Annotated in this window: 50 protein-coding genes, 2 pseudogenes and 1 riboswitch (1 of these 53 only partly in view); of the genes and pseudogenes, 27 read left to right on the top strand and 25 right to left on the bottom strand. The window is 66.4% G+C overall.

Annotated features, from left to right (window positions below; all coding sequences use genetic code 11):
• The 4 genes from C556_RS0103110 to C556_RS19095 form a co-directional block, all read left to right on the top strand.
• Positions 1-380: the end of an ATP-binding protein gene (locus tag C556_RS0103110; protein WP_018746769.1), read on the top strand. It extends 2,956 nt beyond the left edge of the window; 380 of the gene's 3,336 nt are visible here — the last part of the coding sequence; its start codon lies off the left edge, out of view; the stop codon is at positions 378-380.
• Positions 373-1,215, top strand: coding sequence for a phosphoadenosine phosphosulfate reductase domain-containing protein (locus tag C556_RS0103105; protein WP_018746768.1), 843 nt, complete (start codon positions 373-375; stop codon positions 1,213-1,215). The genes C556_RS0103110 and C556_RS0103105 overlap by 8 nt, the downstream gene beginning before the upstream one ends.
• A gap of 70 nt (positions 1,216-1,285) precedes the next feature.
• Positions 1,286-3,643, top strand: a complete 2,358-nt coding sequence (locus C556_RS0103100) for a sensor histidine kinase (RefSeq protein WP_018746767.1) — start codon at positions 1,286-1,288, stop codon at positions 3,641-3,643.
• The gene (locus tag C556_RS19095; protein WP_018746766.1) at positions 3,643-5,691 is read left to right on the top strand and encodes a hypothetical protein; all 2,049 of its coding nucleotides are present in this window, start codon (positions 3,643-3,645) and stop codon (positions 5,689-5,691) included. The genes C556_RS0103100 and C556_RS19095 overlap by 1 nt, the downstream gene beginning before the upstream one ends.
• A gap of 173 nt (positions 5,692-5,864) precedes the next feature.
• Here C556_RS19095 and gyrB read toward each other — a convergent pair whose 3' ends face one another.
• The 3 genes from gyrB to dnaA form a co-directional block, all read right to left on the bottom strand.
• The gene (gene gyrB / locus C556_RS0103090; protein WP_018746765.1) at positions 5,865-8,294 is read right to left on the bottom strand and encodes a DNA topoisomerase (ATP-hydrolyzing) subunit B; all 2,430 of its coding nucleotides are present in this window, start codon (positions 8,292-8,294) and stop codon (positions 5,865-5,867) included.
• A gap of 74 nt (positions 8,295-8,368) precedes the next feature.
• Complete coding sequence (dnaN, locus tag C556_RS0103085; protein WP_018746764.1) at positions 8,369-9,475, bottom strand: DNA polymerase III subunit beta; 1,107 nt, start codon at positions 9,473-9,475, stop codon at positions 8,369-8,371.
• Positions 9,476-9,578: 103 nt separating this feature from the next.
• Positions 9,579-10,985 (bottom strand): chromosomal replication initiator protein DnaA, encoded by a 1,407-nt coding sequence (gene dnaA, locus C556_RS0103080; RefSeq protein WP_018746763.1) that lies wholly within the window; start codon positions 10,983-10,985, stop codon positions 9,579-9,581.
• Positions 10,986-11,228: 243 nt separating this feature from the next.
• On the opposite strand from dnaA, the gene rpmH reads away from it, so the two are divergent.
• The 5 genes from rpmH to mnmE all read left to right on the top strand — a co-directional run bounded on the left by rpmH (position 11,229) and on the right by mnmE (position 15,274).
• On the top strand, positions 11,229-11,363 hold the full coding sequence (gene rpmH, locus C556_RS22045) for a 50S ribosomal protein L34 (protein ID WP_083930308.1): 135 nt from the start codon (positions 11,229-11,231) through the stop codon (positions 11,361-11,363).
• A 51-nt stretch (positions 11,364-11,414) separates the two neighbouring features.
• Entirely contained in the window at positions 11,415-11,759 is a 345-nt protein-coding gene (gene rnpA / locus C556_RS23555; RefSeq protein ID WP_026262761.1) for a ribonuclease P protein component, read from the top strand.
• Between the two features lie 55 nt (positions 11,760-11,814).
• Positions 11,815-12,006, top strand: coding sequence for a membrane protein insertion efficiency factor YidD (gene yidD, locus C556_RS23550; protein WP_083930343.1), 192 nt, complete (start codon positions 11,815-11,817; stop codon positions 12,004-12,006).
• Positions 12,007-12,023: 17 nt separating this feature from the next.
• Positions 12,024-13,727 (top strand): membrane protein insertase YidC, encoded by a 1,704-nt coding sequence (gene yidC, locus C556_RS0103070; protein WP_018746761.1) that lies wholly within the window; start codon positions 12,024-12,026, stop codon positions 13,725-13,727.
• Positions 13,728-13,936: 209 nt separating this feature from the next.
• Positions 13,937-15,274, top strand: coding sequence for a tRNA uridine-5-carboxymethylaminomethyl(34) synthesis GTPase MnmE (gene mnmE / locus C556_RS0103065; protein WP_018746760.1), 1,338 nt, complete (start codon positions 13,937-13,939; stop codon positions 15,272-15,274).
• Positions 15,275-15,335: 61 nt separating this feature from the next.
• Here the strand turns inward: mnmE and C556_RS0103060 are convergent, their stop codons facing one another.
• Complete coding sequence (locus C556_RS0103060) at positions 15,336-15,695, bottom strand: hypothetical protein (RefSeq protein ID WP_018746759.1); 360 nt, start codon at positions 15,693-15,695, stop codon at positions 15,336-15,338.
• 153 nt (positions 15,696-15,848) lie between these two features.
• Between C556_RS0103060 and C556_RS0103055 the strand changes: the two genes are divergently transcribed.
• From C556_RS0103055 to C556_RS0103035, 5 genes are all read left to right on the top strand, one after another.
• Positions 15,849-16,631 carry a sulfite exporter TauE/SafE family protein gene (locus tag C556_RS0103055; protein ID WP_211214662.1) on the top strand — a complete coding sequence of 261 codons (783 nt, stop codon included), beginning with the start codon at positions 15,849-15,851 and terminating at the stop codon, positions 16,629-16,631.
• 301 nt (positions 16,632-16,932) lie between these two features.
• The gene (locus C556_RS0103050) at positions 16,933-17,385 is read left to right on the top strand and encodes an EVE domain-containing protein (RefSeq protein WP_018746757.1); all 453 of its coding nucleotides are present in this window, start codon (positions 16,933-16,935) and stop codon (positions 17,383-17,385) included.
• Between the two features lie 288 nt (positions 17,386-17,673).
• Complete coding sequence (locus tag C556_RS19090; RefSeq protein ID WP_018746756.1) at positions 17,674-19,299, top strand: methyl-accepting chemotaxis protein; 1,626 nt, start codon at positions 17,674-17,676, stop codon at positions 19,297-19,299.
• Between the two features lie 168 nt (positions 19,300-19,467).
• Positions 19,468-20,454, top strand: a complete 987-nt coding sequence (locus C556_RS0103040; protein WP_026262759.1) for a bile acid:sodium symporter family protein — start codon at positions 19,468-19,470, stop codon at positions 20,452-20,454.
• A complete protein-coding gene (locus C556_RS0103035) occupies positions 20,451-21,257 on the top strand; it encodes a sulfite exporter TauE/SafE family protein (protein WP_018746754.1) in 807 nt (268 codons plus the stop codon). Before C556_RS0103040 ends, C556_RS0103035 begins: the two co-directional genes overlap by 4 nt.
• Before the next feature lie 155 nt (positions 21,258-21,412).
• Here C556_RS0103035 and trhA read toward each other — a convergent pair whose 3' ends face one another.
• The 9 genes from trhA to C556_RS0102985 all read right to left on the bottom strand — a co-directional run bounded on the left by trhA (position 21,413) and on the right by C556_RS0102985 (position 31,271).
• Entirely contained in the window at positions 21,413-22,027 is a 615-nt protein-coding gene (gene trhA, locus C556_RS0103030) for a PAQR family membrane homeostasis protein TrhA (protein WP_018746753.1), read from the bottom strand.
• A gap of 162 nt (positions 22,028-22,189) precedes the next feature.
• Positions 22,190-23,068, bottom strand: a complete 879-nt coding sequence (locus tag C556_RS0103025) for a phosphoribosylaminoimidazolesuccinocarboxamide synthase (RefSeq protein ID WP_018746752.1) — start codon at positions 23,066-23,068, stop codon at positions 22,190-22,192.
• A 340-nt stretch (positions 23,069-23,408) separates the two neighbouring features.
• A complete protein-coding gene (locus C556_RS21395) occupies positions 23,409-24,326 on the bottom strand; it encodes a GNAT family N-acetyltransferase (protein WP_018746751.1) in 918 nt (305 codons plus the stop codon).
• The gene (locus C556_RS0103010) at positions 24,323-25,027 is read right to left on the bottom strand and encodes a GNAT family N-acetyltransferase (RefSeq protein ID WP_018746750.1); all 705 of its coding nucleotides are present in this window, start codon (positions 25,025-25,027) and stop codon (positions 24,323-24,325) included. Before C556_RS0103010 ends, C556_RS21395 begins: the two co-directional genes overlap by 4 nt.
• Before the next feature lie 352 nt (positions 25,028-25,379).
• Complete coding sequence (locus C556_RS0103005) at positions 25,380-26,936, bottom strand: DHA2 family efflux MFS transporter permease subunit (protein ID WP_018746749.1); 1,557 nt, start codon at positions 26,934-26,936, stop codon at positions 25,380-25,382.
• A 254-nt stretch (positions 26,937-27,190) separates the two neighbouring features.
• Positions 27,191-28,345 carry an HlyD family secretion protein gene (locus C556_RS19080; RefSeq protein WP_018746748.1) on the bottom strand — a complete coding sequence of 385 codons (1,155 nt, stop codon included), beginning with the start codon at positions 28,343-28,345 and terminating at the stop codon, positions 27,191-27,193.
• 15 nt (positions 28,346-28,360) lie between these two features.
• A complete protein-coding gene (locus tag C556_RS0102995; RefSeq protein ID WP_157235758.1) occupies positions 28,361-29,755 on the bottom strand; it encodes an efflux transporter outer membrane subunit in 1,395 nt (464 codons plus the stop codon).
• A gap of 295 nt (positions 29,756-30,050) precedes the next feature.
• Positions 30,051-30,563, bottom strand: a complete 513-nt coding sequence (locus tag C556_RS19075; protein WP_083930300.1) for a MarR family transcriptional regulator — start codon at positions 30,561-30,563, stop codon at positions 30,051-30,053.
• A 123-nt stretch (positions 30,564-30,686) separates the two neighbouring features.
• Positions 30,687-31,271, bottom strand: coding sequence for a uracil-DNA glycosylase family protein (locus tag C556_RS0102985; protein WP_018746745.1), 585 nt, complete (start codon positions 31,269-31,271; stop codon positions 30,687-30,689).
• 186 nt (positions 31,272-31,457) lie between these two features.
• Here C556_RS0102985 and C556_RS0102980 point away from each other — a divergent pair, with 186 nt between their 5' ends.
• From C556_RS0102980 to C556_RS0102965, 4 genes are all read left to right on the top strand, one after another.
• On the top strand, positions 31,458-33,074 hold the full coding sequence (locus C556_RS0102980; protein ID WP_018746744.1) for an ATP-binding cassette domain-containing protein: 1,617 nt from the start codon (positions 31,458-31,460) through the stop codon (positions 33,072-33,074).
• Between the two features lie 133 nt (positions 33,075-33,207).
• A complete protein-coding gene (locus C556_RS0102975; RefSeq protein ID WP_018746743.1) occupies positions 33,208-34,215 on the top strand; it encodes a C45 family autoproteolytic acyltransferase/hydrolase in 1,008 nt (335 codons plus the stop codon).
• Between the two features lie 60 nt (positions 34,216-34,275).
• Complete coding sequence (locus C556_RS0102970) at positions 34,276-35,001, top strand: pseudouridine synthase (protein ID WP_040430214.1); 726 nt, start codon at positions 34,276-34,278, stop codon at positions 34,999-35,001.
• On the top strand, positions 34,998-36,062 hold the full coding sequence (locus C556_RS0102965) for a hypothetical protein (protein WP_018746741.1): 1,065 nt from the start codon (positions 34,998-35,000) through the stop codon (positions 36,060-36,062). Before C556_RS0102970 ends, C556_RS0102965 begins: the two co-directional genes overlap by 4 nt.
• Positions 36,063-36,182: 120 nt before the next feature.
• Here the strand turns inward: C556_RS0102965 and C556_RS19070 are convergent.
• From C556_RS19070 to C556_RS21390, 3 genes and pseudogenes are all read right to left on the bottom strand, one after another.
• Positions 36,183-37,052, bottom strand: a pseudogene (locus C556_RS19070) (Rossmann-like and DUF2520 domain-containing protein); the annotation flags it as partial.
• A 156-nt stretch (positions 37,053-37,208) separates the two neighbouring features.
• A complete protein-coding gene (locus C556_RS0102955) occupies positions 37,209-38,474 on the bottom strand; it encodes an O-acetylhomoserine aminocarboxypropyltransferase/cysteine synthase family protein (RefSeq protein WP_018746739.1) in 1,266 nt (421 codons plus the stop codon).
• Between the two features lie 295 nt (positions 38,475-38,769).
• On the bottom strand, positions 38,770-39,906 hold the full coding sequence (locus tag C556_RS21390; RefSeq protein ID WP_018746738.1) for a GGDEF domain-containing protein: 1,137 nt from the start codon (positions 39,904-39,906) through the stop codon (positions 38,770-38,772).
• A 137-nt stretch (positions 39,907-40,043) separates the two neighbouring features.
• On the opposite strand from C556_RS21390, the gene C556_RS0102945 reads away from it, so the two are divergent.
• Positions 40,044-40,985 (top strand): carbohydrate kinase family protein, encoded by a 942-nt coding sequence (locus tag C556_RS0102945; RefSeq protein ID WP_018746737.1) that lies wholly within the window; start codon positions 40,044-40,046, stop codon positions 40,983-40,985.
• A 76-nt stretch (positions 40,986-41,061) separates the two neighbouring features.
• Here C556_RS0102945 and gnd read toward each other — a convergent pair whose 3' ends face one another.
• Complete coding sequence (gnd, locus tag C556_RS0102940; protein ID WP_157235756.1) at positions 41,062-42,030, bottom strand: phosphogluconate dehydrogenase (NAD(+)-dependent, decarboxylating); 969 nt, start codon at positions 42,028-42,030, stop codon at positions 41,062-41,064.
• Between the two features lie 184 nt (positions 42,031-42,214).
• Here gnd and ubiU point away from each other — a divergent pair, with 184 nt between their 5' ends.
• A complete protein-coding gene (gene ubiU, locus C556_RS0102935; RefSeq protein WP_026262756.1) occupies positions 42,215-43,231 on the top strand; it encodes a ubiquinone anaerobic biosynthesis protein UbiU in 1,017 nt (338 codons plus the stop codon).
• Positions 43,232-43,275: 44 nt separating this feature from the next.
• Here ubiU and C556_RS19060 read toward each other — a convergent pair whose 3' ends face one another.
• Positions 43,276-44,442 (bottom strand): HD-GYP domain-containing protein, encoded by a 1,167-nt coding sequence (locus C556_RS19060; protein WP_018746734.1) that lies wholly within the window; start codon positions 44,440-44,442, stop codon positions 43,276-43,278.
• 182 nt (positions 44,443-44,624) lie between these two features.
• On the opposite strand from C556_RS19060, the gene ubiV reads away from it, so the two are divergent.
• Positions 44,625-45,512, top strand: a complete 888-nt coding sequence (ubiV, locus tag C556_RS0102925) for a ubiquinone anaerobic biosynthesis protein UbiV (protein ID WP_018746733.1) — start codon at positions 44,625-44,627, stop codon at positions 45,510-45,512.
• A complete protein-coding gene (gene ubiT, locus C556_RS0102920; protein ID WP_018746732.1) occupies positions 45,509-45,940 on the top strand; it encodes a ubiquinone anaerobic biosynthesis accessory factor UbiT in 432 nt (143 codons plus the stop codon). The genes ubiV and ubiT overlap by 4 nt, the downstream gene beginning before the upstream one ends.
• 246 nt (positions 45,941-46,186) lie before the next feature.
• Here the strand turns inward: ubiT and C556_RS0102915 are convergent, their stop codons facing one another.
• The 5 genes and pseudogenes from C556_RS0102915 to cobT form a co-directional block, all read right to left on the bottom strand.
• Positions 46,187-46,447 carry a hypothetical protein gene (locus C556_RS0102915; protein ID WP_018746731.1) on the bottom strand — a complete coding sequence of 87 codons (261 nt, stop codon included), beginning with the start codon at positions 46,445-46,447 and terminating at the stop codon, positions 46,187-46,189.
• Positions 46,448-46,477: 30 nt separating this feature from the next.
• Complete coding sequence (locus tag C556_RS24340) at positions 46,478-46,936, bottom strand: adenosylcobinamide-GDP ribazoletransferase (protein WP_502550511.1); 459 nt, start codon at positions 46,934-46,936, stop codon at positions 46,478-46,480.
• Positions 46,934-47,365: pseudogene (locus tag C556_RS24335) on the bottom strand (adenosylcobinamide-GDP ribazoletransferase); the annotation flags it as partial. The pseudogene C556_RS24335 and the gene C556_RS24340, both read right to left, overlap by 3 nt.
• Positions 47,366-47,414: 49 nt before the next feature.
• On the bottom strand, positions 47,415-48,035 hold the full coding sequence (locus tag C556_RS21385; RefSeq protein ID WP_083930298.1) for a histidine phosphatase family protein: 621 nt from the start codon (positions 48,033-48,035) through the stop codon (positions 47,415-47,417).
• Positions 48,032-49,093 carry a nicotinate-nucleotide--dimethylbenzimidazole phosphoribosyltransferase gene (cobT, locus tag C556_RS0102900; RefSeq protein ID WP_018746728.1) on the bottom strand — a complete coding sequence of 354 codons (1,062 nt, stop codon included), beginning with the start codon at positions 49,091-49,093 and terminating at the stop codon, positions 48,032-48,034. The genes C556_RS21385 and cobT overlap by 4 nt, the downstream gene beginning before the upstream one ends.
• A 103-nt stretch (positions 49,094-49,196) precedes the next feature.
• A riboswitch (cobalamin riboswitch) is annotated at positions 49,197-49,433 on the top strand.
• A gap of 144 nt (positions 49,434-49,577) precedes the next feature.
• On the opposite strand from cobT, the gene C556_RS0102895 reads away from it, so the two are divergent.
• Positions 49,578-51,410, top strand: coding sequence for a TonB-dependent receptor domain-containing protein (locus C556_RS0102895; RefSeq protein ID WP_018746727.1), 1,833 nt, complete (start codon positions 49,578-49,580; stop codon positions 51,408-51,410).
• 102 nt (positions 51,411-51,512) lie between these two features.
• Entirely contained in the window at positions 51,513-52,064 is a 552-nt protein-coding gene (cobU, locus tag C556_RS0102890; protein WP_018746726.1) for a bifunctional adenosylcobinamide kinase/adenosylcobinamide-phosphate guanylyltransferase, read from the top strand.
• On the opposite strand, the gene C556_RS19050 is transcribed toward cobU, so the two are convergent.
• The gene (locus C556_RS19050; RefSeq protein WP_026262753.1) at positions 52,054-52,671 is read right to left on the bottom strand and encodes a GGDEF domain-containing protein; all 618 of its coding nucleotides are present in this window, start codon (positions 52,669-52,671) and stop codon (positions 52,054-52,056) included. The two genes, cobU and C556_RS19050, sit on opposite strands and share 11 nt — an antisense overlap.
• A 241-nt stretch (positions 52,672-52,912) precedes the next feature.
• Between C556_RS19050 and waaC the strand changes: the two genes are divergently transcribed.
• Both waaC and waaA read left to right on the top strand, forming a co-directional pair.
• The gene (gene waaC / locus C556_RS0102880) at positions 52,913-53,866 is read left to right on the top strand and encodes a lipopolysaccharide heptosyltransferase I (RefSeq protein WP_040430212.1); all 954 of its coding nucleotides are present in this window, start codon (positions 52,913-52,915) and stop codon (positions 53,864-53,866) included.
• Positions 53,863-55,128 carry a lipid IV(A) 3-deoxy-D-manno-octulosonic acid transferase gene (waaA, locus tag C556_RS0102875; RefSeq protein ID WP_018746724.1) on the top strand — a complete coding sequence of 422 codons (1,266 nt, stop codon included), beginning with the start codon at positions 53,863-53,865 and terminating at the stop codon, positions 55,126-55,128. The genes waaC and waaA overlap by 4 nt, the downstream gene beginning before the upstream one ends.
• A gap of 11 nt (positions 55,129-55,139) precedes the next feature.
• Here the strand turns inward: waaA and C556_RS0102870 are convergent, their stop codons facing one another.
• Complete coding sequence (locus C556_RS0102870; RefSeq protein ID WP_018746723.1) at positions 55,140-56,009, bottom strand: DMT family transporter; 870 nt, start codon at positions 56,007-56,009, stop codon at positions 55,140-55,142.
• Positions 56,010-56,223: 214 nt separating this feature from the next.
• Between C556_RS0102870 and C556_RS0102865 the strand changes: the two genes are divergently transcribed.
• Positions 56,224-56,718, top strand: a complete 495-nt coding sequence (locus C556_RS0102865) for a YMGG-like glycine zipper-containing protein (protein ID WP_018746722.1) — start codon at positions 56,224-56,226, stop codon at positions 56,716-56,718.
• Positions 56,719-56,805: the final 87 nt, after the last annotated feature.

Raw genomic sequence — 56,805 nt, 5'->3', positions numbered from 1 at the left:
GGGCTTCGCTTGAGGGCATTCTGAGCTTGGCAGCTGAAAAACCCCCGAGGGATTGGGTTGACCGTCACATCGATGCCGCGATTTTGGAGCTGGTGAAGTTTGCTCGGCGTTTCCGTGAAGCTGAAGCGTTTGTAGCAGTGCAGGGGCGTAAAGCGCATAGCGAAGCAATTGCTGTTGTCATCGGCGCAGGGGCGGATACGAAGACTATTTCGCGTTCGTTCGCGATATCTGATCGCTACCGCGAGACAGTAGAGACCAAGGCCGACGAGGTCGCTTCGCTGCTGGAAGGTCAAGGATTGAAAACTGAAGTCCTACTAGCGATTCTGGCCAAGGCGGGGATGAAGTTGGCGTCTATCGATAAGGAGGCTACAGATGGCTGAGCGGCACGTTCTCGGTATCTCTGGCGGGAAAGACAGTGCCGCACTGGCTGTCTACATGCGCGACCGCCACCCTGAGCTCGACATCGACTACTTCTTTACCGACACCGGTGAGGAGCTTCCCGAGGTTGAGGAGTTCCTTGGGAAGCTTGAGGGCTTTCTTGGCAAGCCGATCGCACGCCTGAATCCCAAGCGGACTTTCAACTTTTGGCTGCGTCAATACAACCACTTTCTACCCAATCCTAACTCGCGCTGGTGCACCCGGCAGTTGAAGCTGGCTCCGTTCGAAGAGTGGGTTAGGCCTATGCTGGCAGCTGGTGACACGGTCACCTCATACGTTGCCATTCGAGCCGATGAGGACTACCGAGAAGGCTATGCAGCCAAGGCAGACAATTTGTTCGTTAAGCTACCCTTTCGTGAGGCAGGGATCGACAAGGCAGGGGTGATCGACATTTTGGAGAACTCCGGCGTCGGCTATCCCAAGTATTATGACTGGCGTTCGCGCAGCGGGTGCACGTTCTGCTTCTTCCAGCAAAAGATTGAATGGGTTCGCCTCAGGGAGAGGCATCCCGAGGCCTACGAAGCGGCGAAGGCCTTGGAGAAGGACGCTTTGGAGCACGGCTCTCCCTTTACGTGGTCTAAGGGCGAATCTCTTGGCGACTTGGAGCAACCGGAGCGCGTGGCGGAGATCGAGGCGGAATACGAGATTCGCCGCACTCGCATACGTAGAGCCATCCCGATCAATCCGCTGCGGCCTGAGAAAGCCTGCCCTGAGGACATCGATGACGTCTACGGCGAGGACGAAGGCGGCGGATCCTGCTTGATCTGCCATAAGTGAGAAATGGAATGCGCTTATTCAGCGGCGGATCAATTATTGATACGGTGATGGGATACTAAGGAAACATACAGTGTTCAAAATCACGGCACGCACGGTTTTGGAGCTAGGTTCTGAACTAATTAGTTCAGACATCATTGCTTTTTATGAACTGATTAAGAACGGTTTTGATGCTAGGACCAAGGATGGCGTCGACATCCGGTTCAATATAGTAATTCGTCGCAATGCTTACTTAGAGTTGCGCCGCAAAGCGCTCGCGAATCCAAAATCAACCAGCGTAGTTACTTCACTCGCACTTGCTGCGTTGAATGCTGATGCGTCCATTGAGCTGCTTGACCAATCCAAGGTGCTGATTCAAAAAGCAAATACTGGCCAAGAACTTGCGGACGCCCTCGATAAAATTTACGAGATGAGCCACATTGTCATTAGCGACACGGGCTCTGGCATGTCCGTTGATGACCTGAACAATAATTTCTTAGTCATTGGCACTGCGTCTCGAAAGCGAGAGGTTGACAAAGCCCTCCGAGCTGGCGAGTCAAAATCGCCGTTTCTTGGAGAGAAGGGCATTGGGCGGTTATCCGCTATGCGGCTTGGTGACATGCTTCGAGTTGAGACAGCCAGAGCTACAGACAGCCGTATCAATTGTCTCCACATCGACTGGTCTGCCTTCACCCAAATTGATGCCATGCTGGCGGATATCGACATTTATCCCACACTCGGCGATGCAATTGAGAACACCGGTTGGTCGGGGACGCGAATCATCATTGGAAAGCTCACCGAAGATTGGACTGCAGAACGTATTAAGCGAATGGCGGACTATGACTTCTCACGTTTGACGGATCCCTTTATTGATCCCAAGAAACGCCCACGAGTTGCACTGTATTGGAATGAGGAGCGCATCGGTATTCCGTGGATGCAAAAAGCGCTTATCCAAGGTGCGCATGTGTCCGTCAGCGGGGCATACACAGTCGCGGAGGGAAAGCCGCAGCTCACATGTGATATAGAGATAAAAAATCTTGGCTTTCCCCATCCGGTGGAGTCAGAAAACTATCTCATTTCAGCCGAAGACCTTGAATCGGCTGTGATTGGCACCTCGCGAGAAATACCAGAAAGCGCTCTTGCATCACTGGGACCATTCACCTTCCAGGTACATTGGTATAACCGGCGTCTTCTCACTTCTATGGATGGGATTGGCGACCTGCGAGCGGTGCGAGAACAGCAGCAGCGTTGGTCTGGGATTCTGCTATATCGAGATGGATTCCGGGTATTCCCCTATGGTGAGGACGAAGATGACTGGCTTGCCTTGGATCGCAAGGCGCTAGCCCGAACCGGATACACCCTCAACAAGGCTCAGTTCGTAGGCAAAGTTGAAATTTCACGGGTTAATAATCCCGCTTTGGTTGACCAAACCAATCGGGAAGGCCTACGCGAAACCCCTGAGCAGCAAGTTTTTTTGGGAATCATGCAATACGTGATTCAGGACTTGCTATTCAAGTCGATGAAGAACGTTGAGAAGCAATATAAGTCACAGAAGGTTGACCTCAGCCAAGCTAAAACTGAGGTCGCGAACTTAGACACCCGCGCGAAAAACGCTTTAGCAAAACTTCGGAAAATCGCCCCAAGGGATGACCCATCTCTTGAAGAGCTTCAACAAACACTGTTTGATTTTTCAGAGTTCGCAGAGCGCGCTCGCCAACGCATTGAGGAAGTTGAACAAGAAAGTCGGCAGATGATAGAGATGGCTGGAGTTGGCCTCATGGTCGAGGTCGTGGCTCATGAGCTTGCACGAGCATCTGAAAACGCCCTCGAAAACCTCGAGGCGCTTCGAGGCAAGAATGTTCCTGCGGAAGTCAAGGTAAAGTTGGACTCCCTCAGGGCTCAAATGAAAAGCGTGGGTAAGAGGATTCGGGTGTTGGATCCTCTTAGCGTCTCAGGACGTCAGCGCGTCGAAACATTTGATTTGCGTGACCTCATCCTGAACACGCTTGAAGCCCATGAAGCTCAGTTTGAGCGCCACAAAATCTCAGTGAAGCTCTCCATGTCGGATGACGCGGTAAATGTGCGAACTGTTAAGGGCATGGTAGTTCAAATAATTGAAAATCTGATCTCAAATTCTAAATATTGGCTGGACATGGGTGCTGGCAAGCAATCCGGAAAGAAGTCCACGATCTCCATTACGCTTTTGCCCTCCCCCCCGACCATCCTCTTCGAAGACAACGGCCCCGGCATTGCTCAAGAAAACTGTGAGCGCATTTTCAGATCCTTCTTCTCGTTGAAAGAGAAATCGAAGCGCCGTGGACTTGGCTTATTCATCGCGCGCGAGTGTGCGACCTACATGGGGGGCACCTTGACGCTTGATCCCAGTCCAGAAAACGCCAATGGCCGCCTCAATCGTTTCATACTTGAACTTCCATTGAACACGACAAAATAATGGCTGAACTCGCAGATATCCTCGCCGCGGCGAACATCACTAGAGCACTAATCGTCGATGACGCCATCGATGAAATTCCACTTGCCGATGATCTCTCAGTTGATAGTCAGCAGTGGACACAGTTCTTTGATGATTTGAGCGCGGATGACCATAATTCATTAGATGTTGCTTTCCCTGGATACTCAGAGCTGGAGGCGGAGGAGCTTCAAAAGTCAGACGGATTTGTGCGTTGCCTTTGGGATAATAGGAAGCAAATCGCTCCAATGCTCTGTCAAACATTGTTTGCGCGGTACACAGCAGACATGCAAGCAGACATTGGACACTTAAATGTTTTGCGTGAGTTGCTCGAAGCCTCTGGCTTGACGTGCAATTTAGTGGGACGAGATTTTGTGCCTGCAGTTGCCGATACTGACATTGTCTTCATGGATCTCTACCTCTGCTCGGCGCAGCGGACGGACGATATCAAAGTGTCTATTGATGGCCTTGCTAGCGCGATTGCGGAGCGAAAGACGAAACCCCCACTCGTAATCCTTATGTCCCGGAGCAATAGGCTAGAGGATAAACGATCGGAGTTTCGTGAAGGAACCAAGCTTTTTGAAAGTACTTTCCGGATCTTGGTGAAGGCGGATATCCAAGTGGATGGTGTGGTGCAGAGAATCTTGGGCCGGCTGGCGACACACTATCAAAATTCCCTCAAGCTCTCAGAATTTGTATGCGCATGGGAAGACGGTCTTGATGCGGCAAGGGACAGGACCACTGCCCTCATCCGAAGGCTTGGGTTATCCGACCTAGCACAGATCCAATATCTATTGCTGTCGGCAGAGGGTGAGCCAATGGGTAGCTATTTGGTCGATGTTTTCGACAAGGTCCTGCAACACGAAATTGAAGCTAATGCCTCCATCATCGACACGGCTTTGGCGTTGAACGAACTCGACACGGCAAAATTTCCAGCGCCTCTTGTGCCCGGAGCAAACGATCTTTTGGAATTTGTCGAGCATTCGCTCTTTCATAATCGCGCTCGGCTAAGACTTCCCGGTGCCATTGACTCTAGTGTTTCCTTTGGCGATGTCTTGCGCAGAAAACCAGCGGTCTCCGTCGTAAAAGCCGCTGCTGGGCTTGCCGAAGCAACGTCACCCGTTGCTGCCGACGTCGTTGTACCAGTAGTTCTTCCTGAGATCCAGGGAGACATGGTTGTCGCCGTTCTGAGTCCTGCCTGTGACTTGCAGCGCAATCAGCTAAAACGAGTGCTGCTACTCGCTGGTGATCTTCTGGTCTTGAGAACAGAAGCGTGGAGTGCGAAGAACGATGGTGCAAAGACTCCAATTTTTGATATGGGAGATGGCATCCGACGGTGTATTAAATGGGACCTGAAACATGTTCTCACCCTCACCCACGCTGAGCTGAGCGACCTTTTACTTTCTGACCAGGCTGCTTTTGAAAAAATCGGTCGATTACGCGATCTGCATGCTTTGGAAATTCAGCAAAAGCTCTTGTCCTCTATGGGTCGCGTAGGCTTGGCGGCACCTATGCCCGCAACCCATGCGGTCAGAATCGAGGCATTCACTGTAGGCACCGACAAAAAGCTGCGAAGCTTGAATATCGCATCTTTAGCCGATGGGGGCGTGTGCTACATTGGCAGAAACCCCGATGGGGAAAAGCCACAAGAGAAGCTTGTTCTTACTGAACGCGCTTGCGAAGACATTTGCCGCGCAATCGATCAAATAGACCCCGATACGGTTCACGAGCGATCGAAAGATATTCTCAAATCTATCCAGAAGTCGAGCATTTTGTATGAGACGTTGGAACACGGCCTTATCGTTTCCAACCGCAGTAGTGAAAATTTCATTGAGTTCAAATCGGCAAACTCTGTAACGCAAGGTCTTGTTGCCAGAAACAAAAAGCAGATCGACACGCTCTCCATGACGAGCAGGGATCTTCAGCATTCTGGCCTTGTATTGATTGCATATGATGCATCTGCCAATGTGCCAGATTCTCCTGCCGAGGAAGCAGACCTAAAGGATGCTCCCGGTGACGCTGCGCTGCAATAAGCCTAAAGGGAATCTGGGGTGAGTATCGAAGCCTCGAAGCGTGGGTTCAGCGAATCGAATCGCTGTATGGACAGCTGAATAAAAAGAAGCCTCCCACTAGGGGAGGCTTCCAGATAAATCCCAGAAATCTAGAGATTTGGGAAAAATCTAGATCTCAATCGGATCCTACATCATCAAACATCAATATTCCGCGCCACCAACGCATTCTGCTCGATGAAGTGCCGGCGCGGTTCCACCTGGTCGCCCATCAGAGTGGTGAAGATTTCGTCGGCGGTGACGGCGTCGTCGATGGTGACCTTCAGCAGGCGGCGCACGCTGGCGTCCATTGTCGTTTCCCACAGCTGCTCGGCGTTCATCTCGCCCAGGCCTTTGTAGCGCTGGATAGTGATGTTGCGGCGCACTTCGTTCAGCAGCCAGTTCAGCGCCTGGCTGAAGCTGCTCACGGGCAGGGCGTTTTCGCCGCGGCGGACTTTGGCGTCGGGGCCCAGCAGGCCGGAGAGCATGTCGGCGGTTTTGCGCAGTTGCAGGTAGTCGCCGCTCTTGAGGAAGTCGTCGTCGATGTACTGCACGGCCACCACGCCGTGCTGGCGGCGTTCGATCTTCATCGCGCAGCGCTCGCCGTGCTCGTCGCTGGTGATCTCGAACTGGTAGATCGGGTTGCCGATGGCCTGCTCCAGCATGTCGGCGCTAGCCTGGGCGGCTTCGGGGGTGTCCAGGTCGAGCGGGCCGCTGGCGAGGATGGCGTTGAGGATGGCCGGGTCGAGGAAGCGGCTTTCGCGCTCCATCACGGCTTCGGCGATGAAGTATTGGCGCGCCAGCGCTTCCAGCGCGTCGCCGGCGATGCCGGGGCGGCCTTCGCCGGGAAGCAGCTCGGCGTTGTTCAGGGCGGCGCGCAGCAGGTATTGCTTCATCTCCTGATCGTCTTTCAGGTAGGTCTCGCTCTTGCCATGCTTGATCTTGTACAGCGGCGGCTGGGCGATGTAGATGTAGCCGCGCTCCACCAGTTCGGGCAACTGGCGGTAGAAGAAGGTCAGCAGCAGGGTGCGGATGTGGCTGCCGTCGACGTCCGCGTCGGTCATGATGATGATGCGGTGGTAGCGCAGCTTGTCGATGTTGAAGTCGTCCTGGCCGATGCCACAGCCCAGGGCGGTGATCAGGGTGGCGATCTGTTCGCTGCTGATCAGTTTGTCGAAGCGGGCGCGTTCCACGTTCAGCACCTTGCCGCGTAGCGGCAGGATGGCCTGGAACTTGCGTTCGCGGCCCTGCTTGGCGGTACCGCCGGCGGAGTCGCCCTCCACTAGGTAAAGCTCGGACAGCGCGGGGTCCTTTTCCTGGCAGTCGGCCAGCTTGCCGGGCAGGCCCAGGCCGTCCAGCACGCCCTTGCGGCGGGTGATTTCACGCGCCTTGCGCGCGGCTTCGCGGGCGCGGGCGGCCTCGACGATCTTGCCGCAGATGATCTTGGCGTCACTGGGGTTCTCCAGCAGGAACTCGGCCAGCGCGCTGCTGATCACTTCGTTCACCACCGGGCCGATCTCGCTGGAGACCAGCTTGTCCTTGGTCTGGCTGCTGAACTTGGGATCGGGCAGCTTCACGCTCAGCACGCAGGTCAGGCCTTCGCGCATGTCGTCGCCGCTGGTTTCCACCTTGGCTTTCTTGGCGAATTCACCCTGCTCGATGTACTGGTTCAGGGTACGGGTCATCACCTGGCGCAAGGCGGTCAGGTGGCTGCCGCCATCGCGCTGCGGGATGTTGTTGGTGAAGCACTGCACCGATTCCTGGTAGGAATCGTTCCATTGCATCGCCACTTCGGCGGTCATGCCGTCCTTCTCGCCGATGGCGTAGAAGATATGCGGGTGCAGCACGCTCTTGCTGCGGTTCATGTATTCGACAAAGCCGCGCACGCCGCCGGAATAGGCGAAGTTCTCTTCCTTGCCGGTCACGCGGTCGATCAGCTCGATGCTGACGCCGTTGTTGAGGAACGACAGTTCGCGGATGCGCTTGGCCAGGATTTCGAAGTGGAATTCCACCTGGCCGAAGGTTTCGACGCTGGCCAGGAAATGCACTTCGGTGCCGCGCTTCTCGGTATTGCCCACCACTTTCAGCGGGGCCACCGCTTCGCCCTGGCGGAACTCCATCTCGTGCACGTGGCCATCGCGGCGGATGGTCAGGCGCAGCCAGTCGGACAGCGCGTTCACCACCGAGACGCCCACGCCGTGCAGGCCGCCGGACACCTTGTAGCTGTTCTGGTCGAACTTGCCGCCGGCGTGCAGTTCGGTCATGACGATTTCGGCGGCGGAGCGCTTGAACTCGTCGTCTTCCTTGATCGCGGTGGGAATGCCGCGGCCGTTGTCTTCCACGCTGATCGACTGGTCGGGGTGGATGATGACCCTGATCTTGTCGCAATGGCCGGCCAGCGCTTCGTCGATGGCGTTGTCCAGCACTTCGAACACCATGTGGTGCAGGCCGGTGCCGTCCTGCGTGTCGCCGATGTACATGCCCGGGCGCTTGCGCACCGCTTCCAGCCCTTTGAGGATACGGATGCTGTCGGCGCCGTATTCCTTGGGTTCGTCGTTTTGCGGAATGTGATCGTGGTTTTCGCTCATGGGGTACTTTTTTCAGCCTGCATGAAAGACAAAAGGTCGGGGATCGGCCCCGACCTTGCGGCGCTCATGTTCGTCTAGATGCGCATCGGCATGACGATGTATTTGAAGTGCTCGTTGTCGGCGATGGTCACCAGCACCGACGAGTTGACGTCGCCGAAGGTGAAGTTCAGCTGTTCCACCGAAAGATTGGTCAGTACATCGAGCAGGTACTGGATGTTGAAGCCGATATCCAGCGGGGCGCCGGTGTAATCCACTTCCACTTCTTCCTGGGCTTCTTCCTGCTCGTTGTTGTTGCACAGGATCTTCAGCACGCCGTCGGTCAGCACCAGCCGCACGCCGCGGAATTTCTCGTTGGAAAGGATGGCGGCGCGTTGCAGCGCGGCCAGCAGCAGCGGGCGCTCGATGGTGAGCAGCTTGTCGTTGTTCTGCGGGATCACGCGGTTGTAGTCGGGGAACTTGCCGTCCACCACCTTGGAGTGGATGACCACGTTGCCGAAGCTGAACTTCACCTGGTTGCCGGCGATGTCGATGGTGACTTCGTCGTCCACTTCCTGCAGCAGCTTGTACAGTTCCAGGATGGTCTTGCGCGGCAGGATCACTTCGTTCTTGTCGAAGCTGGTTTCCAGTTCGGCGGACGCGTAGGCCAGGCGGTGGCCGTCGGTGGCGACCAGCTTGAGATGGTTGCCCTCGGTGACCAGGAACAGGCCGTTCAGGTAGTAGCGGATGTCCTGGTGGGCCATGGCGTATTGCACGCGGCCGAGCAGGGCCTTCAACTGGCCTTGCGGCATGCGCACGGTGGCGCGCAGGTTGGTGTCCACCGACAGGGTGGGAAAGTCGGCCGAAGGCAGGGTCTGCAAGGCGAAGCGGCTCTTGCCGGCCTTCACGGTCAGGCGCGATTCGTTTTCCTCGAAGGTCACCACCGATTTGTCGGGGATGGCGCGCAGGATGTCGGAAAGCTTCTTGGCGGATACGGTGAGCGCGAAGTCGTTGCCGGAAAACCCGTCGGCCTGGGTGCTGGCGATCTGGATTTCCAGGTCGGTGCCGGTGAAGGCGAGGGTGTCGCCGCTCTTCTGGATCAGGACGTTCGACAGGATGGGCAAGGTGTGCCGACGTTCAACGATGCCGGTCACGGTTGCCAGCGGTTTCAGGAGCGCGTCGCGTTCGGCTTGCAGGAGTTGCATCGTGATGAATCCGCAAAGAAGTTAAACAGAGGGATGTTACCCGATTCGGGCGGCGCTTTCGACACGCTGCCAGGGGCTGCTGAACGGGCGCCTGCGTGCTGCGTCAGCTGCGCAGCATCTGCAGCAATACGCCGTATTGATGCGCCAGTTCGGTGTCGTTCTGCCGCAGGTCTTCGATGGTGCGACAGGCATGCAGCACCGTGGTGTGGTCGCGCCCGCCGAAGGCTTCGCCCACGGCCGGCAGGCTCATCTGGGTGAGTTCCTTGGTCAGCGCCATGGCGATCTGGCGCGGTCGGGCGATGTCGCGGGTGCGCTTCTTGGAGTGCATGTCCGCGACCTTGATCTTGTAGTAGTCGGCCACCGTCTTCTGGATGTTCTCCACCGAGATCTGGCGGTTGCCGGCGGCCAGGATGTCGCGCAGCGCTTCCTTGGCGGCCTCCAGCGTCAGCGGCTGGTTGGTGAAGCGGGCGTAGGCCAGCACGCGCTTGAGCGCGCCTTCCAGCTCGCGCACGTTGGAGCGGATGTTCTTGGCGACGAAGAACGCCACGGTGGAGTCGAGCTTGAAGTTCTCGCGCTCGGCCTTTTTCATCAGGATCGCCACGCGCATTTCCAGCTCGGGCGGCTCGATCGCCACGGTCAGGCCCCAGGAGAAGCGGCTGGTCAGGCGCTCCTGCAGACCGTCGATTTCCTTGGGGTAGCGGTCGGAGGTGATGATGATCTGCTTGTGCGCTTCGACCAGGGCGTTGAAGGCGTAGAAGAATTCTTCCTGGGTCTTGTCCTTGCCGACGAAGAACTGGATGTCGTCGATCAGCAGCAAGTCCAGCGAATGGTAGTAGCGCTTGAACTCGTCGAACGCCTTGTGCTGGTAGGCCTTGACCACGTCGGCCACGTATTTTTCGGCGTGGATGTAGCGGATCTTGGTCTGCGGGTTGCGTTGGTGCACCAGGTTGCCGATGGCCTGGATCAAGTGGGTCTTGCCCAGGCCGACGCCGCCGTAGACGAACAGCGGGTTGTAGCTGACGCCGGGGTTCTCGGCCACCTGCTCGGCCGCGGCGCGCGCCAGTTGGTTGGCCTTGCCGGTGACCAGCGTTTCGAAGGTGAAGTTCGGGTTGAGGCGCGTGGTCTCGTGGTTGGCCGCGGCGGCGGCCAGCGCCGGGCGCGCGGCCGGCGGCGCGCTGGGCGCGAAGCTCTGGATCGCGGGGCGGGCGCTGGCCGGCTGGGCCGGTGCGGCGGGGGTCTGCGGCGGCGGCGCCTTGCGCGCGGCGCTGCCCACCTTGAGTTCGATGCTCGGCGGCTCGCCGTTGAAGAAGGTGGTGGCGGCTTCTTCGATCAGGCCCATGTAACGGTCGCGGATGAACTGCAGGAAAATCTGGTTCGGCACGATCAGGCTCAGCGCGTCGCCGTTGGCCTCGGCGACCAGCGGCCTGATCCAGATGCGGAACTGGTCCGCGCCCAGGCGCTCTTCGAGCGTGGCGAGACAATGGGACCAGCAGTTTTCCAGTGCGGACATGGCTTGTGTTTCTTCGGCATTGCCACCCCGCAGAGAATAAAAGACCGTCCAGCGGCAGCGTGGCTGCGTGATGGAAGGGTCTGTGTTGTGGCGGGGTGTGGTGGGGTGGAGAGGGGGATTCTAATCGCTCGGGGCAAAGTTATCCACAAGCGCCGCCCGCCGTTGCGCCTGCGCACTGGTTGACATTGACCGGCTTTGACTGTGTAATTAACGGTTTACTTAGTCCGGCCAGGAATTCAGAACATGAAGCGTACTTTTCAACCCTCCGTTATCCGTCGCAAGCGCACCCATGGCTTTCGCGCCCGCATGAAGACCCGTGGTGGTCGTGCCGTGCTGAACGCCCGTCGCAGCAAGGGCCGCGCCTGCCTCGGCGTCTGACCGCTTTAGCGCGCCGTGGCCGGCGCTGGCCGCTATCGGTATACGCGGGCGATGCGCCTGTTGAAAACGGATGAATTTTCATCCGTTTTTAATTTGCGCTGCTCGGTGGGGAACGAGTACTTCCAGGTGCTGGGTCGCCCCAACGGCATGGGCCGCGCCCGTCTGGGCGTGGTGGTCGGGCGTCGTACCGATCGTCGGGCCGTCGGGCGCAACTACATCAAGCGCACCGTGCGCGAGCTGTTCCGACACGAGGCCGCCCAGTTGGCCGGCATCGACCTCGTGGTCCGCCCGCGCCGTGCGTTCGGCCGGACGGAAGGCGCCGCCGCGCGCGACGCGCTGGCGCAGTTGTTCCGCCGCATCCGCGGCCGGTTTCCCCAGGGTGGCGGCGGTGTGTAACCGCTGCGACGTCGCGCCTGCCGCCCACGTCGGCCCCGGTGCCCGCTTGGCGATCATGCTGGTGAAACTTTATCGGTACACCGTCAGTCCGCTGCTGGGCCCCCGCTGTCGTTTCACTCCCACCTGTTCGCAGTACGCCGTCGAGGCATTCGCCAAATATGGCGCGTGTCGCGGCGGGTGGCTTACAATCCGCCGTCTTTGTCGCTGCCACCCTTGGGGTGGGAGTGGCCCGGACCCCGTTCCCTGATCGATCCCGAGCCCACGATGGATTCCAAGCGACTCATTCTGTTCATTGCGCTGTCCTTCGGCATTCTCTTCTTCTGGCAGAAGTGGATGAGCCAGCGCTTCCCGCAGCCGGCCAACGCGCCCGCCGCGTCGGCACCGGCTTCCGCCGACCTGCCCGCCGCCGCGCCCCGGACTGCCGCCACCGCCCAGCCGGGCAGCGCGCCCGATAGCGGTCGCCTGCAATCGGCCGAGCGCATCCATGTGAAGACCGATCTGTTCGATGCGCAGATCGACAGCATCGGCGGCGACCTGCGCCGCGTGGCGCTGCTCAAGCATGGCATGCCGGGCAATCCCAGCCAGCCGTTCGTGATGTTCACCGATGGCAAGGACCACACCTACGTGGCGCAGACCGGCCTGTTGGGCGACGGCCTGCCGACCCACAAGGCGGTGTTCACGGCCGAGCAGCGCGACTACGCGCTGGCGCCCGGCCAGGATGCGCTGACGGTGCGCCTGACCGCCGCCGGCCCGGCCGGCGTGCAGATCGCCAAGGTGTATACCTTCCGCCGCGGCCAGTACCTGATCGACGTGAAGTACGAGATCGTCAACGGCACCGCCAAGCCGCTGACCGCGTCGGCGTACTACCGCCTGCTGCGCGACGGCCAGGTGGACAACCCCGGCTTCTTCGGCGCCCACACCTTCACCGGTCCGGCCGTCTACACCGAGACCGGCAAGTTCCAGAAGGCCGATTTCTCCAAGCTGGACAAAGGCTCCGCCGAATACGTCAAGGCGGCCAAGGATGGCTGGGTCGCGATGATCCAGCACTACTTCGCCAGCGCCTGGGTGGCATCGCCCAAGGGCCGGCCGTCGCTGTGCGGCCCGCGCGACTGCCGCTACGAGATGAAGCGCCTGTCCGATGGCCTGTACTCGGCCGGCGTGATCGTCGACCTGCCCACCATCGCCGCTGGCGGCAAGTTCGAAGCCAGCATGCCGCTGTTCGTCGGCCCGCAGGAAACCCGCGTGCTCGACCAGGTGGCCGACGGCTTCGATCTGGTGAAGGACTACGGCATCTTCACCGTGTTCTCCAAGCCGCTGTTCTGGGTGCTGGATCAGATCCACAAGGTGGTCGGCAACTGGGGCTGGGCCATCATCCTGCTCACCGTGCTGATCAAGGCCGTGTTCTATCCGCTGGCATCCGCGTCGTACCGTTCGATGGCCCGCATGCGCAAGCTGGCGCCGCGCATGGAGCAGCTCAAGGAGCGTCACGGCGACGACAAGGTGAAGTTCCAGCAGGCCGTGATGGAGATGTACAAGACCGAGAAGGTCAACCCGCTCGGCGGCTGCCTGCCGATGCTGGTGCAGATCCCCATCTTCATCGCGCTGTACTGGGCGCTGATCGCCGCGGTCGAGTTGCGCCAGGCGCCGTGGATGTTCTGGATCCACGATCTGTCGGTGAAGGATCCGTACTTCGTGCTGCCGATCCTGATGGCGGTGTCGATGTACATCCAGACCAGCCTGTCGCCGCCCCCGCCGGACCCGATGCAGGCCAAGATGATGAAGATCATGCCGCTGGCGTTCAGCGTGTTCTTCCTGTTCTTCCCGGCCGGCCTGGTGTTGTACTACGTGGTGAACAACGTGCTGTCGATCCTGCAACAGTGGTGGATCACCCGCACCATCGAGAACGCCGACAAGGACGCCAAGACGGACAAGCCCAAGAAGCCTGTGCCGCCCAAGAAGCCGGCCTGATCGCCGGATCGCCCTTCGCCGAACGCCACCCCCAGCGGGTGGCGTTTTGCATGGGCGGGAGGCGGCGCCGTTCGTGCGGATGTTGCAGTGCGGCGCAGCGCTTGTGTTAGGCTGTCGCGCTTGTTCGTGCGCGCCCGGAAGCCGCCGCCGGGCCCGTTGTGGCACGGCAGTTGCGGGCGCGTTGTGTCACCCTGATCGATCCCTGTTCCATGCCGTCTGTCGCAACTGCTCCTCCCATTGCCGCCATCGCCACCGCCCCGGGGCGCGGCGGTGTCGGGGTCATCCGTATTTCCGGTTCCCGCCTGGAAGCCATCGTCGAGGGCCTGATCGGCCGGCCGCTGTCGCCACGCCATGCCCATTTCGCCCGCTTTCGCGCCGCCGACACCTCGGCCATCGACGAAGGACTGGCGATTTTCTTCCCCGGCCCCAATTCGTTCACCGGCGAGGACGTGCTGGAAATCCAGGGCCACGGCGGCCCGGTGGTGCTGGGCATGCTGCTGCGGCGCTGCATCGAGCTGGGCGCGCGCCATGCCGAGCCGGGCGAGTTCAGCAAGCGCGCCTTCCTCAACGGCAAGCTCGACCTGGCGCAGGCCGAGGCCGTGGCCGACCTGATCGACGCCCAGTCCGAAGCCGCCGCGCGCTCGGCGCTCAAGTCGCTGGACGGCGCATTCTCGCTGGAAGTGCGTGCGCTGGTCGACGCGCTGATCCACCTGCGGATGCTGGTCGAGGCCACGCTGGATTTCCCCGAAGAAGACATCGATTTTCTCGAGGCCGCCGACGCGCGCGGCCAGCTCTGCGAGTTGCAGGCGCAACTGGCGCGGGTGCTGGCGACAGCCACCCAGGGCAAGCTGTTGCGCGAAGGCATGCACGTGGTGCTGATCGGCCAGCCCAACGTCGGCAAATCCAGCCTGATGAACGCGCTGGCCGGTGAAGAGGTCGCCATTGTCACCGACATCGCCGGCACCACGCGCGACACCGTGCGCGAGCTGATTCAGCTCGAAGGCGTGCCGGTCCACGTCATCGACACCGCCGGCCTGCGCGCCACCGACGATGTGGTGGAGCGCATCGGCATCGAACGCACCTGGGCCGCCATCGCCAAGGCCGACCTGGCCTTGCTGCTGGTGGACAGCCGCGAGGGCGTCACCCAGCACGACCTGGACATCCTGGGCCGCCTGCCGCGCGAGTTGCCGGTGCTGCGGGTGTTCAACAAGGTGGACCTCACCGGCGACGTGCCCGGCGACGTGGCCCGCGACGTGGTGCACGTTTCGGCCAAGACCGGCGAGGGCCTGGACGCGCTGCGCCAGCGCCTGCTGCATCAGGTGGGCTGGCACGGCGACGACGGCGTGTTCATCGCCCGCGAGCGCCATCTGGACGCCATCCGCCGCGCCAGCGCCCACCTGGACCAGGCCCTGGCGGCCTACCAGCAGGTGGAATTGTTCGCCGAGGAACTGCGGCTGGCGCAGAACGTGCTCAACGAGATTACCGGCGAATTCACCTCCGACGACCTGCTGGGGGTGATCTTCAGCAAGTTCTGCATCGGCAAGTGACCGGAACGCCGCCCAACAAAAAACGCCGCGAAAGCGGCGTTTTTCATGGAACAACCTACGCTCACAGCACCGGCAGCAGCGGGTTGTTCTTCGGCGTGGGCAGCTTGCACAACGTTTCCGACAGCGCGGTGGCGACCGGCGATGGGGTGCGGCCGCCGGTGATGTCGTTGCCCTTGGCGTCGAGCAGGCCGGTCTTCTTGCTTTCGCAATTGGCGAGGACCGACAGGCCAGTGGGCTTGCTGGAGCCGTCTTCTTCCAGTTGATACGTCGGCGCCGCGCGCATCGCGCCGCTGCCGGTGGCTTCGGCACGGTCGATGCAGTAGGTGCGCTTGTTGGCGGACGACTGGTAACAGGCGAGGTCGGGCGCGGCGTGGGCGGCGGCGCTGACGAACAGCAGGGCGATCAGCCCGATCTTGGTCATAGGAACTCCACGGTTGCAGGGCCGCGTCCGGTGGCGTGGCCGATGAGACCGCTATGTTATGAAGCCGCTCCGGTCGGCGCAAGGCGCCCGTTGCTGCACGGATAGGGGTTGCTGGCACTGGTGCGGGCGGGGCGCAGCCGGCATCATCCCGCCATGCTCGCCGACCTGCTTGCCTTCCTGCCCTCCCAATTGCTGATCCTGCTGCCGCTGGCGTTCACCGCCGGACTGGTGGACGCCGCCGTCGGCGGTGGTGGCCTGATCCTGGTGCCGGGGCTGTTCGCCGTGCTGCCGCGCGAGATCCCGGCCGCGCTGATGGGTACCAACAAGTTCGCCGCCGTCATGGGCACCGCATCGGCCACCTGGCGCTACGCGCGGCAGGTGAAGCTGGATTGGCACCTGCTGTTGCCCAGCGCCGTGGCGGCATTCTGCGGCGCCTACCTCGGCGCGCGCGCCATCCATCTGTTGCCGGCGCAGGCGGTGCGGCCGCTGGTGATCGTGCTGCTGGCGGCGATGCTGCTCTACACCTGGTTCAAGCCGGCCTTCGGCAACCAGGACGCAGGCCGGCCGCTGACCCGTCGCGACCTGTACGTCGGGCTGGCGATCGGCGCGGCCATCGGTTTCTACGACGGCTTCTTCGGCCCCGGCACCGGCTCGTTCCTGATCTTCCTGTTCATCCGTTTCTTCCACTTCGACTTCCTGCGCGCGTCGGCATCGGCCAAGGTGGTCAACCTGGCCACCAACCTTGCCTCGCTGGCGTTCTTCATCCCGGCCAAGATGGTGATCTTCGGCCTGGCGATTCCGATGGCGCTGGCCAATATCGCCGGCGCGCAGGTCGGCAGCCGGCTGGCGCTGCGTGGCGGCAACGCGTGGATCCGCAGGCTGTTCCTGGTGCTGGCGCTGGTGTTGCTGAGCAAACTGATCTGGGACACCTTTTAGCTGGCCCGGCGTATTCCGAGCCCCGCTGGCTGCGTTGTCCTGCGCTTGCCGTACGGCTTGTACTGTCTGCGCTTGGACGCCTTGCCAGCGGGGCCCGGAAGGCGCCGTCACACGAAAAGGGCGTGCACCCGAAAACAGCGCCGGGAGCTGCCCATTTTTGCTGCCCCTGCGAACCCGCTCCGTCCCTTCGGCAAAGCCCCCCAACGCACGCCGCAGCCAAACTTGGCCCAAAAGACGAACGCCCCTTGCCAAGCTTCCGGCTTGCCCGCATCGTGGCGGCGCGACGAACAAGGGGGCAGGCATGCGCTACTGGCTGATGAAATCGGAACCGGACGACGTATCGATCGACGACCTGGAACGGATGGGCGAGGTCGGCTGGTACGGCGTGCGCAACTATCAGGCGCGCAACTTCATGCGCGACGCGATGGCGCTGGGCGACGGCGTGCTGTTCTATCACTCCAGTTGCCCGCAACCGGGCGTCGCGGGCATCGCCGAGGTCAGCCGGCTGGCGTATCCCGATCCCACCCAGTTCGATCCCGAATCCAAGTACTTCGACCCCAAGTCCACCGCCGACCAGCCGCGCTGGCAGCAGGTGGACGTGCGCTTCGTGCGCAGGACGCGGCTGTTGTCGCTGGACGAGATGCGCCGCCTGCCCACGCTGGCGGGCATGCAGGTGCTGCAACGGGGCAACCGGCTGTCGATCACCCCGGTGTCCGAGGCTGAATGGCGCGACATCCTGGCGTTGCTCGACTGAGCCGACGCACGGCGCCCCGACCACCCGCACCGGGGTGCCGGGGCACCGCCTGCCTCACCCGGTTTTTCCTCTGTTCCGCCGCCTTGCCAGGGCTGGGCTGCCTACTGCCTTGCCGTGTTTGAAATTCCCTGCGCATTGGTTGTGCGTTACATGCTAATCCGTTGGTTTTATTGAAGGTTTTTCTGCTGTCAAGGCGGCTTTCCCCAGCGATACAACGTCCGCCCGGCGCTTCTATACTCGGCAGATACGCCGATGTCATGGCGTGGATAACAATCACCGGGGATACACATGGCACAAGGAATAACCGTCGGCCGACGGCTGGGCGCGCTGATCGCCGTCGCCGTGCTGGCATTGGGGTTGCTGGGTTGGCTGTCGTTGCGCGAGGTGTCGCGGGTGCAGGAACACGTGCTGCACATCAGCGACGTCAGTCTGCCGGCGGTGGACATCGCCCGCGAACTGAACGGCACCATGGTCGGATTGCGGCTGGAGGTGGTGCGGCATATCGCCGCGCACGAACTGGCGGACAAGCAGAAGGCGGACGTCGCCATCGTCGCGCAGCGCAAGAAGCTGGATGACCTGCTCGACGAATACCGCAAGCTGCCATTGCCGCCCGATGACCTGCGCACCGCGGACGTGCTCGACGCCGCGGTCGGCGAATACATGCAGGCGGTGCAGCACATGCTGGAACTGTCGCGCGCCATGGACCCGGAGCATCCGGCCCCGGTCAGCGACCCGGCCGCCACCGCCGCCGCCAAGAAGATCGCCGACACCATCGACACGGTGGTCGAGGACAGCCAGCAGGGCGCGGCCCAAGCGCGCACCGATGCCGACAACGCCTACAACGAAGCGCGCACCCTCACCCTGGTGGTGATCGGCGTATGCGCGATGCTGGTGCTGGGGATCGGCTTCCTGCTGTATCGCTCCATCACCGGCCCGCTGGCCACCGCGCGCGACGCGACCGCCGCCGTCGCCAGCCGCCTGGACTTCACCACCCGCGTCGGCTCCACCGCGCAGGACGAGATCGGCGAGACCGCGCGGGCGCTGGATCGGCTGCTCGAGACCTTGCAGGCCAGCTTCCGCAACATCGGGCAGGGGGTCGGCGGCGTCGCCGAGTCGTCGCGCGAGTTGTCGGGCACCGCCGACGAAGTGGCGCGCAGCGCATCGCTGGCGTCCGAGTCGGCGTCGGCCATCGCCGCCACCATCGAGCAGCTCACCGTCAGCATCAACCACGTGGGCGACCGGGCGCAGGAGGCCAGCAGCCTGTCGCGCCAGGCGGGCGACCTGGCGGCCGAAGGCGAGCAGGTGATCCTGGACGGCGTCACCCGCACCAAGGCCGCCGTCGAGACCGTGCGCGAGGCGGCGGGCGACGTGGACCAGCTGCGCGAGGAGGCCAGCCGCATCGGCAGCGTGGCCGGCGTGATCAAGGACATCGCTGATCAGACCAACCTGCTGGCGCTGAACGCCGCCATCGAGGCCGCGCGTGCCGGCGAGCAGGGCCGCGGCTTTGCCGTGGTGGCCGACGAAGTGCGCAAGCTCGCCGAGCGCACCACCCAGGCCACCGCCGAGATCGACCGCATGATCGGCGGCGTGCAGCGCGGCGCGTTGCGCGTGGTCGAGCACATCGACGGCGTCGCCGCCAGCGTGGCCGACAGCGCCGACCGCGCCGAGCAGGCGGGCGACACCATCATCCGCATCCGCGACCGCGCCAACGACGCGGTGGCGATGGTGGCGGACATCGCCAACGCGATCCGCGAGCAGGCACAGGCCAGCACCAACATCGCCCAGCAGGTGGAACGCATCGCCCAGATCGCTGAGGAGAACAACGCCGCCGCCGGCCATACCGCGGACGCGGCGCACCGCCTGGACGGCCTGACCGCGCGCATGAGCGAGGAGATGGCGCGCTACCGCGTCTGACCGGAGATTCTTTCCGCCCCGACCCGGCGGTCCGGGGCATCGTGCACGGCAGGCGGGCGCGGGGCTGCACGCCTTGCCACACGCGGCTTGCCGTGTTGCACCGACACGCCGGCGTCGGGGTAATTCCGGCTTGGCCCGGGCCGGCGCGCGCCGTTATGCTGCACGCCCATGACCCGAATCCTGCGCCGCCTCGACGGCTTTCTCCTCGCCATGCTGATCGCCATCGGCCTGGCCTTGCTGCGCCCAGAACTCGGCACCGGCGACGGGCCGCTGCACCTGGGCGTCGTTACCAACCTGGGCGTCGCGCTGGTGTTCTTCCTGCACGGCGCCGCGCTGTCGCGCGAGCGGCTGAAGCAGGGCTTCAGCCACTGGCGGCTGCACCTGTTCGTCCAGGCCAGCACCTTCGTGCTGTTCCCGCTGCTGGGCGGCGGCGCGGTGTGGGCCGCCCAGGGCCGCGTGCCGCCCGACCTGCTGCTGGGCATCTTCTACCTGACCGCGCTGCCGTCGACCATTTCCTCGTCGGTGGCGATGACCAGCCTGGGCCACGGCAACGTGCCGGCGGCGATCTTCAACGCCTCGTTGTCCAGCCTGATCGGCATGATCGCCACGCCGCTGCTGGTGGGGCTGATGGTCAGCACCAGCGGCCACGGCCTGCCGCTGGGCCAGGCCATGCTCGACATCGCCACCCAACTGCTGCTGCCGTTCGTGGTCGGCCAGGCGCTGCGGCCGTGGCTGGCCGATTTCATCAACCGCCATCGCGCGGTGATCGGCAGGATCGACAAGGCGGTCATCGTGTTGATCGTCTATTCGTCGTTCTGCGACTCCACCGCCGCCGGGCTGTGGCGCGACTACGCGTGGTGGATGCTGCTGGGCGTGGGGCTGGCGGTGGGCGTGCTGCTGCTGCTGGTGCTGCTGGCGACCACGCTGGGCAGCCGGCTGGCCGGCTTCTCCCGCGCCGACGAGGTCACCGCCGTGTTCTGCGGCTCCAAGAAGAGCCTGGCCAGCGGCATCCCGATGGCCAAGCTGCTGTTCGCCGGACACCCGGCGCTGGGGCTGGTGGTGCTGCCGATCATGTTCTATCACCAGTTGCAACTGGTGGTGTGCTCGATGCTGGCGCGGCGCTACGCCGAGCGCGCCGCGCGGGAGGGCGCATGAGCGCGTGGTGGCCAGTGCTGGCGGCCTGCCTCGGCGTGGGCGTGGTCGCCGGCTTCCTCGCCGGCCTGCTGGGCGTGGGGGGAGGGCTGGTGATCGTGCCGGCGCTGCTGTTCGTGTTCCACGCGCTCGGTGTCGCCGACCTGCATGCGCAGCACCTGGCGCTCGGCACCTCGCTCGCCACCATCGTCGTCACCTCGATCTCCAGCCTGCGGGCACACCATGCGCGCGGCAACGTGCGCTGGCCGGCGTTCCGCGCGATCACCCCCGGCATCCTGCTCGGGACTTTTGCCGGCGCGCAGTTCGCCGGCCTGCTCAGCGACGTGGCGCTGAAGTGGTTCTTCGTCGCCTTCGCCTACGTGGTCGCCGCCCAGATGCTGCTCGACGCCAAGCCCAAGCCGCACCGGCAACTGCCGGGCTGGCGCGGCATGAGCCTGTGGGGCGGCGTGATCGGCCTGGTGTCGAGCTGGGTGGGCATTGGCGGCGGTTCGATGTCGGTGCCGTTCCTGGCCTGGCACAACGTGCCGGTGAAGGCGGCCATCGGTACGTCGGCCGCCATCGGCCTGCCGATCGCCGTGGCCGGCGCCGTCGGCTACGTGGTCAGCGGCTGGGGCCAGAGCACCCTGCCCGCGGGCAGCCTGGGCTTCGTCTACCTGCCGGCGCTGTTCGGCATCGCCGTGGCCAGCTTCCCGCTGGCCAAGGCCGGCGCCGCCGCCGCGCAACGCCTGCCGGTGCCGGTGCTGAAGAAATGCTTCGCCGCGCTGCTGATCGTCCTGGCGACGCGGATGGCGTGGCAATTGACGTAAAAAAGGCGCCCTTTGGGGCGCCTTTTTTGGGAAGGGAGAAGAGGGAAGGGAGAAGGGTGCCTTCGTGAGCATTTTGCGCTGTCGGAATCTGCCTACTACCTTTGTCGTTACCCTTCCCCCTTCCCCCTTCCCCCTTCCCTCTTCCCAGCCGTCCCTCACACATACCCCACAATGCTGATGTACTGGCAGATGCTGCCCGCCAGCACGAACAGGTGCCAGATGCCGTGACCGTGGCGGATCTTCTCGTCGAAGATGAAGAACACGATGCCCACGGTGTAGAACAGCCCGCCGCCTGCCAGCCACAGCAGCCCGGCATGCGGTAGCGCGGCCACCAGCGGACCCATGGCCACCAGGATCAGCCAGCCCATCAGCACGTAGATCAGCAGCGAGAAGATGCGCGTGCGATGGCCGATCCACAGTTCCTGCACGATGCCGATCACCGCCAGGCCCCAGTTGATGCCGAACAGGCTCCAGCCCCAGCCGCCGTGCAGCGTCACCAGGGTGAACGGGGTGTAGCTGCCGGCGATCAGCAGGTAGATCGCGCAATGGTCCAGCCGCTGGAACACCTGCTTGGCGCGGCCGCGCAGCGAGTGGTAGAGCGTGGAGATGGTGTACAGCGACATCAGGGTGAAGCCGTAGACCGATACACCGACGATCTTCCACGGATCGCCGCTCAGGCTGGCCCAGACGATGGCGAGCACGGTGCCGACCAGGGCCAGCGCGGAGCCGGCCAGGTGGCTGTAACTGTTGAAGCGTTCTCCGTAATACACGTATTCCCTCCCGCTATCAGTGCTGCGACGATAACGCTTTCCGCTTTGGGCGGCACGGGGAATCGTTGTAACCGATGGTTGCAGCTGCACTCGATGCGTTGTCGTGGCCAAGCCAAGCAAAAAGGCCGGGTTGCCCCGGCCTTTGCGATGGATGACGGGAGCTCAGCCCACCAGCCGTTCCAGCGCTTCGCGATACTTGGCGGCGGTCTTGTCGGCCACGTCCTGCGGCAGCGCCGGCGCGGGCGGGGTCTTGTTCCAGCCGGTGGATTCCAGCCAGTCGCGCACGAACTGCTTGTCGTAGGACGGCGGGTTGGTGCCGGGGCGGTACTGGTCGGCCGGCCAGAAGCGGCTGGAGTCGGGCGTCAACGCTTCGTCCATCAACGTCAGCGTGCCGTTTTCGTCCAGGCCGAACTCGAATTTGGTGTCGCCGATGATGATGCCGCGGGTGGCGGCGTACTCCGACGCCTTGCGGTAGAGCGCGATGGCGGTGTCGCGCACCTTGGCGGCCAGCTCGGCGCCCAGGATCTCCTCGCAGCGCGCGTAGCTGATGTTCTCGTCGTGGTCGCCCACGGCCGCCTTGGTGCTGGGGGTGAAGATCGGCTCGGGCAGCTTGTCGGCCTCTTGCAGGCCGGCCGGCAGCGCGATGCCGCACACGGTGCCCTGCTGTTTGTATTCCTTCCAGCCCGAGCCGGCGATATAGCCGCGCACGATGGCTTCCACCGGCACCGGCTTCAGCCGCTTGACCACCACGGCGCGGCCTTCCACCTGCGGGCGGTCGGCGGCGGATACCACGTCCTCGGCGCGCTCGCCGGTGAAGTGGCTGGGCACTTCGTCCTTGAGCAGGTCGAACCAGAAGTTCGAAATCGCGGTCAGGATCTTGCCTTTGTCCGGGATCGGCTCGGCCAGGATGACGTCGAAGGCGGACAGCCGGTCGGTGGCGATCATCAGCATGCGGTCGGCGTCGATCTCGTACAGATCGCGCACCTTGCCGGAGTAGATCTTCTTCAGGCTGGTCAGTTGGGTGGTGGTCAGGCCGGACATGGCGTGGTTTTTCCCGTGCGTCCAAAGGGCGGATTATAGCGAGAGCCTGGGGGGTGCGGGGTAACGCCGGTGGTTCTTCGCGTGTCGCAAGCCCCCGGCAAAGCCGGGTGCGCAACGTTGTTGGAGTGCGGGTATCGGCTCTCTCCTGATTGATTCCACTCCCCCCGCCCTCGCCGCCGCGAGGGAGCCTCGCTTTGCTCGGAGGGTGAGCTAATTGGCGTTGTGGAATCGATGGCGTCGCCGAACCGACGGCTGGGCTGGATCGGGCGGGGGGCAATCTCCAGGCTGTTCTCTGTGTTCTCTGTGTTCTCTGTGTTCTCTGTGTTCCCGGACTTCGTCTTTATCGCCCGCCCGCGTTGGTCGCCGGTCGGCCGCGCCACATGAAGCGTTCCGGGCGGGGATAGACCTCGAAGCCGAGGGGGCGGTAGACGACGTGGGCGTCGAAGGTCATCAGGTAGCAGTTCTCGACGTGGGCGATGCGGGGGTGCGCCAGGATGCGTTGCAGCAGGCGGGTGGCGATGCCGCGGCCGCGCCAGGCGGGGTCGACGATCACGTCGGCCAGATAGCCGAAGCGGTTGCCGTCCGACAGCACGCGGGCGTAGGCGATCTGGCGGCCTTCGGCATACGCGGCCATCACCACCGTGCTGTGCCGCGCCGCCAGCTCCACTTTGGGGCGGCCGATGCCCGGCGACCAGTAGGTCTGCGCCAGTTGCCCGGTCAGCCAGTCGAAGTCGATGCGTGCCGGGTCGTCGTCGTAGTCGACGCCGTCCTCGGTATCCGCCGCGCGCGGCGGTCGGGCCAGGTCGAAGGCCAGGTGCGTGCGACCGGCGTAGTCGGTGCGTTGCCGCCAGCCCACCGGGGCGAAGCCGAGCCGCTGGTACAGCGCCAGCGCCGGGGCGTTGCGGTCGAAGCAGGTGGCGTGGATATCGACGGCGCCCTGGCGCCACGCCAGCCGGCACATCGCCTCGACCAGCGCGCGGCCCACGCCCTGGCGCCGCCGGGCGGGGTCGACGATCACGTGGCCCAGCGTCGCCGGCAGTTCGGGCGCGAGGGCGATGAAGTCGGCGAAACCCGCGGGCTGGCCGTCGATCTCCAGCACGCTGGCGGCGTGACGTTGCGCCAGCGCCTGTTGCAATTGCTCGGGCGTCAGCGGGAACCGCGCCGCCGGAAACATGAAATACAGCGTCTCGGCATCCTCGGCCCAGGCACAGACCCGTGCCAGGTCGTCCGGCGTCGCCGGGCGCAGGATGGCGTTCACGGCGCGCGCCCGGTCCGGGTCGACAGGGCGTGGCGCTGGCGGCCCGCCTCGTCGAAGTTGTCGGGTGCCAGCCAGCGCGCGTAGGCGTCTCGCAGGCGCGGCCATTCGTGGTCCAGGATCGAATACCACGCGGTATCGCGGTTGCGGCCCTTCACCACCGTGGCCTGGCGGAAGATGCCCTCGAAAGTGAAGCCCAGGCGCTCCGCCGCGCGGCACGACGGGGCGTTCAGCGCGTTGCATTTCCACTCGTAGCGGCGATAGCCCAGCGCGAAGGCGTTCTCCATCATCAGCGCCATCGCCGCGGTGGCCAGCCGGCTGCGTTGCAGGCGTGGCGAATAGGTGAGGTTGCCGACCTCGATGCTGCCCGCCTCGGGCTGGATGCGCAGGTAGCCGCACAGGCCCAGCGCCGCGCCGCTGGCGGCATCGACGATGGCGTAAAGCTGCTGGTCGCTCAGCCCGCGCTTGCTGTCCAGCCAGGCCGCCAGCGCGGTGGCGTCGGCGAAGGGGCCGTAGGGCAGGTAGGTCCACAGCGCGCCGTCGGGATCCTCGGCGAAGGCGTCGAACAGCGGCTGGGCGTGGCGCGCGGCATCCACCGGCTCCAGCCGGCAGCCGTGGCCTTGCAGCAGGGTATGCGGGGGCGGGGGAGGGGGACACCAGTCGGGCAGCAGTGCGCCGAGCGGTTGCAAGAGGGGGATGGGCATGGCGATCGCCAGTGATGAGCCTGCCCCGATGCTAACAGCCGCGCCGCCCGTCCGACCGATACAGCCGGCGCCGTTTCCGGGCATGCAGCGGGCATGGCGGCGGCGTGGACTTCCAAATCTTGAAACACAGAGAGCACGGAGAGCACAGAGCTACACGGAGAAAGGCTTGAGCGGGCTGGCGGCTTCAGGTGGAAGAACCGCCGCTTACCTGAACTTCCACGAGCCGCTCTGCCTTACCTCGCTTTTCTCTGTGAATCTCCGTGTTCTCCGTGCTCTCTGTGTTTCAAGACGTGGGGTTTGGGTTGGTTTTACACCCTTCCCCCTTCTCCCTTCCCTCTTCCCAGAATTGCGCTCAATGCCCGCCGCCCCTGCCACCAGCGGTGCCGAACGGCGGCTTGGCGAACCAGACGATGAACACCAGCGCGACGAAGATCAGCGCCAGCGAGTGGAACACTTCGCTGGTGGCGATCTGGAACGCCTGCTGGTTGATCACCTGCTCGATCTGGCCGTAGGCCGCGTTCTGCGGCAGGCCGAGCGCTTGCAGGCGGCTCACGTAGTCCTGCGTGGCCGGGTCGAGGGCGGTGATGTGCTCGGTGAGGCGCGCGTGGTGGAACGCCGCGCGGTGGTCCCACACGAACACCGAAATCGCCGTGGCGAAGCTGCCCGAGATGGTGCGGAAGAAGTTGGCCAGCCCCGACGCGGCGGCCAGCCGGCTCACCGGCAGGCCGGACAGCACGATCTGGTTCACCGGCACGAAGAAGCAGGCCACGCCGATCCCTTGCAGGATCCGCGGCAGGATCACCTGGTCGAACGCGGTCTCCAGCGTAAAGCTGGAGAACCAGAACATGGTGGCGGCGAACACCATGAAGGCGAACGACGAGATCATGCGCAGGTCCAGCCGCTGGATGTTCTTGCCGATGATGGGCGACAGGATGAACGCCAGCACGCCGACCGGCGCGGTGGCCAGCCCGGACCAGGTGGCGGTGTAGCCCATCACCGTCTGCAACCACAGCGGGAACAGCACGGTGCTGCCGAAGAAGCAGAACACCCCCAGCGACAGCGCGGCGACGCCCACCAGGAAATTGCGACTCTTGAACAGGCTCAGATCGACGATGGGATGCTCGTCGGTCAGCTCCCACACCACCAGGAACGACAGCGTCACCACCGCGATCAGCCCCAGCGTGAGGATGAAGTTGGAGTTGAACCAATCCATGTCGTTGCCGTTGTCGAGCATCAGCTGCAGCGAGCCCACGCCGACGAACAGCAGCACCAGCCCGGTGTAGTCGATCGGCACGCGCGCGGTGGGCGTCTCGCGGTCCTTGAGGATGTTCCAGGCGATCAGCCCCGCCAGCACGCCGACCGGAACGTTGATGTAGAAGATCCACGGCCACGAGTAGTTGTCGGTGAGCCAGCCGCCCAGCATCGGCCCGAAGATCGGCGCCACGATCACCGTCATCGCCCATAGCGCCAGCGCCAGCCCTTTCTTCTCGGGCGGGTAGTTGGCCAGCAGCAGCGTCTGCGACAGCGGCACCATCGGCCCGGAGACCAGGCCCTGCATGAAGCGGAAGAACACCAGCATCGGCAGGCTGTTGGCGAAGCCGCACAGGATCGACATCACGGTGAACAGCAGCACCGACAACGCGAACATGCGCACCTCGCCGAAGCGACGCGCCAGCCAGCCGGTGAGCGGCACGGCGATGGCCGCGGCCAGGCCGTAGGAACTGATGGCCCAGGTGCCCTGGGTGGCGGCGACGGCCAGGTCGCCGGCGATGTGGGGCACCGACACGTTGACGATGGTGGTGTCCAGCACCTCCATGAAGGTGGCCGAAGCCACGGCAAAGGTCAGCAGCGCGAGCTTCGCCCCGTGGATCGGCGGGGGCGGCGCGGCTGCGGCGGCAGTCTGGCTCATGTTTCAACCTGTGGGGGGCGGACAGGGTTGCCGGGGGCGTCGAACCCCCACACCTTGAACCACAGAGGACACAGAGAGCACGGAGGATTCACAGAGAAAACCAACGTCGTCAGTGAGCGCGCCAACATGCCGCATTCATCACGAGTGTTCTTCGGGGTTCTCTGTGTGACTCTGTGTTCTCACCGTTCTCTGTGGTTCAAGGTGTGGGGTCTGCCTTCCCCGGCACCAGTCCGCTTTTTTTATCTGGTAAGGGCTCAGTGCACCGCGTTGCGGGCGATGATCTCGTCGGCCATCCGCTCGGCTTCGGGCAGCGGCTGCTCCAGCGCCTTGGTGCTGAACAGCGATTTGCCGGCGGGCTGGGTGGCGAGCACCGGGCCGTCGCGTTGCTCGGTGTCCACTTCAACTTCCATCGACAGGCCGACGCGCAGCGGGTGTTCGGACAGTTCCTTGGCGTCGAGCGCGATGCGCACCGGCACACGCTGCACCACCTTGATCCAGTTGCCGGTGGCGTTCTGCGCCGGCAGCAGCGAGAACGCGCTGCCGGTGCCGGCCGCCAGACCGATCACGGTGCCGTGGTATTCCACCTTGCTGCCGTACACGTCGGCCACCGCCTTGGCCTTCTGGCCGATGCGGATGTTCTTCAGCTCGGATTCCTTGAAGTTGGCATCCACCCACAGCTGATCCAGCGGCACGATGGTCATCAGCGTGGTGCCGGGCGAGACGCGCGCGCCCACCTGCACCCCGCGCTTGGCCACGTAGCCGGTCACCGGCGCGGGAACGGCGTTGCGGCGCGTGGCCAGCCAGGCCTGCACGAAGTTGGATTTGGCGGCGAGCACGCTGGGGTGATGGATCAGGTCCACCCCGGCCACCCCGGCGCGGGCGGCTTCCAGCTGCTTCTGCGCCACGTCCAGGCCCACCTGGGCGTTGTCCAGCGCCTCCTTGGCGTGCGCCACTTCTTCGGCGGCGACCAGTTGCTCGGCGGCCAGCGGCGCGCGGCGGTCGTAGTCGGCGCGCGCCTTCTTCAGGTCGATGCGGCGCTGTTCCAGGATCACCTCGTACTGGTCGACGTTGGCGTACTGCTTCTTCAGATCGCGCACCGTCTCGCCCAGCTTGGCCTCGGCCTGGCGCAGCGCCACCGTGGCGTCGGCCGGGTCCAGCCGCACCAGGTCCTCGCCGGCCTTGACCAGCTGGGTCTCGTCGGCGCGGATCTCGGTGACGGTGCCGGTCACCTGCGAAGTCAGGGTGACCACGTTGCCGCCGACGTAGGCGTTGTCGGTGGTCTCGCGCTTGGCGGCGACGGTCACCCAGTGGATGCCGTAGCCGATGCCGGCGGCGATGAACAGTACCGTCAGCGCCAGCAGCAGCGGCTTGCGCTTGCGCGAAGCGACGGGGGTCTGGGGTTGGCTCATGTTCGAATATCTCCCTTATTGCTTGTCCGGCTCGGCGGCGCGATACCCGCCGCCCAGCGCTTTGATCAGGGCCAGCTCGCTGTTGAGCTGGCTGTGGTTCAACTGGATCAGGCTGTCCTGCTGGCTGAATACCGGCAGCGCCGCGTTCAGCACCGCGGTGCGGTCGATCAGCCCCTGTTTGAGCTGCGCCTGGCTGTTGTCCAGCACCTGGCGCGCCGACTGCAACTGGCGCTGGGCGGCGGCCTGCTGCCGGGCCAGGCCGGACAGCGTCACGCCTTCCTGCGCCACTTCGCGCACCGCGCGCACCACCGCCTGGTTGTATTCGGCGATCAGCGCATCGCGGTCGGCGCGCTTGGCGCCCAGCTGCGCCGAGAGGCGGCCGCTGTCGAAGATCGGCAGGCTGATGCCGGGGATCAGGTTGAACTGGCGGCTGGCGCGGTCGAACAGGTCGGCCATGGTGATGGTGTCGAACCCGGCGAAGCCGACGATGTTGATGGTCGGGTAGAACGCCGCGCGCTGTGCGTCGATGGCCGACAGCGTGCTCTGCACCCGCCAGCGCGCGGCTTGCAGGTCGGGACGGCGCGCCAGCAGTTCGTTGCCCAGGGTGTCGGGCAAGGCCGGCGCGGCGGCGGGCAGCGGGCGCGGTTGCAGGTCGGCCAGCGCCTCGGGGTTGGCGCCCACCAGTGCGCGCAGCGCCTCGCGTTCGCGGTCGGCGGCGGTCTGGCCGGCGGCCAGCTGGGCGTCGATGGCGGCGAGATCGCCCTCGGCGCGTACCCGGGCGTTGGCCGGATCCAGCCCGCGCGCCACGCGCTTGGCGCGGCCTTCGGCCAGCCTGGCCTGCGCGTCGCGCGCCTGCTTCAGCGTGGCGATGCGCGCCCAGTCGGTCTGCAAGGCGAAGTAGCTTTGCGCCACGCTGGTGGCGATGGTCAGCTCGGCCTGCTTTTCCTCGGCGCGGCGGGCGTTCACTTCGCCCAGCGTCGCGGCGATCTGCGCGCTGTGCTTGCCCCACCAGTCGAAGTCGTAGCTGGCGTTCAGGCCCACCTTGCCCTCGGTGTACCACGCGCCGCCGAGCGGCGGCGGGAACAGGCCGGTGCCGGAGATGTACTGGCGGTCCACCGTGCCGTCGAGGGTGATGTTGATGCCGCCGTTGGCCTCGGTGATCGCCTGGCTGGCCTGCGCCTGGCGGATGCGCGCCTGGGCGGCGGCCAGGTCGGGCGCATCCTTCAGCGCGCGCTCGATCAGCGCGGTCAGTTGCGGATCGTCGTAGCGCGTCCACCACTGCGCGTCGGGCCAGCCTTCGCGCGCCAGGCGGATGCTCTTGGACAACTGCGCGCCGGCCAGGTCGCGCTCGGCGACGGTGGGGGAATCCGGGGGGATCGCGGCGCAACCGCCCAACAGCAATGCAAGCAAGCCCAGCGTCGGTATCTTATTCGAATATCGATTATTCATATTTCAACGATTTTGGGAAAAAAAGGCGCTACCTTGGCCCGGCATTGCCGGGATGGGGGAGCGCGGCGGGAGGGCCGGCCTCGGCACGAGGCGGTCCGGCTTGGAGCGACCGACAAAACCCTGCTGGTGGTGTGTCGCGCGGAAGCTTCGAGCCTCACACGTACCCGGGGCGGCCGAAGGAAGTCCGGTGTGCCGCCTTTCAAGACGTTTCGCGCGTATTGCCTGTGACGGCTGCGCCGGGTTTCGCCTACTGCTCCTACTGGTCGAGAGCGCCCAGCACTTTCTTCATCAGGCGTTCCAACTGTTCCTTCTCCTTGGCGTTCAATACGTTGTAGGTGGAATGCACCCGGAGTTGCAGTGTCGGCAGCAACGCTTCCACCAGCGCCGCGCCGTCGGGCGCCAGCCGCAGGTCGATGCGGCGGCGGTCTTCGGCGTTCGGCTCGCGCGACAGCAGCCCGCGCGATACCAGTTCGTCGCAGATCCGCGTGACGTTGGCCCGCGATTCGCCGGTGGAATCGGCCAGATCGGACGGGTTGAGCACGCTGTCGGGCGAGCTGTAGAGCATGGTCAGTGCGCTGAAGCTCACCGGGTTCACGTTGTGCTCGCGCAGCACGGTGTTCATCCGGTCATGCAGGCGGCCGTGGATGTGTTTGAACAGCTGCGACAACACCACGTGCTGGCGGTCGGCGCAGGGCAGGCGCATGCAGACGCGGTCGATCTTTTCTTCGACGGGAACGAAACAGGGAGGGGAAGGCTGCTTTTGGTTCATGGTTGGATAATACAAATGTTAATTATATCGATCAAGAGGGTATGCGAATTTTCCTATATGGTGCAAGGACATGCATCAAATCGGGTGCGGGAATCCGCATCAAAATGGAGTGCCGCCAACCTGTCAGCGCGTCAATAACGGGCCGACGCGGCGGCGCAGTTCCGGCACCACCTCGGCTTCGAACCAGGGGTTGCGGCGCAGCCAGAGCTGGTTGCGCGGGCTGGGGTGGGGCAGCGGCAGGAAATCCGGTCCGTAGCGCGCCCAGTCGGCCACGGTTTCGGTCAGCGTCGGGCGCATCGTGCGGCCCAGGTACCACGCCTGGGCGTACTGGCCGATCAGCAGGGTGAGTTCGATACGGGGCAGCAGCGCATGCAACGGCGCGCGCCAGCGCGGCGCGCATTCGGGGCGGGGCGGCAGATCGCCGGATTTGCCGCGCCCCGGATAGCAGAAGCCCATCGGCACGATGGCGATGCGCGAGGCGTCGTAGAAGGTGTCGCGATCGACATCCAGCCACTGTCGCAGCCGGTCGCCCGACGGGTCGTTCCACGGAATGCCGGTGGCGTGCACCCGCGTTCCCGGCGCCTGGCCGACGATCAGCAGCCGGGCGCGGGCGTCGGCGATCAGCACCGGGCGCGGCCCCAATGGCAATTGCGGCGCGCAGTGACTACAGGCGCGGATGTCGGCGAGCAGGCGGTCCAGGTCGGTCATGGCCGCATGGTACTGCCACCGGCCGTCGGCCAGGAACGCGCCGACAACCGTGATTCGCCCTAATATCGCCATTCCCTCTCCAAGAATTCCCTCTCCAGGAGTTTCGTCCGATGCGCCATTGATGCCGCCGTGGTTTCAGCCCACGGAAACGGTCTTTCCCTTCCGTACACGGTATCGAGGTTGCGCATGACGAATTCCCCCGCATTGACGCTGGATGGCGTCGCCTTCCACCTGCCCGATGGCAGGCCCCTGTTTTCCGATCTCTCCCTGGTGTTCGACGTTGGCCCGAGCGCACTGGTCGGCCGCAACGGCATCGGCAAGAGCGTGCTCGGCCGGATCATGGCGGGCATCCTGTCGCCCAGCCGTGGCGTCGTGCGCGGCGCGGAACGGGTGTTCCATCTGCCGCAGCGGATCGACCTCGCGGCGCGGCCCACCGTTGCCGCGCTGGCCGGCGTGGACGGCGCGCTGGGTGCACTGGCGCGGATCGAGGCCGGCAGTTGCGACGAGGCGGATTTCGCGCTGCTGGCCGACCGCTGGACGCTGCCGCACGATCTGCAACGGTTGCTGGAACGCGCGGGGTTGCCGCGCCTGCGCCCCGATACGCCGAGCGCTCGGCTCAGCGGCGGCGAGGCCATGCGGGTCGCATTGCTGGGCGCATGGTTGTCCGGCGCCGATTTCCTGATCCTGGACGAGCCGACCAATCATCTGGATGCGCGTCACCGCGACGCCCTGCTCGCGCAACTGGACGACTGGTCCGGCGGCCTGCTGGCGATCAGCCACGATCGTGCGCTGCTGCGCCGGATGCGCGTCATCGTCGAACTCGACGAACGCGGCCTGCATCGCTATGGCGGCGATTACGACGTCTATCGCGCGCAGAAGCAGGCCGAGCGCGATGCCGCGCAGGCACAACTGGCGCATGCCCGGACCACGCAACGCCGCGAGCAGGCGGCACTGCGCGAACAGGCGGAGCGTGCGCAGCAGCGCCAGGCGCGCGGCCATCGCGATGCGGCGGACAGCAACCAGGCCAAAATCCTGCTGGGGCGGCAACGGCAACGCGCCGAGCAAACGGGCGGGCGATTGCAGGCCCGGCACGACGAGCGCCACGCGGCGCTGGCCGAAGCCGTCGCCCAGGCGCGGGGGCGGGCCGCCGAGCCGCTGGCGCCGCAACTGGTGCAGCCGGAAGGGGTCGTCCCGCCCGGCAGGCAGGTGCTGACCCTGTCCGGGCTGGTGCTGCCGTTTGTGCCGAATGCGCCGCTGGATTGGTCGCTGCGCGGGCCACGCCGCGTCGCGGTGGTCGGGCCGAACGGCTGCGGCAAATCGACGCTGCTGCGAGTGTTGGCCGGGCAACTGGCGCCCGCCGCGGGGACGGCCGAGGTCGCCGTGCCGGCGCAACTGCTCGACCAGCACACCGATCTGCTCGATCCGGCGCGCGACGCCACGTCGCAACTGCTGGCGCGCGCCCCGGCGCTGGACGAAACCGGCGCCCGCACCCGGCTGGCACTGCTGGGATTGTCCGGCGAGCAGGCGCTGCGCCCGGTGGCGACGCTGAGCGGTGGCGAGCGACTGAAAGCCGCGCTGGCGTGCGCCCTCTACGGCGGCGGCCGCCCCGGCCTGCTGCTGCTCGACGAACCGACCAATCATCTCGACCTGGCCGGGATGCTGGCGGTGGAGCAACTGCTGCGCGACTATCGCGGCGCCTTGCTGGTGGTGTCGCACGACGCGGATTTCCTGGCGGCGCTCGACCTGGATGGCCGGCTCGCCTGGCAGGACGGCGGCTGGCGGTTCCACGAAGCGGTCGGCTGATCGGCGAGGGCAAGCCGTCGTCGTATTGCCGAGCGCGTTCCCGATGGCGCTGAGATGACCGCGTCGCCCAAAAGCGCAAAGCCGGTCAACCGCCGCCTCGTATGCTGGCCTTTTCTTTCACGCCGGAGCCAACATGCCAGACCAGAACCTGCTCGAAGAACGCAACGCCGACTACCGGCATTACCGCATCGCCGGTACGCCTGCCGAATTGGGTGCCGCCATGGCCGCGCAAGCGCCCGCCATTGCCGCTGACGAGGGAGTCGAACGGATGACGGCGGGGCGGCTGCGCCATGCGCGCGATTGCCGGGCGTTGACCGCCGAGATCGCGCCGCGGCTGGTCGAGGAGATCGACGCCTATGCGGATGCGCAGGGGTTACCGCGCGATGCACTGCTCTGGCATTACGGTCTGGGCGTGGAGGGGGCTTGCAGCGCCGTCGTGGTGCGCAGCGCCGACGGGCTGGTGGTCGCGCGCAACTACGATTTCTTCTACTTCGAAAGCCGCCGCCACCTGATCGAAACCGCGCCCGACCAGGGCCTGGCCCACCTGGGCATGCACGAAGGGCTGGCGGCCGGTCGTTTCGATGGACTGAACGCCGCCGGACTGTTCGTCGCGTTCAACGGCGCCGGACCGCATCCCGACCCCGCGCCGGCCGGCATGCCGTTCCAGCTGGTGGTGCGCTGGCTGCTGGAAACCTGCACGAGCGTGGCGCAGGCGCGCGATCTGTTGCTGAGCCTGCCGCTCAAGGAGCCCAAGAGCTACCTGCTGGCGGATGCGCACGACGCCTGCGTGATCGAAGCCACGCCACAGCGGCGGGCGGTGCGGGTTCTGGAGCAATCCGGCATGTTGGCCATGACCAACCACTTTCTCTCACCCGAAATGGCGGCGCTGTGCCCCGAATGGGACAACTCGCTGGCCCGCTACCGCCGGCTGTGCGCCGGCGCGCCGCTCGGCCTGTCGCGCACGGCGACCGTCGAGGGATTGCAGCGGCTGATGGCCGATCACGAGGCCCCGCTGTGCGGCCATGACGACGGGCTGGCCACCTTCTGGAGCGCGGTGGCCGTGCCGGGCAACGGCGAGATCCGCTACAGCCTCGGCGCGCCGTGCCGCAACCCGTTCCAGGTCTTCCACGTCCCGGCCTGATCCGGCCCGTCGGTACATTCCGCATTCATCCCCGGCGCGCGACTTGGTAAAGTCGCGCCCATGAAAAAACTCTCATTGGATCGCATCCTGCAAAGCCAGGGCTTTGGCACCCGCAAGGGGTGCCGTGGGCTGATCGAGGACGGCGACGTCGCGGTGGGCGGCGAAACCGTCACCCGCTGGCAGACCGAATTCGTGCCCGAGGGGCTGGCGTTCACCGTGTTCGACGAGCCGTGGATCTATCGCAAGCAGGTCTACCTGGTGCTGAACAAGCCGCCCAACTACGAATGCAGCCGCAAGCCCAGCCATCATCCGGGCGTGCACACGCTGTTGCCGGAGCAGTTCACCTGGCGTGACGTGCAGCCGGTGGGCCGGCTCGACCATGACACCACCGGGCTGTTGCTGCTGTCGGACGACGGCGATTTCATCCACGCCCAATCGCACCCCAAGCGTCACCAGCCCAAGGTCTACCGCGCCACGCTGGGCCAGCCGGCCGACGACGGGCTGGTACGGCAACTGCTGGACGGTGTGAAGCTGATCGACGAGCCCGCGCCCATCGCCGCGCTGGCCGCCACGCTGATCGATCCGCTCACCATCGAGATCGAACTCGACCAGGGCAAGTATCACCAGGTGAAGCGCATGCTGGCGGCCGCCGGCAACCACTGCGCCGCACTGGCGCGGGTGCGCATCGGCGGGCTGGCGCTGGCCGATCTGGATCTGGCCGAGGGCGAATGGCGTTACCTGGACGCGGCGCAACTGGCGGCACTGAACGCGGACCCCGCACCGTGAAGGCATTGCAGATCCTGGCCGGCCCACAGGCGCTGGCGCAGATTCGCGAACAGAGCATGCAGCCGGGGCAGTTCAGCCACCTGGGCGCGGCGGCCGGGGGCGCCAAGTGGCTGATGCTGGAAGGGCTGGACCGCGTGTTGTTCGGCCGCTGGCTGGCCGATCGCGAGCGGCCGCTGATCGCGGTGGGCGCGTCGATCGGCGCGTGGCGCCTGGCCGCCGGTGCGCAGCGCGATCCGTTGGCGGCGATCGAACGTTTCCGCCGGGCCTACGTGGACGAACAGCGCTACCAGCGCGACGACGGCATGCCGGAGATCACCCGCGAGGCGCGGCGCATCCTGGATGCGCTGCTGGGCGAACACGGCGCGGCCGACATCGTCGCCCACCCCTGGCTGCAACTGAACGTGATCGCCGCGCGCGGCGTGGCCGGCATCGACGGCAGCGGCGGTGTCGGCGAAAAGCTGGCGCTGGCGCGGGCGGTGTTTGCCAATGCCGCCGGGCGCCGCCGCCTGGGGCGGCACCTGACGCGCACCGTGCTGCATACCGGCGACGCGCCGGTGCGCCTGCTCGACGATGGCCTGGGCGCGCACGCGGTGCCGCTGACCGTCGAGCGCGTGGCGCCGACGTTGATGGCCACCGCGGCGATTCCCGGCGTGATCGCCGGCGTGGCCGGGCTGCCGGGCGCGCCGGCCGGCTATCACCTGGACGGCGGGCTGATCGACTACCACATGGATCTGCCGCTGGCCCAGCCGGAAGGGCTGATGCTGCTGCCGCACTTCGTGCCGACGGTGACGCCGGGCTGGCTCGACAAATTCCTGCCATGGCGCCGCCCGCAGCATCTGGCACGCACGGTGGTGCTGGCGCCGACGGCCGAACTGGTCGCCAGCCTGCCGGCAAAGCGCATTCCCGACCGCAAGGATTTCCTGCGTTACGCCGGCCGCGACGCCGAACGCATCGCGCACTGGCACGCCGCCATCGAAGCCAGCCGCCGCATGGGCGACGAATTCGCCGAACTGGCGGACAGCGGCCGGCTGGGCGAGGCTGCTAGGCCGCTGGGGGGCTGAATGTCCAAATCTTGAAACACAGAGGCACAGAGAACACAGAGGTTCACAGAGAATACCAAGGGCAAACTCAAGCCTTGGGTGTTCTCACTGAGCCTCTGTGTTCTTCGTGTTCTCTGTGGTTCAAGGTTTGGGGTCTGTCTTTAGCAACCCAGCCAGCGCTTCCCGTTGGTCGGCGGGCAGCGCTGCCAGCGGCAGGGTGGCGAGACCGAGGGTACGGTAGGCGGCTTCGAGCAGCGGGTCGTCGATCGCCGCGAGGTGTCGCGCCACGGTCTGCGCGTCGCCCCGGGCGATGGGGCCGGTCAGCGCGGCGGCCGGGCCGAGCGCCAGTACGTTGTCCAGCGTCTGGCGCATCAGCGGGCCGAGCACGGCGCTCGCCGCGTCGGTGTCCAGCCCGGCCTGGGCGGCGAGCTGCTGTGCCAGGGCGGCCAGCGTGACCAGGTAGTTCGATGCCACCACCGTTGCCGCGTGATACGCCGCCTTGCCGCCCGGCGCCAGGCGGAACGGCTGCCCGCCCAGCGCCTGCGCCAGTGCTTCCAGTCGTGGCAGCGCGGTGGCGGCGCCTTCCAGCGCGCAGGCCGTGCCGGGCAACGCCGCCAGCGCCCGTTGCGGGTCGGCGAAGCTCAGCGCGGGGTGCAGGCTGCCGCAAACCGCGCCACGATCCGCCAGGGGCGCGAGTACGGCAGCGTCCAGCGCGCCGCTGGCGTGGAACACCAGATCGTCGCCGCGGAGCCCGGCAACTTGCGCCAGTGCCGCCGCCACCTGGGCGATGGCGCCGTCCGGCGTGGCGATCAGCCACAGCTCGGCGGCGGGCAGGTCGTTCAAGGTGGTGGTGGGTTGGCCGGCGCCGATGAATGCCACCGCCGCGCGCGCATGCGCGGCGTCGCGGCACAGCACCGCGCCGATTTCGCAATGCCCCGCGTCGCGCCAGGCACGCGCCAGGGTCCGGCCAAGGCGACCGGCGCCGATCAGGTTGAGTCGCATGGGGGAAGGGTAAAGCGGGGAAGAGGGAAGGGGAACAACCGGGAAGAGAGAAGGGGGAAGAGGGAAGGGTGAACGGCAAAGCCCACGCGCGAAGGGGTTTGGCCCTTGACCTTACCCTTCTCCCTTCCCTCTTCCCCCTTCCCGGCCTGATCCGGCGAAGCGGGATCAGGCGAGCGCCTGTTCCAGGTCGGCCAGGATGTCGTCGATGTGCTCGATGCCGATCGACAACCGCACCATGTCCTCGCTGACGCCGGCCTTCTTCAGTTCCTCCGGCGACAACTGGCGGTGGGTGGTGCTGGCGGGGTGGCAGGCCAGGCTCTTGGCGTCGCCGATGTTCACCAGGCGGGTGACCAGTTGCAGCTTGTCCTGGAAGCGCGCGCCGGCTTCGCGGCCGCCCTTGACGCCGAAGGTGAGCAGGCCGGACGCCTTGCCGCCGAAGTATTTGTCCACCAGCGGGCGCGATTCGTGGTCGGGCAGGCCGGCGTAGTTCACCCACGCCACGTTGGGATGGCCTTGCAGGAACTGCGCCACCTTCAGCGCGTTCTCCACGTGGCGCTCCATGCGCAGCGCCAGCGTCTCCAGCCCTTGCAGGATCAGGAACGAATTGAACGGGCTGATCGCGGCGCCCATGTTGCGCAGCGGCACCACGCGGGCGCGGGCGATGAAGGCGGCGGCGCCCAGCGCCTCGGTGTAGACCACGCCGTGGTAGCTGACGTCCGGCTCGTTCAGGCGGCGGAAGCGCGCCTTGTGCTCGGCCCAGGGGAACTTGCCGGAATCGACGATGATGCCGCCGATGCTGGTGCCGTGGCCGCCCATGTACTTGGTCAGCGAATGCACCACGATGTCGGCGCCGTGCTCGAACGGGCGGGTCAGGTACGGCGACGGCACGGTGTTGTCGACGATCAGCGGAATGCCGCCGGCGTGCGCCACGTCGGCGAAGGCGGCGAAGTCCACCACGTTGCCCAGCGGATTGCCGATCGATTCGCAGTAGATGGCCTTGGTGCGGTCGTCGATCAGCGCGGCGGCCGATTGCGGGTCGCGGTGGTCGACGAAGCGCACCTCGATGCCGTATTGCGGCAGGGTGTGGGCGAACAGGTTGTAGGTGCCGCCGTAGAGGGTGCTGGTGGCGATGATGTTGTCGCCGGCTTCGGCGATGGTGAGGATGGCGTAGGTGATCGCCGCCTGGCCCGAGGCCAGCGCCAGCCCGCCGATGCCGCCTTCCAGCGCCGCCACGCGCTGCTCCAGCACCGCGGTGGTCGGGTTCATGATGCGGGTGTAGATGTTGCCCTGCACCTTCAGGTCGAACAGGTCGGCACCGTGCTGGGTGTCGTCGAAGGCGTAGCTGGTGGTCTGGTAGATCGGCACCGCCACGGCCTTGGTGGTGGGATCGGGGCCGTACCCGGCGTGGATCGCGAGCGTATCGAACTTCATCTACATCCTCCTCTTGGGCTGCGGGAATCGTGCGGGGCAATCTAACATCGCACAATATGCCGTACAAGAAGGATTGAATCGGCCTTTTAGATTGTTTTGTTATGAATCAAGCAGCTCAGGGCGAACCGACCTTCAAACGTGGGATGCGTTGGTCCGTGGGCCATATGGCTGCGCGAAGCGCGGCGCAGCAGATAGCCTTCCTATCTGCAAGCCGTGCGACAAAGCAGACACCGGCCCACGGACCAATCCGCAGGGAAGGACTTTCTTCGTACCCGCGTTTGAAGGTCGATTTGCCCTAGGCCGCGGCGGCCTGCGGCGCGGTGTCGGCGAAGGCGATCGGGCCTTTCTTTTCCTGCGAGATGCGCTTCATCGCCACCCGGTACAGCGTGTCGAAATCGCTGCCGTCCACACCGTAGCCGGCCATGCTGGCGCTGGCGGAGAAGCGGATCAGCAGTTCCTCGTGCTCCACCTCCAGCTCGCGCACCGCCTGCCGTACCTTGGTCAGCAACTGTTCCAGCGCCTCGCCGGCCAGCCCCGGCGCGAGGATGCAGAATTCCTCGCCGCCCACCCGGCCGAAGTATTCGCCGCGTCCCATCTGCTCGCGGATCGCGTCGGCGCAGGTGCGCAGCGCCACGTCGCCGGCCCCGTGACCGTAGCGCGCGTTCAAGGTGCGGAAGCGATCCAGGTCGACCAGCACCAGGCCCAGTTGTCCTTGATGCCTGCGCACGCGGTGCAGCTCGCGCAGGGCGATCTCTTCCACCCCGCGCCGGTTCAGCGCGCCGGTCAGCGCGTCGAAGCGCGCCAGCCGCGAAATGCGCGAGCGCAGGCGCTGTCCCACCAGTTGCGGCCAGGCCAGGCCGGCGATCAGCACCATCAGGCCCAGCGGCAGGTAGGCCACCGGCAGGCGCGCCCAGGCGCCGGGAGCGCCGGTCAGCCACGCCAGCGCCACCGCCAGCCAGTACGCGGCGTGCAGGATATGCGCCACCGCGAACAGCTGGCGCGGTGCGGCCCAGCGTTCCTCGACCACGTTGGGGATCAGCGAACCGACGTGCATCGGCGCCAGTGGCAGGATCGCCAGCGCCAGGGCGAGGATGTGCAGGGCCGAGCCCGGTGCCGCGTCGCTGTAAAGAAAGATGGCGAAGGCCAGCGTCGGCCAGGGCAGGGTTGTCAGGTAACGGGGCGCCTGGCCCAGGTAATGGCGGCCGCCGATCAGCAGCAGCGTGTCGGCGCCCAGCCACAGCGCCAGGGCCAGCCGTTCCATGTCCAGGGCCAGCGCGCAGCAGGCACCCAGCGCGCTGAGCGCGCCGGCGGCCAGCATGTGCTGCCCCCGTTCGCGATGGCCCAGCGCCAGCAGGGTCAGACTGATGACAGACAACAGCGTGGGGATGCCCAGGACCAGTGCGACGGAAAGAAGCGGCGAGGAAGGCCACATGGTCGTATTTTTGTAAGCTTATAGACAACAAAGAGCTTAACATGGGCGTAAAAGCCGCCGCCGCAGGGAAGGGTTGTGCGGTCGCCGGCTCTGACGAGTGGCATAATCGCCCATCCCGAAAAACGAAGGACGCTGGCATGAGCACGCTGATCTGCGGATCGATGGCCTACGACACCATCATGGTGTTCCCGGACCGTTTCAAGCACCACATCCTGCCGGAGCAGATCCACATGCTGTCGATCTCGTTCCTGGTGCCCGAGATGCGGCGCGAATTCGGCGGCTGCGCCGGCAATATCGCCTACACGCTCAAGGCTTTGGGCGACGATCCGCTGATCCTGGCCACCGTCGGCAGCGACTTCGGCCCCTACGCGGCGCGGCTGGACCGGCTGGGCATTTCCCGCGACGGCTTGCGCGAGCTGCCGGAACACTTCACCGGGCAATGCTTCATCACCACCGACCTGGACGACAACCAGATCAACGCCTTCCACCCCGGCGCGATGAACTTCGCCCATTTCGCGCGCGTGGCCGAGTTGCAGGCCAAGCCGCAGCTGGCGATCGTCGCACCCGACGGTAAGCAGGGCATGCAGGAGCACTGCGCCGAGCTGAAAGCCGCGGGCATTCCTTTCGTCTTCGATCCGGGCCAGGGCCTGCCGATGTTCAGCGGCGACGAGCTGCTGCCGATGATCGACGCGGCGGACTACCTCGCCTGCAACGACTACGAAGCGCAGATGCTGATCCAGAAGACCGGCCTGTCGCTGGAAGGGCTGGCGTCGCGCGTGCGCGCGCTGATCGTGACCCTGGGCGGGGAGGGCTCGCACATCTACGCCGACGGCGTACGCCACGACATCCCGGTGGTGCCGGCCGCCACCCTGGCCGACCCCACCGGCTGCGGGGACGCCTTCCGCGCCGGCCTGCTCTACGGCATCCGCCGCGGCTGGGATTGGCCGACCACCGGGCGGCTGGCGTCGCTGCTGGGCTCGATCAAGATCGCCGAGCGCGGGCCGCAGAACCACCAGGCCGACCTGGCGACGGTGGCCGCGCGCTTCGAGCAGGCGTTCGGCTACGCGCTGCCGGCCTGATCCGGGTGGAGCGGACAGCAAAAAGGCCACGCATCGCGTGGCCTTTTTGTCGGGCGGCGTGGCCGCCGGATGACGTTTACTGCTTGGCGACCGCGTGGCCGCCGAAGGCGTTGCGCATCATCGACAGCAGCTTCATCGCGAAATCGTCGTTGCCGCGGCTGGAGAAGCGCGAGAACAGCGCCTGGGTGATGACCGGCGCGGGGACGCCCAGCTCGATCGATTCCAGCACCGTCCAGCGGCCTTCGCCCGAATCGGGCACGTAGGCGGCGAGGCCGGCCAGGTCGGTGTCCTCGGCCAGGGTGCCGGCGATCAGGTCCAGCAGCCAGGAACGGATCACCGAGCCGTGGCGCCACACTTCGCTGATCTCGCCGAGGTCGAGGTTGAAGTCTTCCTTGGCCTTGAGCAGGGCGAAGCCTTCGGCGAACGCCTGCATCATCCCGTACTCGATGCCGTTGTGGACCATCTTGGTGTAGTGGCCCGAGCCGGCGGGGCCGCAGTGGATCCAGCCGCGATCCGGCGCCGGGGCCAGCAGTTTGACGAAGGGTTCCACCTGGGCCACGGCCTCTTTCTCGCCGCCGAGCATGATGGTGTAGCCGTTGGCCAGGCCCCACACACCGCCGGACACGCCGGCATCGACGAAGCGGAAGCCGCCTTCGGCCAGCTCGGCCGCGTGGCGCTGGCTGTCCTTGTACATGGCGTTGGCGCCGTCCACCACCAGGTCGCCCGGCGCCAGCAGCGTCTTCAGCTCGGCGAAGGTGTTCTCGCTGATCTCGCCGGCCGGCAGCATCAGCCACACCACGCGCGGCTTGGGCAGCGAGGCCACCAGCTTGGCCACCGAATCAAAGCCCTGGAAGTTGGGTTCCTCGGCGGCGAGCTTGCTGCGCGTTTCGGCGCTCAGGTCGAAGCCGTACACCTTGGCGCCACCGCGGGCGAGACGCCGCGCCATGTTGCCACCCATCTTGCCCAGGCCAATGATTGCGATATTCATGCTGGTTTCCTTGTGATCGTGTTGGTTGGCGGAAGCACGCGCTCGGCCCGCCAGCATTTGATAGTCGGCAAGCTTGTCTCAGGCAACGCTTGTCAGCCAATAAGGGATTATGGCATCGCAAACGCCACGTAGTGGAAAACGCGTGCCTACGGCGATGTTGCGCCATTGCGCCTTGATCCGCCGCAAAGTTCATCCTTCGGCATCCTCCTAAGCTCCGGCGATACTTTCCGGGGAGCATGTCGTGCCCGTTCCGCCCAAGCTTGTTTGCCCCGCCGGCAGCCTGCCCGCGTTGAAGTCCGCCGTCGATCACGGGGCGGATGCCGTCTATATCGGATTCCGCAATGCCACCAACGCCCGCAATTTCGCCGGGCTCAATTTCAGCGATGCGCAGATCGAGGAAGGCCGCGCCTACACCCGCCAGCGTGGCCGCGAACTGCTGGTGGCGATCAATACCTACGCGCGGGCCGGCGAAACGGCGCTGTGGCGGCGCGCCGTCGACCGCGCGGCCGAGCTGGGCGCCGATGCGGTGATCCTGGCCGATCTGGGGCTGATGGATTACGCGCACCGCACCCATCCCCAGCTGCGGCTGCATCTGTCGGTGCAGGGCTCCGCCACCAATGCCGCGGCGATCACCATGGCGCACGAATGCTTCGGCGTGCGCCGCGCGGTGCTGCCGCGCGTGCTGACGCTGCCGCAGGTGGCGCACGTGATCAAGGTGCTGGCCCAGGACAACGTGCCGGTGGAGATCGAGGTGTTCGGCTTCGGCAGCCTGTGCGTGATGGCCGAGGGCCGCTGCCTGCTGTCCAGCTACGCCACCGGCGAGGCGCCCAACCTGCACGGCGTGTGCTCGCCCGCGTCGTTCGTGCGCTGGGAGAACCAGGACGGCACCACCCGCGCGCGGCTCAACGGCATCCTGATCGACAGCTTCGCCCCGGACGAACCGGCCGGTTATCCCACGCTGTGCAAGGGGCGTTTCGTAGTCGACGGCGCCACCTATTACGCGCTGGAGGAGCCCACCAGCCTGAACACGCTGGCGATCCTGCCGGAACTGATGAAGGTGGGCGTAGCGGCGATCAAGGTGGAAGGCCGCCAGCGCAGCCCCGCCTACGTCAGCGCGGTCACCGGCACGCTGCGCGCCGCGCTCGACGCCGTCGCCAAGCCCGGTTATTCGGTGAAATCGGCGTGGACCCACGCGCTGGAGCGCGTCTCCGAGGGGCATCAGCAGACGCTGGGCGCCTACAGCAGGCCCTGGCGATGAGGCAGCCGCGTGGTGACGTGCCCACGGCGGCGCGCCGTGGCGTGTCAAGCCTCCACGGCGCGGGCGCTGTCGCCCCAGATCGATTCCATGCGCACGTAGGCGGAGAACTCGTTGGGGTCCACCGTCTCGCGGATGGTGTAGAGATCGACGGCGGTATCGCGGCGCAGCACCAGCGACAGCGGCGCGCCGCGCGGCCCGATCACGCTGGCCACCACCGGACAGTTGGCCTTGCTGCCCTGCTTGACCACGATACCGATCTCACCGTTGGCCAGCCGCACCATCAGGCCCGGCGGATACACGCCCAGGGTCTTGATGAAGTGGCCGGCCACCACCGGATCGATGCCCTTGCCGCGTTCCAGCAGGATGCCCCGCAGCGCCACGTTGGACGCCACCGCCGGGCGGTAGGCGCGCGACGTCACCCGGGCGCAGAACAGGTCGGCCAGCGCCAGCAGTTGCGCGCCGAGCACGATGGCGCCGTCGACCAGATGCGCCGGATAGCCGCTGCCGTCGATGTGCTCGTGATGTTGCAGCACCGCGTCCAGCCATGTCGGATCGTTGATGCCGGCGCGCAGCAGCAGATCGCGCGCTTCGCGCGGATGGCGTTCCATCTCCTCGCGTTGCTGCGGCGTGAGCGGTTCGGCCTGCTGCTGCAATGCCTCTTGCAACGGCACCTTGGTCAGGTTCATGGTCAGCGCGGCGCAGACCACCGCGCGCACCTCGTCGGGCGGCAGGTTCATCGACACCGCCACCAGCCGTGCCACCACGGCCACGTTCACCATCTGCCGCGTGGCGTAGCGCCCTTCCTGGCGCAGCATCACCATCGCCAGCGCCACGTTGGGCTCGGTGCGGCTGGCGTTCTCCACCATGCCCGCCAGGTTCCTGATCTCGTCGCCCAGCGTCTGCTCGGCCACCAGCGTGGGCAGGTGGGCGACCACCTGGTCCAGCCGCTTGCGCGCCTGCTCCAGCCCGGCCACCACCGACGGCGGGCGGCCGGCGCCGACCGTGGTCCGCGGGCGCGGCGCCTCGTTGCGGGTGCGTTGCAGCGACATGCTTTCCGCGAACACGCCGATTTCCAACAGGCGTTCCAGCTGCGCGTCGGTGCTGACCGTCTGCCCGCGCGACAGCAGCAGCGTGCCCTTGCCGTCGAAGACGTCCCAGGGCAGGGCCTGGCCGACCTGAACATCCGTCGGCCGGATTCTCAAGTACGACATCGCACTCTCCGTGGTAAGCGTGACCTTGTTTAATTTTTCCTTTGTTCAGGTTTTTGGTCCGTTTTCTTACATGATATGACGGACTGCTACGAAAAGAACATCACCCGATAGAAATTGGTGATGTCCCGTGCAAAAAGGCCGACACCCGGTGGTGTTTTCGTGCCGGAAATCAGGAGTGAATCGTGAAGCTGACCCTCGGTCCCATGCTCTACTACTGGCCCCGTTCGCAGTTGCTGGCGTTCTACGAAGCCGCCCTGGAATGGCCTGTCGACATCGTCTACCTGGGCGAGACGGTGTGTGCCCGACGCCACGAACTGCGCACCGCCGACTGGCTGGCGCTGGCCGAGCGCTTCCGCGACGCGGGCAAGACGCCCGTGCTGTCGAGCCAGGCGCTGCTTGAATCCGCCAGCGACAGCAACCTGCTGGGCAGGCTGGCGGCGTCGGGGTATCTGGTGGAGGCCAACGACCTGGGCGCGGTCAAGGTGGCGCGCGATGCCGGGGTGGGGTTCGTCGCCGGTCCGCACCTCAACATCTACAACGGGCCGATGCTCGACTGGATGGCCGCCGCGGGGGCGGTCTGCTGGTTGCCGCCGCTGGAACTGGGCCACGACGCCATCGCCGCCGTGCTCGCCGAAAAGACCTGCCGCATCCAGACCGAAGTGTTCGCACACGGGCGTCTGCCGCTGGCCTTCTCGGCGCGCTGCTTCACCGCGCGACATTACGGCCTGAATAAGGATGAATGCGAGTTCAAATGCATGGAGCATCCCGACGGCCTGCTGATGGAAACGCAGGAGGGCAAGCCGTTCCTGCGCCTGAACGGCATCCAGACCCAGTCGGCCGCCTGCCATACGCTGTGGCACCACCTGGACGAGGTGCGCGAGTTGGGCGTGGATTCGTTGCGCATCAGCCCGCAGTCGCAATACACCCCGGAGATCGTCGCCGCCTTCGCCGCCCGCCTGGCCGGCAACGAGGCGCAGGCCGACTGGGCGACGTGGAACCGCGAAGGGCTGGTGGACGGCTACTGGCGCGGCACGGCCGGCATCGCCGATCCGCAAGGAGCGGAAGCATGATCCCGCCGCGCGCCGTGCTGGCATTGCTGGAGCAACTGCCCGAAGCGCCACCGGCCCAGGTCACCGCCACCGCGCTCAACCTGGTGCGCCCGCTACTGTGGCCGGAAGAACCGTTCGACTGGCTGACCGGCCGCAAGCTGCGGCTGGACATCCTCAAGCTGAACGTGGGGGTGACGCTGACGCACAACGGCGACCGCTTCGTGCCGTCCAGCGGCGCCGGCGACGTGCGCTTCGCCGCCACGGTGGCGGACTACTGGGTGATGGCGCGCCGCATGGAAGACCCCGACACCCTGTTCTTCCAGCGCCGCCTGCTGATCGAGGGCGACACCGAGCTGGGCCTGCGGCTGAAGAACCTGCTGGACGCCACCGACTGGGACCTGCTGCTCAACCGCCTGCCGCCACCGGTGGCGAGTCATTTCCGGCAGTAGCGCTGGGAAACCCTGAATTCCACATCTTGAAACACAGAGGGCACAGAGGACACGGAGTTACACAGAGAAAGACTTGGGCGGGAAGGCTGTCTTGTTCAGATAAAGCCGCCAGCCAGGAAAAGAGAGTTTTCCATGAGCCGCCCTGCTTCACCTCGGTTTTCTTTGTGAATCTCCGTGTTCTCCGTGCCCTCTGTGTTTCAAGATTTGGGGTTTGGTGTGAGCTTTTTGCTGGGTTGGACCCACCGCCTACTCCGCCACCCCGAAGGCGGTGAGGATGTAGTCGTAGCGGTCCGGTTCCATTTGTTCGGCCACGTAGGGCTGCAATTGCGCGATCCGGGCCGCGTCCAGCATGTACGACAGCTTCATGTCCGGGTCGGGCTTGTCCTGTTCGTGCTGGAACAGCTGATAGAGGAACACCGTCGAGATGGTGTCGGCCACCGGCAGGTGCCCGACGAAGGCGCCGCCCAGGTCCTTTTCCCAGACTTCGATGGCGCGGACGATCTTCATGGTGGCTCCTGGCTGGGTGATGTCCGGCGATTATATCGCCGCCAGCACCACCGCCCCGAGCAGGCACAGCGTTTCGGTCAGCTCGATGCCCGCGCCCAGGCAATCGCCCGACACCCCGCCCAGCCGCCGCGCCAGCCAGACGCGGTACAGCCAGACCGCCAGCGGCGCCAGCAGCAGCGCGGGTGCCAGCCACCACGACAGCGCGGCCAGTGCCGCCGCCCAGCCCCACGGCGCCAGCGGCGGGCGGCGCCAGCCGAAGCGCTCGGCCATGCCGGGGGTTTGGGCGAATCGACCTTCAAACGTGGGTGCGAAGGCAGTCCTTCCCTGCGGGTTGGTCCGTGGGCCGGCGTCTGCTTTGTCGCAAGGCTTGCAGATAGGAAGGCTATCTGCCGCGCCGTGCTCCGCGCAGCCATCCGGCCCACGGACCAACGCATCCCGCGTTTGAAGGTCGATTCGCCCTAACGGCGGCAGGGTCTGCCATGCGAACACGCCCCAGCGCGCCCAGGCCGGCGCCAGCAGCAACGCCGCCCACGCCGCCTCGCGCGCCAGCAGCATCGCCAGTACCAGCTTGGCGGCGAACTGGCCCAGCAGCGCCAGCACGCCGAAGCTGCCCAGGTGCGGGTCCTTCATCACCGCCAGCAGGCGTTCCGGGTCGCGGTGCGAGGCGCCGAGCGCGTCGGCCAGATCGGCTAGGCCGTCCAGGTGCAACCCGCCGGTCAGCCAGGCCCAGCCCAGCGTCGCCGCCAGGGCCGCCAGCCACGGATCGATCCGCGAGCCGCCCCAGGCGGCGGCGGTGAGCAGCGCGCCCAGCAGCAGCCCCACCGCCGGGAACCAGCGCGCGGCGCCGGCCAGCAGCGCCGGCTGGAAGTCGGGCACTTGCGGCGTGGGCAGGCGAGTGAGGAATTGGATCGCCAGCACCGGCTCGCGCCAGTCCGGCCAGGAAATGCGGTTCAAGAGTGTTCCGGCGTCATTGCAGCGCGCTGTTGACCGCGGTGTTGTCGATGCCGAGCAGGATCGGCGGGTAGCTGTCGTCCCACCACAGGCTGACGCAGGCGGCGTAGTTCAGCCAGAACTGCGCGTGGCGCGTCACCGGCAGATCCAGCCAGTGGGTGAGCAGTGTGCGGATCACCCCGCCGTGGGTGATCAGCACCCGGTGGCCGCCTTCGCTGGTGCCCAGCCATTGCTCGGTGGCGTCCACCACGCGCAGGCGGAACGCCTGCCAGGATTCGCCGCCCGGCAGCGGGTGATAGAGCGGGTCGCGTTGCCACGCCTGGATCGCCGAGGCTTCCTCCAGGCTGTAGCTCTCGTGCAGGCGGCCGTCCAGCTCCCCGAAGAAGCATTCGCGCCAGCGGTCGTCCAGTTGCAGCGGCAGTTCCAGCATCTGCGCGCGCTCCCGGGCGAAGGCGGCGCAGCGCGCCAGGTCGGAGCTGCCGATGGCGGTGATGCGATGGCGCTCGATCTGACGCCAGCGTCCGCGCATCTGGTGCCAGCCTTCGGCGGTGAGCGCGGGGTCGGTGTGGCCCAGCAGGCGCTCGGCGCTGCCCTCGGCTTCGCCATGGCGCATCAAGGTCAATCGAAATGCCGTCATCGTGCGTCCTTGTCCGCGACGCCCGCCTCGGCGAACGTCGCCATCCCCCGGTGCAATGCCAGCGCCGCCTGCAACAGCGGCAGCGCGGTGGCCGCGCCGCTGGCTTCGCCCAGGCGCATTCCCAGATCCAGCAGTGGCGCCAGTTCCATGGCCGCCAGCGCGTGGCGGTGGCCGGATTCGGCCGAGACGTGCGAGGCCAGCAGCCAGTGGGCGGTGTCCGGGTGGTGGTGCACCGCCGCCAGCGCGGCCACGGTGCTGATGAAGCCGTCCAGCAGCACCGGCACCCGGCATTGCGCCGCAGTTTCATAAAAGCCCGCCAGCGCGGCGATTTCCAGCCCGCCGACCTCGGCCAGCCAGTCGCACGATACGGCGGCACCGGCGGCGCGCGCTCGGGCCAGCGCCTGGCGAACCACCTCGGTCTTGTGGGCGTGACGAGTGTCGTCGATGCCGGTGCCGCGCCCGACCGCCTGCTCGGGCGGCAGCCCGGTCAGCGCGCACAGCAACGCGGCGGCGGGGGTGGTGTTGCCGATGCCCATCTCGCCGCCGATCAGCAGGGTGTGGCCGGATTCGACCAGCTGCCGCGCCACGTCGGCGCCGGCCTGCCACGCGGCGCGGCATTCTTCGGCGCTCATCGCGGCTTCGCGCAGCAGGTTGCGGCTGCCGGCGCGCACCGGGCGCACGGTGAGGTCGGCGCCGTGTCCCGGCGGCACCGGCACCGGATAGGCGACGCCGACGTCGATCACCCGCAGGCTGGCGCCGTGTTCCGCCGCCAGCACGCTGATCGCGGCACCGCCGGCGACGAAGTTGGCCACCATCTGCCCGGTGACCGCCATCGGGTAGGCCGATACGCCCTCCAGCGCCACGCCGTGGTCGGCGGCGAACACGGCGATAGCCGGCTTGAGCCGCGGCGGCGTGGCGCGGCCCAGGCGGTCGGCCAGCCACATCGCCAGGTCCTCCAGCCGTCCCAGGCTGCCGGGCGGCTTGGTCAGTTGCTGCTGGCGCCGTTGCGCGGCCTGGCCGGCGGAAGTATGGGGAACGAAGGCGGATCGGGTGGTCATGGCAAAGCGGAAGCGGGTGTTGCAAGGCTGCCTACTGTATTACGAAACCATCGCCACCGCTCGTCGGCGGAACGCGTTGTAAGCAAAGCACGGCACGGTGCTACAATCGCGCGCTTCGCGCAGGTGCCCGTCGTCCCCAGCAGGGTCGGACGGGTGAAACAGGGAACCAGGTACACGGCGTCACGCCGTTCATTCCTGGGCTGCCCCCGCAACGGTAGGTCGCATCGAAGGCATCCATGACGCCGCTTCAACGGCGTCGGCCACGCTTCCGGCAACACGGAAGGGGAAGGCGGGTGCTGGAGCGGCAAGCCCGGAGACCGGCCTCGCGAATCCGAACCGCCGCACCGGCATCGCGCCCGGCTGCCGGCGGCTCCATTGCGGAAAGCCCCGGGGTGAGCGGCTTGCCGGATCGGCTTCGCGCCATCGGGGTTTTCGCGTCCATTGCACAGTCGCGTTCGCGTGGGGTGAACGCGTGGAGAACCCGATGATCCCGTTCCCGTCGCGGCGCCTGCCGCTGTTCCTGGCCGCACTGGCCGCCACCGCCGTCCAGGCCGCCCCGGGCGTGCCCGACACCACGCTCGACCCCGTCGTCGTCACCGCCACCCGCACCGCCGAGGCGCGCTCCTCGTTGTCGAGCGACGTCTCGGTCATCGAGGGCGACACGCTGCGCGCCAGCGGCGCCCAGACCGTGGGCGAAGCGCTGGGCCGCCTGCCCGGCGTGCAGTTCAACCGCCCCGGCGGCCCCGGCCAGCCGGCCTCGCTCTACCTGCGCGGCGCCAACGGCAACCACACCCTGGTGCTGATCGACGGCCAGCGCCTGTCGCCGGGCGCCGACGGCAGCGCATCGTTCGACACCATTCCGCTGGCGGCCATCGAGCGCATCGAGATCGTGCGCGGCTCCGCATCCGGGCTCTACGGCGCCGACGCGGTGGGCGGCGTGGTGCAGATCTTCACCAGGGCCGGCGCCGGCAAGCCGGCCGGTACCGCCAGCATCGACTACGGCAGCCATCGCACCGTCGGCGCCAGCGCCGGCTATGGCGGTGCGGTGGGCGATACCCGGTTCTCGGTCACGGTCGACGCGCGCAACAGCGACGGCTACGACATCACCCGCCCCGAAAGCCCTTACGCCGAGGACGACGACGACGCCTGGCGCCAGCGCAGCGCCACGCTCAGCCTGTCGCAGCGGCTGGACGAACGCCACGAGCTGGGCGTGCGCGGCTTCTACGTCGAAACCGACGCCGACTACGACGGCGGCGCCTACGACCCCGACCCGCACAGCCGACGCAAGCAGAGCAGCGTGTCCGCCTACAGCAACAACCGCTTCGGCGACGCCTGGCAGAGCGACCTGCTGATCGGCCAGGGGCGCAACCGCTACGAAACCGACGGCGCCTATCCCAGCCGCAGCCTGATCGTCCAGGACGAGGCGCAATGGACCAACACGCTGGAAAGCAGTACCGGCCAATGGCTGCTGGGCCTGGAATACCTGCGAGAGCGCCTGGAAAGCGACACCGACTACGATCGCACCCGCCGCAACAACCGCGCCGCGCTGGCCGGCTGGCAACGCGACTTCGGCGCGCATCACCTCCAGGCCAACCTGCGCTACGACGACAACAGCCAGTTCGGCGGCGCCACCACCGGCGGCCTCGGCTACGCCTGGTTCTTCGCCCAGGGCTGGCAACTGTTCGCCAACGGCGGCACCAGCTTCCATGCGCCGTCGTTCGTCGATCTGTACTTCCCGTCTTGGCCCGGTTATCCGCCGGCCGCCAACCCCGACCTGGTACCCGAGAAGGGCCGCTCGTTCGATGGCGGCCTGCGCTGGCAGGGCGGCGCCTCGATGGTCGATGCCACGCTGTTCTACAACCGCATCCGCAACCTGATCGTGCTGGACCAGAACTACACGCCGCAGAACCTGAACGAAGCGCGCATCCGCGGCCTGACCCTGAACGGCAGCACCCGCCTGGGCAGCCTGGAACTGAACGCCAACGCCACCTGGCAGGATCCGCAGGACCAGGAGACCGGCAAGCCGCTGCCGCGCCGCGCGCGCGTCTACGGCGCCGCCGGCGTGGCGCAGACGCTGGGCGACTGGCGCTGGCAGGCCAACCTGGGCGCCGCCGGTCAGCGCTACGACAAGCGCGACGGCATCGATCCCATGGGTGGCTACGCCGTGGTCGACCTGGGCCTGGACTACCGCATCGCCCGCGACTGGCAGGCGCAACTGCGGGTGAACAACGCCTTCGACCGCGACTACCAGCAGGGCCTGGGCTATGCCAGCGACGGCCGTACCGCTTTTATCAAGCTGGTGTACGACGGTCGCTGAGCGTGAATTGAAGCCGCACGGCGCCGCTCGCCCGTCGGTACACTGAAGCACCGTTCGCCCCTGGCGTTGCCAGGGGCGTTTTCCATTCAATGAGGCCCGACCATGCTTCACCTGATCACCGGCGGTGCGCGTTCCGGCAAGAGCGCGCAGGCCGAAGCGCTGGCCCTGGCCCATCCGGGGCCGGTGGTCTATCTGGCGACCGCCGCGCTGGCGGCGGGCGACGATGAGTTCGCCGCGCGCATCGCGCACCACCGGGCACGGCGGCCGGCGCATTGGCGCGTGGTCGAGACGGATGAGGATCTGGCCGGTGCGCTGGCGGCGCATGCCGCGCCCGATACCTTGTTGCTGGTCGATTGCCTGACGCTGTGGCTGGCGCGCTTCGGCGATGGCGCCACCGCGCGGGAGGCCGCGTTCGCCGACGCCCGCGCCGCGTTGCTCGCCACACTGCCGCGCCTGCCCGGCACCACCTTGCTGGTGACCAATGAGATCGGTTGGGGCGTGGTGCCGTTGGGGGCGGGGGTGCGCTGGTTCGTCGACGAGCTGGGGCGGCTGAACCAGGCGGTGGCGGCGTGCAGCGCTCGGGTGACGCTGGTGGCGTGCGGGCTGCCGCTGGCGTTGAAGGGCGGGGCGCCCGACGGTCCGCTCAGCCGGTAGCCTGTTCCTTGCGCCGTTCGATGGCGCGGCGCAGCGAACCGTCGGCGGCCAGCAGCAGGTCTTCGGCGTCCTCCACCTCGCTGGCCAGTTCGGCCATGCCCGTCGTGACCCGCACCGTGAAGCTGCGGCCGTCCTCCAGCGCCACCGGCCTGGCGGCGACCGCGACGGCGATGCGCTCGGCCACGGCGCGCGCGCCTTCCAGCCGCGTGTCGGGCAAAAGGATGGCCACCTCTTCGCTGGAGAAACGACCGAGCACATCGAAGTCGCGCACCACGCCCTGGCACGCCGCCGCCACATGGCGCAACGCCAGATCGCCGCCGTGATGCCCGTAATGCGCATTGACCGCGCGCATGTCGTCGATATCCACCAGCAGCGCCGACAGCGCATGCCCGGCGCGCTGGCTGCGGTTGACCTCGTGCTCGGCGTGGGAAAGGAACGCCGTGCGGTGCGGCAGCCCGGTCAGCAGGTCCACGCCCAGGCGCTGTTCGGCCAGCTGGCGCAACTGGATGCGCGCCAGCCGCTCGCGACGCCAGCCGACGATGGCCAGCACGGTCATCAGCCAGCCGAGCAGGGCGATCCAGATGGCGAGGGGCAGCGGGTGGGACATGGCATGGCTCGTAGGACCAATTGCTTGATTTATAACGTCTGGCGGCCGGGTTTGCTGGAAGGTGACGCCACTTTGCTGTCGTGGTGCTTTCCCCTGAATAAACGTTCGTTTCATCTTGCGGGATCGATGCGGCCAAGGCTGTGAGGATGGCCGAAGCTGCGGCTAGAATGCCGGCCATGATTCCCGCCCGCACCGTGGCACGGCGCGTCGTCTTCGCGTGCCGCCCGCTTCATCGCCAGCCATGAGCCTACGCATCCTGATCGTTCGCCTGTCCTCGATGGGCGACGTGATCCACGCCATGCCCGCCGTGACGGACATGGCGCGCGCCGTGCCCGGCGCACGCATCGACTGGGTGGTCGAGGAAGGCTTCGCCGAATTGCCGGCGCTGCATCCCGCGGTGCACCGGGTGGTGCCGTTCGCCCTGCGCCGCTGGCGGCGCGAGGGCGGCGCGTTGCGCGAATTCGCCGCCTTCCGCCGCGCGCTGCGCGAGGAACGCTACGACGTGGTGCTCGACGTGCAGGGCCTGCTCAAGAGCGCGCTGGTGGCGCGGCTGGCGCGCGGCCCGGTGGTCGGCTACGACTCGGCCAGCGCGCGCGAAGGGCTGGCGGCGCTGTTCTACGGCACCCACTACGCCGTGCCGCGCCAGCGCCACGCCATCCTGCGGGTGCGCGAACTGGCCGGCGCCGCGCTGGGCTACCCGCCGCCCGCCACCCTCGACTACGGCCTGCCGCGCCCGGACGTCGCCTTGCCCTGGCTGCCCGGCGACGGCTACGCCGTGCTGCTTACCGCCACCAGCCGCGCCGACAAGGAATGGCCCGAGCGCGACTGGCTGGAGCTGGGTGAGCGCCTGGCCGCGCAAGGGCTGGCCTGCGTGCTGCCGTGGGGCAGCCCCGCCGAGCAGATCCGCGCCCAACGGCTGGCCAATGGCATCCGCAATGCCGTGGTCACACCCCGCATGACGCTGACCGAAGCCGCCGCGCTGCTGGCCGGCGCGCGCGTCACCATCGGCGTCGATACCGGGCTGGTGCACCTGGCGGCGGCGATGGCGGTGCCCACCGTGGCGATCTTCTGCGCATCCGATCCCGACCGCACCGGCGTATTGGCCTCCAGCTACGCCGTCAACCTCGGCACCCGTGGCGCCGCACCCGATGTCGACACCGTCTGGCGCACCGTGGCGGCGGGCATGCGCCGATGATCGCGCGTTGGCTCTACTCGCTGGTGCTGGCGCTGCTGACGCCGCTGGCCATGCTCTACCTGCTCAAGCGCGCCCGACGCCAGCCCGAATACCGGCAGCACTGGGACGAGCGCTGGGCGCGTTACCGCACCCCCGCGCCGGGCGGCGAGGCGCCGATCTGGCTGCATGCCGCGTCGGTGGGCGAAACCCGCGCCGCGCTGCCGCTGTTGCAGGCGTTGCGCGCGCGTTATCCCGGCCGGCGCTTCCTGGTCAGCTGCATCACCCCCACCGGGCGCGCCACCGCGCGCGAACTGCTGGGCGACGGTGTCGAGATCGTCTACCTGCCCTACGACTATCCCGGCGCCATGAAGCGCTTTCTCCAGCGCTACCGCCCGGCGCTGGGGCTGGTGCTGGAAACCGAGGTCTGGCCCAACCTGATCGCCGCCTGCCGCCAGGGCGTGCCCCTGTACCTGGTGAACGCGCGCCTGTCCGACAAATCGTTCCGCGGCTACGCGCGGTTGCGGCCGCTGATGGCGCCGGCGTTCGCTGGCTTCACCGGCATCCTGGCACAGCACGAGGAGGACGCCGCCCGGCTGGCGCGCCTGGGCGCGCGCAACGTGCAGGTCACCGGCAATCTCAAGTTCGACAACGTACCGCCGGCCGAGGTGGTGCAGCGCGGTTACGACTGGCGACGCGTGCTCGGCGAGCGGCCGGTGCTGCTATTGGCCTCCAGCCGCGACGGCGAGGAAGCGCTATGGCTGGACGCGCTGGCCAAGCTCGACCTGCCGGCCGGACTGTTGCTGGTGATCGTGCCGCGCCATCCGCAGCGCTTCGACGAAGTGGCCGCCCTGCTGGCCGAGCGCGGCCTGCCCACGGTGCGGCGCAGCGCCTGGAACGGCAGCGCCCTCGACCCCGACACCAGGGTATTGCTGGGCGACAGCATGGGCGAGATGCCCGCGTGGTACGCGCTGGCCGACGTGGCGGTGATGGGCGGCTCGCTGCTGGATTTCGGCTGCCAGAACCTGATCGAAGCCTGCGCCGTCGGCACCCCGGTGCTGGTCGGCCCCTCCACCTTCAACTTCGCCGAAGTGGTCCGCGCCGCGCAGACCGCCGGCGCCGCCTGGCAAGGCCAGGACGCCAACGCCGTCGCCGCCCGCGCGCTGCGCCTGCTGCGCGACGCCACCCGCCGCGGCCGCATGCGCGCCGCCGGATTGTCGTTCGCCGGTATCCACCGCGGCGCGACGGAGCGGGTGCTGGCGGTGCTGGAAAGTCGGTTGGGCTAGGTCGATTCGCCCTAGCCCCGCCAATGCCTCAGCGCATGCCGCTGATGCAGCACCAGTCCCGCCAGGATCAGCGCGGTGCCGGCCATCATCCGGGTGCTCACCGTTTCGTCGTTCAGCACATGGCCCAGCCACAGCGCGGCGGCTGGCGAGAGGAGCGACAGCACCGCCACCTGCCCGGGCCGGCATTCGCGGATCAGCCAGTAGTACAGGCTGAACGCCAGCACCGATCCCACCAGGGCCAGGTAGAGCACCGCGCCCACGGTGCGGGGCGGTGCCTGCCACAGCGCGGGTGCGCCGTGGGCCAGCCACAGCGCGCCGGTCAGCACGGCGCATACCAGCAGAGCGCCCGCGTTGACCGCCAGCGCCGGCAGGCCCTGGCCGTAGGGCTTGAGCCGTACCGCGGCGCCCGACTGCAACGCCACCGCCAGCAGCACCACCAGCAAGGCCGGCAGGCCGTCCGGTGCCAGCGACAGCCGCTCCCAGAAGATGGCGACCAGTCCGCCCAGGCCGAGCATGATGCCGGCCAGCTCGTGCCGCGCCAACCGTTCGCCCAGCCACAGCCGGGCGAACAGCGCGGTGGAGAGGGGGATCAGCCCGAACAGGACCGCCACCATCCCGGACGAGACATGGCGCGACGCCCAATAGGTGCACAGCATCGACAACGAGGTGCCCAGGCCGGCGGTGAGGTAGGCGCGCCACGCCCGGCCACCGGGCAACGCGCGCCGGTACAGCGCCAGCATCAGCAGCAGCGCCACCATAGCGGCCAGCGAAAAGCGACCGAACAGCGCCGCCGGATAGGCCAGCCCCTGCACGCTCCAGTTGATGGCGAGCGCGGTGGTGGACCAGACGACGATCAGGATCAGGGCAGCCAGCAGTTGCATTCGGCAGGGGACGGCGCCGCGAAGGCGCAGGTCGGACGGGCGCACAGCATACCCCGAGGCGGCCGACCGGCCCACCTTCGCGGGAACGGGCGCCGAGGCCGCATGCAAACCAAAAGTTGGCACTCGGCGGGTGTTTTTACGTCCGGTAATAACAGATCGCGATAGCCCGGCTATGGTGGAAATCTTCCGTTTTTCCTCCGATGGACACACTCCGATGAAGACACGGCATGGATGGTTGGGCGCGCTGGCGGTGGTCGGCACGCTGGTTTCGACGGCCGCGCTGGCGGCGCAGCCGGTGGTATACCCCGCCAAGGGGCAGAGCGCGTCGCAGCAGTCCAAGGACGACGGTGAGTGCTACGCCTGGGCCAAGCAGAACACGGGCGTCGATCCGGCGCATCCGCCACAGGTGGTCACCCAGCCACCCGCGCCGGTGCATCACGGCCAGCGCATCCGCGGCGCGGCCCGCGGCGCCGCGGCCGGAGCGGTGATCGGTGAAGTGGCGAACGACGACGCTGGCCATGGCGCGGCAGTGGGCGCCGCGGCCGGGGTGGTGGCCGGCGGCGTGGCCACCCGCCAGCAGCGCCGCGCCAACGCCGCGAACCAGCAGGCCCAGGCGCAGCAGCAGGCACAGGTCAGCGCGGAGTCATTGGCGACGTATGAGCGGGCTTATGGGGCTTGTATGGAGGGGAGGGGGTATACGGTGAAGTAAGGTGGGCTGTTGTGGTTGCGACTGCGACTGCAACTGCAACTGCAACTGCAACTGCAACTGCAACTGCAACTGCAACTGCAACTGCAA

Source organism: Chitiniphilus shinanonensis DSM 23277 (genome assembly GCF_000374805.1).
Lineage (GTDB): Bacteria > Pseudomonadota > Gammaproteobacteria > Burkholderiales > Chitinibacteraceae > Chitiniphilus > Chitiniphilus shinanonensis.
This window is presented reverse-complemented; position numbering and strand designations above follow the sequence as displayed.

Coding starts and splice junctions, on each gene's coding strand:
- C556_RS0103105 (WP_018746768.1), top strand. CDS start 373: ATGGCTGAGCGGCACGTTCTCGGTATCTCTGGCGGGAAAGACAGTGCC.
- C556_RS19095 (WP_018746766.1), top strand. CDS start 3,643: ATGGCTGAACTCGCAGATATCCTCGCCGCGGCGAACATCACTAGAGCA.
- gyrB (WP_018746765.1), bottom strand. CDS start 8,294: ATGAGCGAAAACCACGATCACATTCCGCAAAACGACGAACCCAAGGAA.
- dnaN (WP_018746764.1), bottom strand. CDS start 9,475: ATGCAACTCCTGCAAGCCGAACGCGACGCGCTCCTGAAACCGCTGGCA.
- dnaA (WP_018746763.1), bottom strand. CDS start 10,985: ATGTCCGCACTGGAAAACTGCTGGTCCCATTGTCTCGCCACGCTCGAA.
- rpmH (WP_083930308.1), top strand. CDS start 11,229: ATGAAGCGTACTTTTCAACCCTCCGTTATCCGTCGCAAGCGCACCCAT.
- rnpA (WP_026262761.1), top strand. CDS start 11,415: ATGCGCCTGTTGAAAACGGATGAATTTTCATCCGTTTTTAATTTGCGC.
- yidD (WP_083930343.1), top strand. CDS start 11,815: ATGCTGGTGAAACTTTATCGGTACACCGTCAGTCCGCTGCTGGGCCCC.
- yidC (WP_018746761.1), top strand. CDS start 12,024: ATGGATTCCAAGCGACTCATTCTGTTCATTGCGCTGTCCTTCGGCATT.
- mnmE (WP_018746760.1), top strand. CDS start 13,937: ATGCCGTCTGTCGCAACTGCTCCTCCCATTGCCGCCATCGCCACCGCC.
- C556_RS0103060 (WP_018746759.1), bottom strand. CDS start 15,695: ATGACCAAGATCGGGCTGATCGCCCTGCTGTTCGTCAGCGCCGCCGCC.
- C556_RS0103055 (WP_211214662.1), top strand. CDS start 15,849: ATGCTCGCCGACCTGCTTGCCTTCCTGCCCTCCCAATTGCTGATCCTG.
- C556_RS0103050 (WP_018746757.1), top strand. CDS start 16,933: ATGCGCTACTGGCTGATGAAATCGGAACCGGACGACGTATCGATCGAC.
- C556_RS19090 (WP_018746756.1), top strand. CDS start 17,674: ATGGCACAAGGAATAACCGTCGGCCGACGGCTGGGCGCGCTGATCGCC.
- C556_RS0103040 (WP_026262759.1), top strand. CDS start 19,468: ATGACCCGAATCCTGCGCCGCCTCGACGGCTTTCTCCTCGCCATGCTG.
- C556_RS0103035 (WP_018746754.1), top strand. CDS start 20,451: ATGAGCGCGTGGTGGCCAGTGCTGGCGGCCTGCCTCGGCGTGGGCGTG.
- C556_RS0103025 (WP_018746752.1), bottom strand. CDS start 23,068: ATGTCCGGCCTGACCACCACCCAACTGACCAGCCTGAAGAAGATCTAC.
- C556_RS0103010 (WP_018746750.1), bottom strand. CDS start 25,027: ATGCCCATCCCCCTCTTGCAACCGCTCGGCGCACTGCTGCCCGACTGG.
- C556_RS0103005 (WP_018746749.1), bottom strand. CDS start 26,936: ATGAGCCAGACTGCCGCCGCAGCCGCGCCGCCCCCGCCGATCCACGGG.
- C556_RS19080 (WP_018746748.1), bottom strand. CDS start 28,345: ATGAGCCAACCCCAGACCCCCGTCGCTTCGCGCAAGCGCAAGCCGCTG.
- C556_RS19075 (WP_083930300.1), bottom strand. CDS start 30,563: ATGAACCAAAAGCAGCCTTCCCCTCCCTGTTTCGTTCCCGTCGAAGAA.
- C556_RS0102985 (WP_018746745.1), bottom strand. CDS start 31,271: ATGACCGACCTGGACCGCCTGCTCGCCGACATCCGCGCCTGTAGTCAC.
- C556_RS0102980 (WP_018746744.1), top strand. CDS start 31,458: ATGACGAATTCCCCCGCATTGACGCTGGATGGCGTCGCCTTCCACCTG.
- C556_RS0102975 (WP_018746743.1), top strand. CDS start 33,208: ATGCCAGACCAGAACCTGCTCGAAGAACGCAACGCCGACTACCGGCAT.
- C556_RS0102970 (WP_040430214.1), top strand. CDS start 34,276: ATGAAAAAACTCTCATTGGATCGCATCCTGCAAAGCCAGGGCTTTGGC.
- C556_RS0102955 (WP_018746739.1), bottom strand. CDS start 38,474: ATGAAGTTCGATACGCTCGCGATCCACGCCGGGTACGGCCCCGATCCC.
- C556_RS21390 (WP_018746738.1), bottom strand. CDS start 39,906: ATGTGGCCTTCCTCGCCGCTTCTTTCCGTCGCACTGGTCCTGGGCATC.
- C556_RS0102945 (WP_018746737.1), top strand. CDS start 40,044: ATGAGCACGCTGATCTGCGGATCGATGGCCTACGACACCATCATGGTG.
- gnd (WP_157235756.1), bottom strand. CDS start 42,030: ATGCTGGCGGGCCGAGCGCGTGCTTCCGCCAACCAACACGATCACAAG.
- C556_RS19060 (WP_018746734.1), bottom strand. CDS start 44,442: ATGTCGTACTTGAGAATCCGGCCGACGGATGTTCAGGTCGGCCAGGCC.
- ubiT (WP_018746732.1), top strand. CDS start 45,509: ATGATCCCGCCGCGCGCCGTGCTGGCATTGCTGGAGCAACTGCCCGAA.
- C556_RS0102915 (WP_018746731.1), bottom strand. CDS start 46,447: ATGAAGATCGTCCGCGCCATCGAAGTCTGGGAAAAGGACCTGGGCGGC.
- C556_RS21385 (WP_083930298.1), bottom strand. CDS start 48,035: ATGACGGCATTTCGATTGACCTTGATGCGCCATGGCGAAGCCGAGGGC.
- cobT (WP_018746728.1), bottom strand. CDS start 49,093: ATGACCACCCGATCCGCCTTCGTTCCCCATACTTCCGCCGGCCAGGCC.
- C556_RS0102895 (WP_018746727.1), top strand. CDS start 49,578: ATGATCCCGTTCCCGTCGCGGCGCCTGCCGCTGTTCCTGGCCGCACTG.
- cobU (WP_018746726.1), top strand. CDS start 51,513: ATGCTTCACCTGATCACCGGCGGTGCGCGTTCCGGCAAGAGCGCGCAG.
- C556_RS19050 (WP_026262753.1), bottom strand. CDS start 52,671: ATGTCCCACCCGCTGCCCCTCGCCATCTGGATCGCCCTGCTCGGCTGG.
- waaC (WP_040430212.1), top strand. CDS start 52,913: ATGAGCCTACGCATCCTGATCGTTCGCCTGTCCTCGATGGGCGACGTG.
- waaA (WP_018746724.1), top strand. CDS start 53,863: ATGATCGCGCGTTGGCTCTACTCGCTGGTGCTGGCGCTGCTGACGCCG.
- C556_RS0102870 (WP_018746723.1), bottom strand. CDS start 56,009: ATGCAACTGCTGGCTGCCCTGATCCTGATCGTCGTCTGGTCCACCACC.
- C556_RS0102865 (WP_018746722.1), top strand. CDS start 56,224: ATGAAGACACGGCATGGATGGTTGGGCGCGCTGGCGGTGGTCGGCACG.